Annotated in this window: 52 protein-coding genes (2 of these 52 running past the window's edge); 31 read left to right on the top strand and 21 right to left on the bottom strand. The window is 59.7% G+C overall.

Features of this window, described 5'->3' with window-relative positions; translation table 11 throughout:
- The 3 genes in view from LGH74_RS13720 to LGH74_RS13730 are tightly spaced (at most 30 nt apart) and all read right to left on the bottom strand, a layout consistent with a single transcriptional unit that may run on beyond the window.
- Nucleotides 1-105, bottom strand: partial view of a CHASE3 domain-containing protein gene (locus LGH74_RS13720; RefSeq protein ID WP_226176546.1) — the 5' portion only. The gene continues 102 nt to the left of window position 1, outside the view; the window shows 105 of its 207 coding nt (coding positions 1-105); the start codon lies at nt 103-105; the stop codon falls past the left edge of the window.
- 30 nt (nt 106-135) lie between these two features.
- On the bottom strand, nt 136-402 hold the full coding sequence (locus LGH74_RS13725) for a hypothetical protein (protein WP_226176547.1): 267 nt from the start codon (nt 400-402) through the stop codon (nt 136-138).
- Between the two features lie 5 nt (nt 403-407).
- A complete protein-coding gene (locus LGH74_RS13730; RefSeq protein WP_226176548.1) occupies nt 408-1,325 on the bottom strand; it encodes a DUF58 domain-containing protein in 918 nt (305 codons plus the stop codon).
- A gap of 271 nt (nt 1,326-1,596) precedes the next feature.
- On the opposite strand from LGH74_RS13730, the gene LGH74_RS13735 reads away from it, so the two are divergent.
- The 4 genes from LGH74_RS13735 (at nt 1,597) to LGH74_RS13750 (ending at nt 4,407) form a co-directional block, all read left to right on the top strand.
- On the top strand, nt 1,597-1,950 hold the full coding sequence (locus LGH74_RS13735) for a DUF3276 family protein (protein ID WP_226176549.1): 354 nt from the start codon (nt 1,597-1,599) through the stop codon (nt 1,948-1,950).
- Between the two features lie 427 nt (nt 1,951-2,377).
- Nucleotides 2,378-3,478: a redox-regulated ATPase YchF gene (gene ychF / locus LGH74_RS13740; protein WP_226176550.1), complete on the top strand. Its 1,101-nt coding sequence runs from the start codon at nt 2,378-2,380 to the stop codon at nt 3,476-3,478.
- 79 nt (nt 3,479-3,557) lie between these two features.
- Nucleotides 3,558-3,767, top strand: coding sequence for a zinc ribbon domain-containing protein YjdM (locus LGH74_RS13745; RefSeq protein ID WP_019947089.1), 210 nt, complete (start codon nt 3,558-3,560; stop codon nt 3,765-3,767).
- Nucleotides 3,768-3,849: 82 nt separating this feature from the next.
- Nucleotides 3,850-4,407: a suppressor of fused domain protein gene (locus tag LGH74_RS13750; protein WP_226176551.1), complete on the top strand. Its 558-nt coding sequence runs from the start codon at nt 3,850-3,852 to the stop codon at nt 4,405-4,407.
- Nucleotides 4,408-4,480: 73 nt separating this feature from the next.
- On the opposite strand, the gene LGH74_RS13755 is transcribed toward LGH74_RS13750, so the two are convergent.
- Nucleotides 4,481-5,935: a M48 family metalloprotease gene (locus LGH74_RS13755; RefSeq protein ID WP_226176553.1), complete on the bottom strand. Its 1,455-nt coding sequence runs from the start codon at nt 5,933-5,935 to the stop codon at nt 4,481-4,483.
- Nucleotides 5,936-6,191: 256 nt separating this feature from the next.
- Nucleotides 6,192-7,646 carry a M48 family metalloprotease gene (locus tag LGH74_RS13760; RefSeq protein WP_226176554.1) on the bottom strand — a complete coding sequence of 485 codons (1,455 nt, stop codon included), beginning with the start codon at nt 7,644-7,646 and terminating at the stop codon, nt 6,192-6,194.
- 353 nt (nt 7,647-7,999) lie between these two features.
- Between LGH74_RS13760 and LGH74_RS13765 the strand changes: the two genes are divergently transcribed.
- On the top strand, nt 8,000-8,998 hold the full coding sequence (locus LGH74_RS13765) for a DUF2157 domain-containing protein (protein ID WP_226176555.1): 999 nt from the start codon (nt 8,000-8,002) through the stop codon (nt 8,996-8,998).
- The gene (locus tag LGH74_RS13770) at nt 8,979-10,202 is read left to right on the top strand and encodes a hypothetical protein (protein ID WP_226176556.1); all 1,224 of its coding nucleotides are present in this window, start codon (nt 8,979-8,981) and stop codon (nt 10,200-10,202) included. Before LGH74_RS13765 ends, LGH74_RS13770 begins: the two co-directional genes overlap by 20 nt.
- Nucleotides 10,203-10,409: 207 nt before the next feature.
- Here LGH74_RS13770 and LGH74_RS13775 read toward each other — a convergent pair whose 3' ends face one another.
- Nucleotides 10,410-11,756 (bottom strand): type IX secretion system plug protein, encoded by a 1,347-nt coding sequence (locus tag LGH74_RS13775; RefSeq protein ID WP_226176557.1) that lies wholly within the window; start codon nt 11,754-11,756, stop codon nt 10,410-10,412.
- 337 nt (nt 11,757-12,093) lie between these two features.
- Between LGH74_RS13775 and LGH74_RS13780 the strand changes: the two genes are divergently transcribed.
- The 5 genes from LGH74_RS13780 (at nt 12,094) to LGH74_RS13800 (ending at nt 18,582) form a co-directional block, all read left to right on the top strand.
- On the top strand, nt 12,094-12,588 hold the full coding sequence (locus LGH74_RS13780) for a nuclear transport factor 2 family protein (RefSeq protein ID WP_226176558.1): 495 nt from the start codon (nt 12,094-12,096) through the stop codon (nt 12,586-12,588).
- A gap of 400 nt (nt 12,589-12,988) precedes the next feature.
- Nucleotides 12,989-14,659, top strand: a complete 1,671-nt coding sequence (locus LGH74_RS13785; protein ID WP_226176560.1) for an alkaline phosphatase PhoX — start codon at nt 12,989-12,991, stop codon at nt 14,657-14,659.
- Nucleotides 14,660-14,662: 3 nt separating this feature from the next.
- Nucleotides 14,663-15,589 carry a leucine-rich repeat domain-containing protein gene (locus LGH74_RS25115; RefSeq protein ID WP_226176562.1) on the top strand — a complete coding sequence of 309 codons (927 nt, stop codon included), beginning with the start codon at nt 14,663-14,665 and terminating at the stop codon, nt 15,587-15,589.
- The gene (locus LGH74_RS13795; RefSeq protein ID WP_226176563.1) at nt 15,586-17,403 is read left to right on the top strand and encodes a cytochrome c peroxidase; all 1,818 of its coding nucleotides are present in this window, start codon (nt 15,586-15,588) and stop codon (nt 17,401-17,403) included. Before LGH74_RS25115 ends, LGH74_RS13795 begins: the two co-directional genes overlap by 4 nt.
- 195 nt (nt 17,404-17,598) lie before the next feature.
- Nucleotides 17,599-18,582 (top strand): hypothetical protein, encoded by a 984-nt coding sequence (locus LGH74_RS13800; RefSeq protein WP_226176565.1) that lies wholly within the window; start codon nt 17,599-17,601, stop codon nt 18,580-18,582.
- An 81-nt stretch (nt 18,583-18,663) separates the two neighbouring features.
- Here LGH74_RS13800 and LGH74_RS13805 read toward each other — a convergent pair whose 3' ends face one another.
- The gene (locus tag LGH74_RS13805) at nt 18,664-20,592 is read right to left on the bottom strand and encodes an ABC-F family ATP-binding cassette domain-containing protein (protein WP_226176566.1); all 1,929 of its coding nucleotides are present in this window, start codon (nt 20,590-20,592) and stop codon (nt 18,664-18,666) included.
- Nucleotides 20,593-20,650: 58 nt separating this feature from the next.
- Between LGH74_RS13805 and LGH74_RS13810 the strand changes: the two genes are divergently transcribed.
- Entirely contained in the window at nt 20,651-21,358 is a 708-nt protein-coding gene (locus LGH74_RS13810; protein ID WP_226176567.1) for a hypothetical protein, read from the top strand.
- A 143-nt stretch (nt 21,359-21,501) separates the two neighbouring features.
- On the top strand, nt 21,502-22,209 hold the full coding sequence (locus tag LGH74_RS13815) for a GAF domain-containing protein (protein WP_226176568.1): 708 nt from the start codon (nt 21,502-21,504) through the stop codon (nt 22,207-22,209).
- 118 nt (nt 22,210-22,327) lie between these two features.
- Here LGH74_RS13815 and LGH74_RS13820 read toward each other — a convergent pair whose 3' ends face one another.
- Nucleotides 22,328-23,956 (bottom strand): amidase, encoded by a 1,629-nt coding sequence (locus tag LGH74_RS13820; RefSeq protein ID WP_226176569.1) that lies wholly within the window; start codon nt 23,954-23,956, stop codon nt 22,328-22,330.
- Between the two features lie 116 nt (nt 23,957-24,072).
- Nucleotides 24,073-24,258: a DUF2256 domain-containing protein gene (locus tag LGH74_RS13825; RefSeq protein WP_226176571.1), complete on the bottom strand. Its 186-nt coding sequence runs from the start codon at nt 24,256-24,258 to the stop codon at nt 24,073-24,075.
- A gap of 236 nt (nt 24,259-24,494) precedes the next feature.
- On the opposite strand from LGH74_RS13825, the gene LGH74_RS13830 reads away from it, so the two are divergent.
- Entirely contained in the window at nt 24,495-25,523 is a 1,029-nt protein-coding gene (locus LGH74_RS13830) for a gluconolaconase (protein WP_226176573.1), read from the top strand.
- 53 nt (nt 25,524-25,576) lie between these two features.
- Here the strand turns inward: LGH74_RS13830 and LGH74_RS13835 are convergent, their stop codons facing one another.
- The 3 genes from LGH74_RS13835 to LGH74_RS13845 form a co-directional block, all read right to left on the bottom strand.
- A complete protein-coding gene (locus LGH74_RS13835; RefSeq protein ID WP_226176574.1) occupies nt 25,577-27,730 on the bottom strand; it encodes a hypothetical protein in 2,154 nt (717 codons plus the stop codon).
- A gap of 228 nt (nt 27,731-27,958) precedes the next feature.
- A complete protein-coding gene (locus LGH74_RS13840) occupies nt 27,959-28,498 on the bottom strand; it encodes a PAS domain-containing protein (protein WP_226176575.1) in 540 nt (179 codons plus the stop codon).
- 13 nt (nt 28,499-28,511) lie between these two features.
- Entirely contained in the window at nt 28,512-28,874 is a 363-nt protein-coding gene (locus LGH74_RS13845; RefSeq protein ID WP_226176576.1) for a hypothetical protein, read from the bottom strand.
- Between the two features lie 573 nt (nt 28,875-29,447).
- Here LGH74_RS13845 and LGH74_RS13850 point away from each other — a divergent pair.
- The gene (locus LGH74_RS13850; protein ID WP_226176577.1) at nt 29,448-32,045 is read left to right on the top strand and encodes a TonB-dependent receptor; all 2,598 of its coding nucleotides are present in this window, start codon (nt 29,448-29,450) and stop codon (nt 32,043-32,045) included.
- Nucleotides 32,046-32,118: 73 nt separating this feature from the next.
- On the opposite strand, the gene LGH74_RS13855 is transcribed toward LGH74_RS13850, so the two are convergent.
- Nucleotides 32,119-32,877 carry an acyl-CoA desaturase gene (locus LGH74_RS13855; protein WP_226176578.1) on the bottom strand — a complete coding sequence of 253 codons (759 nt, stop codon included), beginning with the start codon at nt 32,875-32,877 and terminating at the stop codon, nt 32,119-32,121.
- 215 nt (nt 32,878-33,092) lie between these two features.
- Between LGH74_RS13855 and LGH74_RS13860 the strand changes: the two genes are divergently transcribed.
- The 3 genes from LGH74_RS13860 to LGH74_RS13870 all read left to right on the top strand — a co-directional run bounded on the left by LGH74_RS13860 (nt 33,093) and on the right by LGH74_RS13870 (nt 34,678).
- Nucleotides 33,093-33,710: a 2'-5' RNA ligase family protein gene (locus LGH74_RS13860; protein ID WP_226176579.1), complete on the top strand. Its 618-nt coding sequence runs from the start codon at nt 33,093-33,095 to the stop codon at nt 33,708-33,710.
- A gap of 112 nt (nt 33,711-33,822) precedes the next feature.
- On the top strand, nt 33,823-34,287 hold the full coding sequence (locus LGH74_RS13865) for a hypothetical protein (RefSeq protein ID WP_226176581.1): 465 nt from the start codon (nt 33,823-33,825) through the stop codon (nt 34,285-34,287).
- Nucleotides 34,288-34,501: 214 nt separating this feature from the next.
- Complete coding sequence (locus tag LGH74_RS13870; protein ID WP_226176583.1) at nt 34,502-34,678, top strand: hypothetical protein; 177 nt, start codon at nt 34,502-34,504, stop codon at nt 34,676-34,678.
- 154 nt (nt 34,679-34,832) lie between these two features.
- Here LGH74_RS13870 and LGH74_RS13875 read toward each other — a convergent pair whose 3' ends face one another.
- Both LGH74_RS13875 and LGH74_RS13880 read right to left on the bottom strand, forming a co-directional pair.
- A complete protein-coding gene (locus tag LGH74_RS13875; RefSeq protein ID WP_226176585.1) occupies nt 34,833-35,594 on the bottom strand; it encodes an SDR family NAD(P)-dependent oxidoreductase in 762 nt (253 codons plus the stop codon).
- A 77-nt stretch (nt 35,595-35,671) separates the two neighbouring features.
- On the bottom strand, nt 35,672-36,088 hold the full coding sequence (locus tag LGH74_RS13880) for a helix-turn-helix domain-containing protein (RefSeq protein WP_226176586.1): 417 nt from the start codon (nt 36,086-36,088) through the stop codon (nt 35,672-35,674).
- Between the two features lie 173 nt (nt 36,089-36,261).
- Between LGH74_RS13880 and LGH74_RS13885 the strand changes: the two genes are divergently transcribed.
- The 8 genes from LGH74_RS13885 (at nt 36,262) to LGH74_RS13920 (ending at nt 43,596) form a co-directional block, all read left to right on the top strand.
- Nucleotides 36,262-37,164 (top strand): helix-turn-helix domain-containing protein, encoded by a 903-nt coding sequence (locus LGH74_RS13885; protein ID WP_226176587.1) that lies wholly within the window; start codon nt 36,262-36,264, stop codon nt 37,162-37,164.
- 82 nt (nt 37,165-37,246) lie between these two features.
- Nucleotides 37,247-37,513 (top strand): Rossmann-fold NAD(P)-binding domain-containing protein, encoded by a 267-nt coding sequence (locus LGH74_RS13890; protein WP_226176588.1) that lies wholly within the window; start codon nt 37,247-37,249, stop codon nt 37,511-37,513.
- 182 nt (nt 37,514-37,695) lie between these two features.
- Nucleotides 37,696-38,541 carry an SDR family oxidoreductase gene (locus tag LGH74_RS13895; RefSeq protein WP_226176589.1) on the top strand — a complete coding sequence of 282 codons (846 nt, stop codon included), beginning with the start codon at nt 37,696-37,698 and terminating at the stop codon, nt 38,539-38,541.
- Nucleotides 38,542-38,989: 448 nt separating this feature from the next.
- Nucleotides 38,990-39,973 carry an N-acetylmuramoyl-L-alanine amidase family protein gene (locus LGH74_RS13900; RefSeq protein WP_226176590.1) on the top strand — a complete coding sequence of 328 codons (984 nt, stop codon included), beginning with the start codon at nt 38,990-38,992 and terminating at the stop codon, nt 39,971-39,973.
- 235 nt (nt 39,974-40,208) lie between these two features.
- The gene (locus LGH74_RS13905) at nt 40,209-40,943 is read left to right on the top strand and encodes an ATP-grasp domain-containing protein (RefSeq protein ID WP_226176591.1); all 735 of its coding nucleotides are present in this window, start codon (nt 40,209-40,211) and stop codon (nt 40,941-40,943) included.
- 52 nt (nt 40,944-40,995) lie between these two features.
- Nucleotides 40,996-41,601 carry a hypothetical protein gene (locus tag LGH74_RS13910; protein ID WP_226176592.1) on the top strand — a complete coding sequence of 202 codons (606 nt, stop codon included), beginning with the start codon at nt 40,996-40,998 and terminating at the stop codon, nt 41,599-41,601.
- Between the two features lie 131 nt (nt 41,602-41,732).
- A complete protein-coding gene (locus LGH74_RS13915) occupies nt 41,733-42,659 on the top strand; it encodes a DUF3667 domain-containing protein (RefSeq protein WP_226176594.1) in 927 nt (308 codons plus the stop codon).
- 178 nt (nt 42,660-42,837) lie between these two features.
- Nucleotides 42,838-43,596, top strand: coding sequence for a hypothetical protein (locus LGH74_RS13920; RefSeq protein ID WP_226176595.1), 759 nt, complete (start codon nt 42,838-42,840; stop codon nt 43,594-43,596).
- 80 nt (nt 43,597-43,676) lie between these two features.
- Here LGH74_RS13920 and LGH74_RS13925 read toward each other — a convergent pair whose 3' ends face one another.
- The 6 genes from LGH74_RS13925 to LGH74_RS13950 all read right to left on the bottom strand — a co-directional run bounded on the left by LGH74_RS13925 (nt 43,677) and on the right by LGH74_RS13950 (nt 51,860).
- Nucleotides 43,677-44,648 carry a deoxyhypusine synthase family protein gene (locus LGH74_RS13925; protein ID WP_226176596.1) on the bottom strand — a complete coding sequence of 324 codons (972 nt, stop codon included), beginning with the start codon at nt 44,646-44,648 and terminating at the stop codon, nt 43,677-43,679.
- Between the two features lie 204 nt (nt 44,649-44,852).
- The gene (locus tag LGH74_RS13930; RefSeq protein WP_226176597.1) at nt 44,853-45,725 is read right to left on the bottom strand and encodes an alpha/beta hydrolase; all 873 of its coding nucleotides are present in this window, start codon (nt 45,723-45,725) and stop codon (nt 44,853-44,855) included.
- A gap of 30 nt (nt 45,726-45,755) precedes the next feature.
- A complete protein-coding gene (gene hslV / locus LGH74_RS13935) occupies nt 45,756-46,292 on the bottom strand; it encodes an ATP-dependent protease subunit HslV (RefSeq protein WP_226176598.1) in 537 nt (178 codons plus the stop codon).
- Nucleotides 46,293-46,439: 147 nt separating this feature from the next.
- The gene (locus tag LGH74_RS13940; RefSeq protein WP_226176599.1) at nt 46,440-48,998 is read right to left on the bottom strand and encodes a TonB-dependent receptor; all 2,559 of its coding nucleotides are present in this window, start codon (nt 48,996-48,998) and stop codon (nt 46,440-46,442) included.
- Between the two features lie 157 nt (nt 48,999-49,155).
- Nucleotides 49,156-50,910, bottom strand: coding sequence for a pyruvate dehydrogenase complex dihydrolipoamide acetyltransferase (locus LGH74_RS13945; RefSeq protein ID WP_226176600.1), 1,755 nt, complete (start codon nt 50,908-50,910; stop codon nt 49,156-49,158).
- Between the two features lie 326 nt (nt 50,911-51,236).
- The gene (locus LGH74_RS13950; RefSeq protein WP_226176601.1) at nt 51,237-51,860 is read right to left on the bottom strand and encodes a histidine phosphatase family protein; all 624 of its coding nucleotides are present in this window, start codon (nt 51,858-51,860) and stop codon (nt 51,237-51,239) included.
- 78 nt (nt 51,861-51,938) lie between these two features.
- Here LGH74_RS13950 and LGH74_RS13955 point away from each other — a divergent pair, with 78 nt between their 5' ends.
- The 5 genes from LGH74_RS13955 to LGH74_RS13975 all read left to right on the top strand — a co-directional run.
- Complete coding sequence (locus LGH74_RS13955; RefSeq protein ID WP_226176602.1) at nt 51,939-52,382, top strand: hotdog fold thioesterase; 444 nt, start codon at nt 51,939-51,941, stop codon at nt 52,380-52,382.
- A complete protein-coding gene (locus LGH74_RS13960; RefSeq protein WP_226176603.1) occupies nt 52,379-53,611 on the top strand; it encodes a chorismate-binding protein in 1,233 nt (410 codons plus the stop codon). Before LGH74_RS13955 ends, LGH74_RS13960 begins: the two co-directional genes overlap by 4 nt.
- Before the next feature lie 108 nt (nt 53,612-53,719).
- A complete protein-coding gene (gene menD, locus LGH74_RS13965) occupies nt 53,720-55,630 on the top strand; it encodes a 2-succinyl-5-enolpyruvyl-6-hydroxy-3-cyclohexene-1-carboxylic-acid synthase (RefSeq protein WP_226176604.1) in 1,911 nt (636 codons plus the stop codon).
- Between the two features lie 67 nt (nt 55,631-55,697).
- Nucleotides 55,698-56,522, top strand: coding sequence for a 1,4-dihydroxy-2-naphthoyl-CoA synthase (menB, locus tag LGH74_RS13970; protein WP_226176605.1), 825 nt, complete (start codon nt 55,698-55,700; stop codon nt 56,520-56,522).
- Between the two features lie 127 nt (nt 56,523-56,649).
- Nucleotides 56,650-56,956: the 5' portion of a DUF6370 family protein gene (locus tag LGH74_RS13975; RefSeq protein ID WP_226176606.1), read on the top strand. 56 nt of this gene lie beyond the right edge of the window; 307 of the gene's 363 nt are visible here — the first part of the coding sequence; its start codon is at nt 56,650-56,652; the stop codon falls past the right edge of the window.

The raw sequence follows: 56,956 nt of genomic DNA on the forward strand, positions 1-56,956 counted from the left end.
CATCCAGCGCTTCAACGAGCGGTTGTTCATGTGGGCAATGTAGCCCGTTATCAGGGCCGAAGGGATGCTGAGGAAGATGACGGCAAACAGAAGATCAATGAGCATAAGCGCGTTGAGAGAGAAAAGAATTGCCGGCTACCAGTACTGCTCCGGCACTTGGGCCAGCTGGGCTTCCCGGTCCCAGTTGGCGGGCTGCAGCTTGGGGTAAAACCACTGGCCACCGGCTGCCAGCCACTTTTCGCGGTGGACCCGGGCGCCCGCAGCCGAGTAATCGTCGATGCCAAACTGCGCCCCGCAACACTCGCAGGTACCGTAGTCGGGTGCGTCTTCGGCAGGGCCCCAGGGCGAGTAGTCGTAGTCGAGGCCGCAGACGCGGCAGTACCAGAGGGAAATGGTAGCCACGGCCGTTAGCGGACTTTGCCGCGCTTTACCAGGTAGGCGTAGAGCACCTTATCGAACGGCTCCCGGATATCGACGGGCACGAAATCGATGCGGTACTGGCCGCAGCGCAGGGCCAGCTCCTGCTCGTACTGCTGCATAGCGGTGCGGTACTGCTCGCGCACCTGGCCCGGCTGCAGCTTGATCTGCTCCCCGGTTTCGACATCCTCAAACAGGTAAGGCCGCTCGGCAAACTCAAATTCCGACTCGGTGGCGCGGTCCATGATGTGGAACAAAAGCACCTCGTGCTGCTGGTGGCGTAGGTGCTGCAGGGCGGCCAGGCTGGCGGTCTGCTCCTCGGGGTTGCGGCCCAGCATATCCGAAAACAGCACGACCAACGAGCGTTTGGGAATCTGCTGGGCAATCTGGTGAATAACGCCCGACACGTCGGTGGCCCGGCGCGGGGCCGCCGGGCGCTCCAGCAGCTGTTGTAGCGTGAGCAGCAGCGTGTGCCGGTGCGAAGTGGTGGAGCGCACGGGCGTTTGGAGCTCGATCTGGTCGGCGAAGGTAACCAGGCCGACGGCGTCGCGCTGCTTCTGGAGCAGCGTGGTGAGGGCCGCGGCGCAGAGTACGGCAAAGCGCAGCTTGTCGTGGCCGGGCGCGGGGTAATACATGCTCGGGCTCACGTCGAGCAGTAGGTGGCAGCGCAGGTTGGTTTCCTCCTCGTAGCGCTTCACAAAGAGCTTATCAGTGCGGGCAAACACTTTCCAGTCGATGTGGCGGGTGCTTTCGCCGGGGTTATAGAGGCGGTGCTCGGAAAACTCTACCGAGAAGCCGTGGTAGGGCGACTGGTGCAGGCCGGTAATAAAGCCCTCCACGAGTTGGCGGGCCAGAAACTCCAGATTCTCAAACGAGCGGACGGCAGCCAGATCCAGTGGTTTCGACATCGGGGCAAAGGTAAGGTGGTGAAACTATGGCCGGAAAAGCGGCGGCCGGAAGCATAGGCTTTAATCGATATAATCCAGCTTTCCGGCTGAGCCCAACTTTTGCCAGCCTTGGTCCTAAACTTCCGTCTACAAAAGCGGCAAGCTGTAAAACAAAGGTACCCGGCATTTTGTGCAAAAAATTTGACCTCAATATTTTTATATACGGCTCTAACACTTTACTTTGGGTTGCAATTCAATCATCTTGGAATAAATCAACTTATTTGAAGGCACCGTGGAAGACCGTCACGATCAGGAAGAAATCTACTCCCAACGTATTAAAGCTGGCAAACGCACGTACTTTTTCGATGTAAAGGCAACGCGCGGCCAGGACTACTACCTCACCATCACGGAAAGTAAGCGCAAGCTGCGGGATGATGACACGTTTTCCTACGAGAAACACAAAATCTTCCTCTACAAAGAAGACTTCGCCAAGTTCGTGGATGCCCTGCAGGACGCCGTGGATTACGTGCGTGAAGAGCTGCTCACCGAAGAGGAAGTAGCCGAACTCGACCGGCCCCGCCCCGCTTACGACAACTTTGAAGGCGACAAAGGCTTCAACCCCAACCGCTCCGACGACAACTACTAGCCCCGAAGCTTAGCGAAACACAGCTCTACTCTTCTCGAATTCAGCTCCTTCGCGCGGCGCGCTTTGACTCACAAGTCGAAGCGCGCCGTTTTTTTGTTGTTGCGGTTGGTCGTTGCTTGGTCTGTCATCCTGAATGCAGCGAAGCGGAGTGAAGGACCTGCGTCACCTACCCCACTGAGGGTTTTACCAATGTAACAAAGCTCTTTACTACTGTCTGTAGCGACAAAGGGCTTTGCACATTGAATTTAGCTCGTCACTCAGGTAAGCAAGGTTCTTCGCAGGCTCAGGATGACAGACGAGAGCAAGCAGTGAAGGCCTGCGTCGGATTACGCCAAGGATTCCCCGAAAAACAGCCGTACCTTTGCCCCTCGAATTACGCGCCTTATGGCCGTAACTCACCATTTCACAACTTCACTATTTCACTAATATGGGTCTCCGCTGCGGAATCGTCGGTTTGCCGAACGTGGGTAAGTCCACGCTGTTCAACGCCCTTTCGAACGCCAAGGCCGAATCGGCCAACTATCCTTTCTGCACCATCGAGCCCAACGTGGGCGTGATTACCGTGCCCGATGAGCGCCTCCAGATTCTGGAAGCCCTGGTGAATCCCAAGCGGGTGCTGCCCACTATTATCGAGTTTGTGGACATTGCCGGCCTGGTGAAAGGTGCCTCCAAGGGTGAAGGCCTGGGCAACAAGTTCCTGGCCAACATCCGCGAGGTAGACGCCATCATCCACGTGGTGCGCTGCTTCGACGACCCCAACATCGTGCACGTAGCCGGCGGCGTCGACCCCGTGTTCGACAAGGACGTAATCGACACTGAGCTGCAGCTCAAAGACCTGGAAAGCATCGACAAGAAGCTGCAGAAGTCGGAGCGCTCGGCCAAGGCCGGCGACGCGGCAGCCAAGAAGGAAGTAGCCATTCTGCAACGCTTCAAGGCAGCCCTGGAAGCCGGGCAAAATGCCCGCGCCGTGCCGGCCGACGACGTGGAGCTCGAAGCCGTAGCCGATTTGCAGCTGCTTACCATCAAGCCCGTGATTTACGTGGCCAACGTGGACGAGGCCAGCATAAAGACCGACGGCAACCACCACGTGGCAGCCCTGCGCGAGCATGTAAAAGCCGAAGGTGCCCAGGTAGTGCTGGTATCGGCGGCCATTGAGGAGCAGATTGCCGACATGGAAGACCCCGAGGAAAAGGAAATGTTCCTAGGCGAATATGGCCTCACCGAATCGGGCCTGAACAAGCTCATCCGCGCCAGCTACGAGCTGCTGAACCTGATTACCTACTTCACCGCCGGTGTGCAGGAAGTACGCGCCTGGACCATCCACCGGGGCGACAAAGCGCCCCAGGCAGCCGGTGTTATCCACTCCGACTTCGAGAAAGGCTTCATTCGCGCCGAGGTTATCAAGCTGGCTGACTATCAGGAGTACAAGACCGAGGTAAAGATCAAGGAAGCCGGCAAGATGGCCGTGGAGGGCAAGGAATACGTGGTGCAGGACGGCGACATCATGCACTTCCGCTTCAACGTCTAATCACCGATTACGCTGATTATCCGCTAATTGCGCTGATTTTCTTTCGGTTATCCTCGCCTCTTCTCTGTAACAAACCACTATGGACGTAAAAGACAGCAACGGCAACCTGCTCGCCGAGGGCGACTCGGTGACGCTCATCAAGGACCTGAAGGTGAAAGGCTCGTCTTTGACCCTGAAGCGTGGCACGGTAGTCAAGAACATCCGGCTCACCAACAGCCCCGCCGAAATCGAAGGCCGCGCGGGCGGCTCCACGATGGTGCTCAAAACCGAGTTTCTGAAGAAGGCTTAGTTTCGGCGGCTTCTTTGGCAGCAACCAGTAACTTCAACGCCCCGGCCGGTATTTGGTCGGGGCGTTTTGATTCTAATCTATTATGAACTCCCTGGAAAAATACTTAGAGCACCTTGACAAAATATTCCAAGTTGAACCGGAATTCTTCCCGGAAACGAGTCTAATAGAAGGATTGAAAGGGGTGACGACAATAGCATACAGAGATATTCCAGAGCAAGGAATGGTAACCGGTATTACCTATGGTTTATCCTTATATAATCATCCTGATTGGGTACTAGGGCGCCCTGAACTGTGTGTATCTGTTGAATCAACAGATATTCTTTGGGCTTGTGTAGCAGGCTTCTTGGCTAACAAAGGCAGAGGAAACTTCGCATTTTGTTATGGCAATACAATCAACTTTCACGAGCGTGTTTCAAATGATTCGGAAATGGACGCATTTCTTGTATTTGCTCCGGCGATATTAGATCCTGAAGATTACTTAGATATTGATGTAGGGCAAGATTATAAAATCAACATAGCAGGCTTATTTCCTATATACTCTTCTGAAATAGAAATTTATAATCGTATCGGTCTTGAGAAGTTTTGGCATCACCCAGGTTTTAATCAGTATGACGTAAATAGAAAGAGAATTCTTGCTTAGATAATCCATAAAAGGAAATGCCCTAGACGGTACCGTCTAGGGCATTTCCTTTTATGGTAGTTTATAATATCCGCTACTTCCCCACCACTTTAAACAGCGTCCCGGCCGGGAGCTTGGTGGTGAGCTGCATGCCGTTCAGAATAGCCATGTCCTCACGCTTGGCGCTGGGTACGCCGTTGGCAGCCAGGGCAGCCGAGAGGGTAGTAGCCGTTTTCACGGTTTTGATGCGGATTTTCTCGGGCTGGCGGTTCAGCTTGCTGGCATCGGTGAGGCGGGCAAAACCCTGGGCTACTTGGGTGAAGGTAGGCGCGTAGGTAGCAAACGAGGCCGGAGCGGTGAGGCCGATGAGGGCGTAGATGCTGTTGCCATCCTGAATGAGGTAGCTGAGCGTACGGGCGCTAACGCCCTGCTGCCCACTCTGGTCCTGGCTTACCTGGTCGGCCTGCACGGCAATGGCGGGGAAGCCGTTGATGGTGGTACGGCTGGCCTGCGGCGACTGGAGCTGCAGCTGTTTCACCAGGGCTTCAGCGGCGGCATCGAGGGAGGTGCCGGGGGCGGGCAGCAGCGCAATGAGGGCTTTGCCGTTGGGCTCGGCCATCTGGAACTGCTCGGGGGAGTTCTGCGACTTCCAGCCCGAAGGCACCGGGAAGCGGAATTTCAGATCAGGATGGTAGAATACGCCGCCTTCCACGAAGCCCTGGCGCGGGTCTTCACCGAAAGGCAGCCCTTCAATGGAGCGCAGGTAGGAGTCCCGGTTCACGGCCAGCTTAGCCGAGCCCGTTTGCTGCTTAGCCTGCGCGGCCAAGCCCTTTACGCGGGTGTAACGGTCGGCGGAGTTGGGGTGAGTAGAGAGGAAAGTGGGGATGCCGCCAGCGCCACTCTGGGCTTCAGTGCGCTGCAGCGTCTGGAAGAAGTCGGCCATATTGGCCGCGTCATAACCGATTTTAGTGGAGTATTTCACCCCCAGCACGTCAGCCTCATTCTCCGCGTCGCGGCCATATTTCAGCAGGCCCAGGCCCACCACCTGAGAAAGAGGCTGAGCCAGAGAGGCTACCCGGCTCGACACCATGGAGCCCACGCCCAACAACAGGCTGCTGATGGTGCTGCGCGTCTGCTGCTTCTGGCCGTGGCGGGCCGTAATGTGGCCCAGCTCGTGGCCCAGTACCCCGGCAAACTGCGCCTCGTTGTTGAAGTAAGCCATAATACCGCGCGTAAAGTACACGTGGCCGTCGGGCGTGGCAAAGGCGTTAATCACCGGCGAATCGACGATAGTGAAGCCGTAGTCGCCGGGCCGGTCCGACACTTTGTTCATCTGCTGGCCCTTGGTATCGATGAGCTTTTGCAGCGTGGCATTGCTGTAGAGGCCAAACTGGGCCAGCACGGCCGGATCGGGCTTGGGGCCCTGCAACGGCGCGAGGTAGTAGCGGAAGGGTTTTTCGGCCGGGGCCGAAGTGGTAGAGCCGGCCAGGGGCAGTAGCGTGAGCAGAAGCGCGCCGGTGGAAAGGCCGCGCAGAACGGAAGATTTCATAGGTGGAAAGCGGCGTGGGCCGCGTAGCATGAGGAAGGATGAGCTTGCAACGGCCGGCCCGCGGGCAGGGTTGCAAACCGGGTGAACCAACACCCTGCCGCCCGCAAAAGGCGCGGCTGAAGCGGGTAAGCCAAAAAACCTGCCAAACCCCACCCCAACCCCTCCCCGCTGTGAGAGGGACTTTTTTTACTATTGCAACGACAACTTTATAAGTCATTGCAGTGCTACTGTAAGCCCCTCTCCCAGCGGGGAGGGGTTACTTGCCCACCACCTTAATCAACGAGCCGGCGTTAACTTGCTCGTTGAGCTGCATGCCGTTGAGAATGGCCATTTCTTCGAGCCGGGCTTCGGGTACGCCGTTGGTTTTCAGGGCCTGGCTCAGGGAGCTGCGCAGCTTCAGGGTTTTGACGCGCACGTGCTCGGGCTGGCGGTTCAGCTTGCTAGCGTCGGTGAGGCGGGCAAAGCCTTCCATGGTGCTGCTGAAGGTGGGCTGGTAGCTGGGAAAGTCGGCGGGGGCGGCGGCGCCGAGCAGGGCGTAGATGGTTTTGCCGTCTTGGATAAGGTAGACCATGGTGCGGATACCGGCCACCGACTGCCCGGTTTGCGGGTCCTGCTGCACCTGGTCGGCCACGAAGGTGAGGGCCGGAAAGCTGTTGACCGTGGTGCGGCGCGAATCGGTGGGCTGCAGGCTGAACTGCTTCACCAGGGCCTGGGCAGCTTCGTCGAGGGAGGCGCCGGGAGCCAGGGCCAGCATCATGAGGGCCTTGCCGGCGGGGTCGGCCATCTGAAACTGCTGGGGCGTGTTCTGGTGCTTCCAGCCGGCGGGCACCGGGAAGCGGAACTTCAGCTCGGGGTGGTAAAAGGCATTATTTTCCACAAAGCCCTGGCGCGGGTCTTCGCCGTACACGATGCCGTCAATCATGCGCAGGTACTGGTCCCGGTTGATTTTCAGATTCGTGGGGTTGCCATTCTGCTGCTTCCACTGGTCGGCCAGCTGGTGTACGCGGTTGTAGCGGTCGGCCGGGTTGGGGTGGGTCGAGAGGAAATCGGGAATGGGCTCGGCAGCGCTTTTCTCCTGCTCACGCTGCAGGGTCTGGAAGAAATCGGCCATCTGGGAGGCGTCGTAGCCGATTTTAGAGGAATAGGCCACGCCCAGCTCATCCGACTGGCTTTCGTCGTCGCGCCCGAACTTGAGGAACAGCAGCTGCATGCCCTGGGCGGCCTGTTCGCCAAACTGGGCCAGCCGGGGCGAGGCAATCATGGCGCCCATCAGCCCTACCTGCCCGATGATGGCGTTGGTTTGCTGCTTGGCCGAGTGCCGGGCCGTCACGTGGCCGATTTCGTGGCCCAGCACGCCGGCAAACTGCGCCTCGTTGTTGAAATGGGCCATAATGCCCCGGGTGAAATACACGTAGCCACCGGGCACGGCAAAGGCGTTTATCACCGGCGAATCGACGACGCGGAAGGTGTAGGTCAGCTCGGGGCGGTGCGAAATAGCGCCCATGGCCTTGCCCTTCTCGTTGATGAAGTTTTGCAGCTTCTGGTCGGGGTAGATGCCAAACTGGGCCGCCACGGCCGGGTCCGACTGCTGGCCCATAGCCAGCTCCTGCCCTTTCGAGACGAGCATCACTTCTTTTTTACCCGTCACGGGGTTTACGGAGCAGGCAGATGTCAGCAGCAGTGCGGCGGCAAGAGGCAAGGTCGGTTTCATGGGCAAGTGGGCGGGTGAAAAGGGTTTTGCTAGCTGCAACGCGCCGCCGGGGCTTTGGTTACGGCACTGAAGTGCATGAGTACTTTGGAGTACCTATTGAAAACAGAAAAAGAAGGTACGCCAATTGTGGAGTAGATTTTGAAAATAAAAAGAATAGGTACTCCATATTTGGCGTACCTATTACTAATAGAAAGAGAAGGCACGCCAACAGGGATGTATAGCCGTGCCCCTAGGCTACGCCGATCTTCGGTTCGCGTCTCTACATCGTTCTGACGCTGCAAGCGTAGGAAAAGCCCTATGTTTACCCCGGGGCCCAACGAACGGCCCCGCTTTTATTCGTCACCCTGTTCTTTATGACCGATAAAATCCTGGCGTCTTTGCGGGCCCTCCACCTGATTTCCGCTGAGCAGGACGCCGCCATTGCCACCTACGAGCGGGAAAAGCCCTTTTCGCTGTATTACGAGCTGCGCACCTTCCTTTCGCTGGGCGTCACACTGCTGAGCACCGGCCTAGGCCTGCTCATCTACCAGAACATCGACAGCATCGGCCACGGCGCAATTGTGACTGTTATTGCGTTGCTCTCGGCGGCCGGGTTTGGCTATGCCTACACCCGGCGGCAGCCTTTCAGCTGGCTGGAAAACCCCAAAGCCTCTACCAGCGCCGACTACGCCCTGCTGCTGGCCTGCCTCACGTTTCTGACGCTGGTAGGCTACCTGCAATACCAGTACAACTTCTTCGGCACGCGCTACGGGCTGCTGGTAGTGGTGCCCACGGTGGTGTTTTTCCTGTGTGCCTACCGCTTCGACCACCGGGGCGTGCTTTCCATGGCTATTACCGGTCTGGCGGCCTGGGTGGGCGTGTCCATTGCGCCGCTGTCGGCCTTCACCAGTAACGACTACGCCCTGCCCCACCTCGACTGGGTGGCCATTGTGCTGGGAGTGGCGCTGGCCGCCGTGGGGCTGGCCTCGGAGTATTATGACCGCAAAAAGCACTTCGGCTACACTTACCTGCTGCTGGGCAGCAACCTGGCCCTGATAGCGGCCACCAGCGCCATGTTTCGCAGCAGCTACTCGGAGGCCGGCTTTATGCCGCCGGTGCTGGCGGCCCTGCTCATTGTTGTGCTGAGTGCGGGCCTCTACTGGTATGCCCTGCGCACCCACTCCTACGTGTTTCTGCTGCTGGGCGCGCTCTACGGTTACATGGCCGTTACCTACCTATTTTTCCAGTTGTCCGACGATAGAGATTGGGATGTGCTGGGCTTCATCTACTTCCCCTTGTCCACGGTGGGCGTGGTGATACTGCTGCTGAACGTGAAAAAAATTCTGGGAATCCATGAGAACAAAGGCGTATAGCGAAGAAGGCATCTTCAACCTGGAGGTGCAGCACACGGCGCAGCGCTGGGGCAAAACCAAGCTGCTGACGGCTGAGCAGGTAGCGGCCATTGTACAGGCCTTTCCCAGCGAGTTTTACCGCCGCCACCTGTTCATCAAGATTGCCCTGTTCATCTTCACCTGGTTTGCCGTCTCGGCCGCGTCGAGTCTGGTGTTTCTGGCCGTATTCGAAAGCGGCAGCGGCAGCGGCCACGACTTTGAGGAGCGGCTCCTGCTGGGCTGCCTGCTGTGCGGCACCCTGGCCATTGTGTTGCTCGAGCAGCTGATTATCAAAAATCACCTCTACCGCTCCGGCGTCGACAACGCGCTGCTGTATATGGCCATGGGGTATTTCCTGGTCGTGCTGGGGTGCTGGTACAGCATCACGCTATCCGACTCCTTCGACCCGGAAATGCTGCTAGAGCGGGGGCTGCTCTGGTGGATGCTGCTGCCGGTGCTGGCGGTGCTGCTGGTGGGCGTGGTGCGCTACGCCGACCCGTTTCTGGGCGCGCTGAGCTTTCTGCTGTACCTGGGAATCGTGGTGGCGCTGCTGCTGCCCTCGGGCCTGGGTCAGGCCCTGCTACCGTTTGGGCTGATGCTGGCCTCGGCCCTGGCCTACCTGCTCGTGCGCCTGCTGGCCCGCCGCCCCGACTACCTCTACTACCGCACCTGCCTGCGCACGGTGAAAGTGCTGGCCCTGGCCTTCTTCTACCTGGCCGGCAACTATATGGTGGTGCGCGAAGTCAACGCCCTGCTGCACGGGCTGAATGTGTCGGTGCAGATCAGCTACGCGCCGCTGTTTTACCTGTTTACCGTGGGCATTCCGCTGGCTTACATCACGCTGGGCCTGCGCCGCCACGACCGGATCTTGCTGCACATGGGCCTGCTCACGCTGGGCTTTTCCATCTTCACCTACCGCTTCTACCGCTCGGTACTGCCCCCGGAAGTAGCCCTCACGCTGGCTGGCATCATCCTGATTCTACTCTCCGGGGTATTGCTGCGCTACCTGCGCCCCGCCAAGCACGGCCTCACCGCCGAGCCCGCCGACAACCCCGAATTCAGCGTGCTGGATCTGGAATCGGTGGTCATGGCGCACGTCAGCGAAGCAGGCATGAAAGTACCGGAGCGCGGCTTCGAATTTGGCGGCGGCACCTCCGGCGGCGGCGGCGCCGAGGGGCGGTATTGAAGTGAAGTTGTGAGTTTAAAAACGTGTCATTGCGAGGCAGAGCCGAAGCAATCCGTCCTTTGAAACGTACTGAGCTGCCTTTTACCAGAAAGCCCTTTATCGAACCAACGATAAAGGGCTTTCTGGTAAAAGAACGTTTGTCACCAGCAGAGGACGGATTGCTTCGCAAGCTCGCAATGACACTTTGCACAACTTCACCATCTCACCTCAAGGCCGGCGGCTATTTACATCGATGCTCTGGTAGCCAATGAGCAGGTCGGCGCGGGTACCGGGTGGGCGGTAGTAGACCAGCAGGTCGTACTGGTTTTCGGTTTCCTGGTGGCTGCCTTCGAAGTACACGTTATCCACGGCGCCGGTAGGTTTGCCCACTACGTAATAGTAGTTGTAGTAGCCCTGCTTAAGCAACGCGGTGCCGGTGTACTGCTGCTGCTCCGCGTTGTAGGTGAGCTTGAACTCGTCCTTGAGCTGCCAGTCGGTGAGGGCGCCGAAGACGTAGACCGGGCCGGGCGCGGCCGACGGGGCCCGCAGCTGGAAGGTGGTGCTGGCGTAGTCGCCGTTGGTAGCACCGTTGCCGTACTCGCGGCTTTCAAAGAGGCGCTGCCCGTTGATGTCGTCGAACTGGGAGTAGCTCTGGCCGCTGCGGGTGGCTTCGGGGCTGAGCAGCACGGCCCGGGGCGAAGCGTTGGGGTCCAGCTCGGCCATGCCCGCGCCCAGCACGCGCAAGGAGCGCATGTCAAAGTAGCGAAACTCACTGCTGGCCGGGAAGGCGTTTTCGAAGTTGAAGTACTGGTAGTCGAGCCGACGCTCGGCGTCGCGCACGAAGGTGGGACGCAGGTTGGTTTTGGCGTTGTCCCAGCGGAAGTTCTGGCGCAGCATCACCTTCACTTCCTGGCTGGGGTTTACGAGCTGCATGCCGCCGTAGCCAATCGAGAAGTCGATCTGCTGCATGGTGTAGCGCTGCTCGCCGCCCACCGGAATACCCTGCTTGATGGCCACTTCCACGCTGTTTTCATACACCAGCAGCCGGCGCGACACCACGGGCGTGCCCCCGGCGCTTTGCACCAGCAGCAGGTAGTTGCCGCTGAGCTTCACCCGCGGCACCTGCAGGCGGTAGTGGTAGTAGGGCACCTTCACGTTCACGCCGGTGCGGTAGTCGGTGATGAGAAACTCGTTGATTTCGCTCAGAAACTGCATATCCGTCAGCACCGAGGGCTTCCAGTCTACGTCGCAGTGGATGAGCTTGGCGGTCAGGCGCTGGGAGTTGGTGCCCAGAATATCGAACTCCAGCACAATGGGCTGCTGCTGACTGATGGGCACCACCGGCGGCTGAAATATTTCCGTGTTCTGGCCCGTACTCACGTAGCACTGCACCGAGCGCACGTCGGGGCTGTAGGTGTAGTCCTGGTAGCGCAGGGCTTTATCGGCGTAGTATTCCGAGGGGCGCTGCGGGCTTTGGCCGCCCCGCGGGGCGTTGGCATCGGTGATGGGCGTACCGAGCGGTACGCAGGCCGTGGCCAGTAAGAGCAGGGGGGCAAGGCAGGAAGAGCGGGGCATAGGGGCGAAGGTAGCGCGAACTTTCAGTTTGAGGAAGTAGTACGGCCCCAACGCCCCGCGGGGCGGTGCTATTGCGGCCCGCATACTCAGTATTTGCCGGGCCATGCCAGCAGAAAGACCACCGAAATCTGTACTCAAGTAGCTCAACGTACCCGCGTTGCCTCTAGCCCTGGTGACTTTGATTTTGGGAAGACCAGGTAACGCAATCCTACCTATATTAGCTCACGTTACGCTACCAAATAGCGTACTATGGACAGATTGCCGCTACTTCCAGTATCGTTGAGTAGCGGCAACCCAAAATATTGCTTACAAGCGACGCAAAACCTTAAAAAACCATATGAAAAGAATAAGAACTGCTATTGTTTATATAACCTTGGTGTGTATCACTGCTGCTTGCTCTACTTCGCGAAAAAGCAGTAGTGAAGTAACAGAATCATACAAGCCAGCATCGAAAGAATTATATAAAACTATTTATCACATGGACAGCGTATTATTTGACGCATTCAACAACCGAAACCTTGAAATACAGAAAATGGTGTTTGCAACCAACCTTGAGTTTTATCATGACAATGGAGGTTTAACAAACTACAATCAGGTAATTGAAAATACCCGTCGGCTTTTTGACCAAAACAATGGGTTGAGAAGAACCCTTATACCCGGAAGTCTTCAGGTATATCCTATCAAAGACTATGGAGCCATTGAAATAGGTATTCACCGGTTTTGTCATCCGGAAAACGGAAAGGATGATTGCGGAACATTTAAATTCATTCACATCTGGCAGAAAAGACCTGATGGGTGGAAACTAACAAGAGTGATTAGCTACGACCATTAAACTTATTGGAATTTGTGTACGATTAGAAATATACCAGCAGCCAGCAGTGCATTGGAAATACAGCGGGGTAATGAATAAACACTGGGCTATAAATTACTAATCAGCTTTTGTTCCAGTGTAACTCAATTCTATTGAGCTACAAAAAATCAATGAACCCCTGTGCATTTATTCAGCATTGGCCCGGGCTAAACGAATAGTACACGCCGCCACATAGCTAATACCTTTCCGTTGCCCTCGTGCTACCTCCTGTTGTTTCCGATGCCTTACCAGCAACACAGCGGATATGGCACGAGGTAACACCAGCATCACAACTCCTTTATACAGCCTTAACCCAGCGGTAAACCAGACACAACAGTGCGTTTCGTACTTGCGGCGCAATTCAACCCCTCACCAAGCCCCTATGAAACACACTCCTACCCTACTGACCGCCGCCCTGTTGGCCGGCGGCGCGGCCCGCGCCCAAACCACCTGCCCCACTCTACCCCTCGACCACATCGGCCGCTTCACCTCGGTGCTGCCCTCCACCCAGCCTCAGGAGCTGCGCCTGCCTTCCACCCACACCTTCCAGATGCTGGTGCAGGGCGGCGCGGCCTACTCCACGCCTGCCGACGGCAACGTCAAGGAAGCCTTCGACTTTACGGGCTACGTGCCCATCAACGGTAGCAGTGCCAACGGGTATCTGTCCATCAACCACGAAGGCTCGTCGGCGGCTACTTCGGGCGTGAGTATGCTGGATTTGAGCTTCAACGCTACTACCAAGCTGTGGAGCGTGACAAGCAAAAACCCGGTGAACTTCGGTCCGGTGGTGGGCACGTTCAACAACTGCTCGGGCGGCACCACGCCCTGGAATACGGTGGTTACCTGCGAGGAAAACGCCCCCACTGCCCCCACCGACAGCAACGGCGACGGGTATATGGACTTCGGCTGGAACGTGGAAATTGACCCGGCCACCCGCACCGTGAAAGATCAGGACGGCAACGGCACCCCCGACAAGCTCTGGCGCCTGGGCCGCTTCAAGCACGAAAACATCGTGGTAGCCGCCGACCGGCGCACTGTGTACGAGGGCGCCGACGAAGGCTCGGCCAACAGCTTCGTATATAAGTACGTGGCTACTACGCCCGGGCAGCTCGCCAACGGCACACTCTACGCCCTCAAGCTCGATGGTGCTATTGGCACGGCTACTACCGGCACCTGGCTGCCGGTGCCCAACACCACGCCGGCCGAGTGCAACAACACGGCCGCTGCGGCCCTGGCCCTGGGCGCTACCAGCTTCAACGGCGTGGAAGACATCGAAATCAGCCCCGTTACCGGCCAGATCTACTTCACGGCCAAAGGTCCCGGTACCACCTACCGCTTCACCGACGCGGGCACGAGCGTCAGCAGCTTCGGTATTTTCGTGGGCAACTCGCCCGGCGTCACCAACCAGGCCTACACCATCAACTACGGCAGCGGCTCGGTGGCCGAAGCCTGGGGCACCGGCAACGACAACCTGACCTTCGACTCGCAGGGCAACCTCTACGTGCTGCAGGACGGTGGCCGCAACCACGTGTGGGTAATTCGCCCCTGCCACACCCAGGCCAACCCGGCCGTGGAGCTGTTTGCCGTGACGCCCAACGGCTGCGAGCCCACTGGCATGACCTTCTCGCCCGACGAGAAATTCATGTTCATCTCCATCCAGAGCCCCGATCCGACCAACACCATGGCTACTATTGACGCGGCCGGCCAGTCGGTGGTTTTCAATAAGTCGACGGCACTGGTTATCAGCCGCAAAGGCGTATTGGGCACCACTTTGGCCACGGCCAAAAGCCAGACCGAGCTAGCCCAGGCCGACGTGTATCCGAACCCGGCGGCCGGCTCCGAGCTGACCGTGGCCCTAACCAGCAGCCGCAAAGAAGCCGCCACGCTGCAGGTGTTCAACAGCCTGGGGGCCCGCGTGCTGGAGCAAACCGCCGTGCTGAACCAAGGGGTGAACAGCCTGCGGGTGCCGGTGGGCAAGCTGCGCGGCGGCCACTACACGCTGGTTATCAAAACGGCTACCACGTCCACTACCCGGCCGTTTATCAAGCAATAGTTCGTGCGCCTAAGTCACTCCATCGTTATTCTGATAAGTGTTGCCCTGCAGGCTCTGCGGGGCAACACTTGTTTGGCCCAGGCCCCACCCTGCGCCACACCGGCCGCCTTTACGCTGGCCGCCGCACTTAGCCAGCCCGGCTGCGTGCGGGAGCTGAACCTGCGCGGGCAGGGTCTGGAGCAGCTGCCCGCCAGCCTCGGCCAGTTGCACCGGCTGCGGCAGCTCTACGCCCACGAAAACCACCTGCTGCACCTGCCCGAAAGCCTCACGGCGCTGGATAGCCTACAGGTGCTGTTTGCCAACAAAAACGGCCTGCTGGATCTGCCGGCCACCATCGGCAATCTGCACCAGCTGCGGCAGCTCCAGATTGACCAGAACGCTCTGACGGAGCTGCCGCCCAGCATCGGCGGACTCGACAGCTTGCGGTTTTTGCTCAGTGCCTGGAACCAGTTCACCTCCTTGCCCGAGCAGCTGGGCCAGCTCACCCGCCTCGAATACTTCGACGGCTCTCATAACCAGCTGCTGTTTCTGCCCGAAGCCGTGAGCCAGTTGCGCCACCTGCGCTACGTGTACCTGAACGACAACAAGCTGCAGCGGCTGCCCGGGCAGCTGGCCACCCTGACGCGGCTGGAAGAGCTGAACCTGAGCAATAACCAGCTGGAGGAACTGCCCATCAGCCTGGGTGGCTGCCAGGCGTTAAAGGTGCTGATTCTTTCCGGCAATCAGCTCCGGGCCCTGCCCGCCAGTCTGGGTAAACTGCAGAATCTGGAAATGCTCATTGCCAATGACAACCAGCTCACGGCCCTGCCCCGCTCCTTGGGCAAGCTTCACCGGCTGAAAACCATCATCGTGAAAGGCAACGCCTTCAACGCAGCGGCCCGCCGCCGCGCCCAGGCCCAACTGCCCCACGCCACCTTCTACTTCCAATGAGCCTGCCCTCTTTTGCCCGCTGTGCCCGGCCGCTGCTGCTGGGGCTGGCGGGGCTGCTGTTTTCGTTTGCCGTGCTGCACAAAACGCCCACCGAGCAGGTACAAAGCTATTACGCGCTCCATCTGCGCCAGCTCCACACCCAGCTCGCCCGGTTGCAGGATCTTGCCAGCCAGGCCGACACAACGGCAATACAGGCGCAGTTCGCCGCCTGCCGCACCGAGTACAAGCACCTTGAATTCGCCGTGGAATACTACTACCCGCACGCGGCCCAGCGCCTCAACGGGGCCAATCTGCCCGAAACCGAGGCCGGGGAGCCGGGCCAGGTTATTCTGCCCACGGGCTTTCAGGTGCTGGAGGAATACGTGTATGCCCCCGGCTCGCCTACTAGCGCCACCCGCGACCAGCTGCGTCAGGAAACCGACAACCTGCTGGCCGAAGTGCGCCACCTGGAGCAGCAGGTGCCGCTGTTGGCTTTCTCCGAGGCCGAAGTATTCGACGCCCTGCGCCTGAACCTCTACCGCCTGGCTGCCAAGGGCCTATCGGGCTTCGACTCGCCCGTAGCCCACGCCTCACTACCCGAGGCGGCCGTCACGCTGCAGGCTACCCGGGAAGTACTGGCCATGTTTGCAGTACCTAAGCAAGTGCTGCTGGCGCTGGGGCGTGGCGAGGCCGCCGTGGCCGCGCCCTATCAAACCTTCGACAGCTTCGACCGGGCCCGGTTTCTGGGGCGGCATTTCAATCCGACTTTGGCGGCCCTGCGCCAGGCTCAGCAGCAGCTTGGGGTTCCTTTTGTGGCAGCCCGCCGCGCCGTGCGGCCCGAAGCAGCCAGCTTCTTCGTGGCCGATGCCTTCGACCCCGGCTTTTTTGCCCCCGCTGATGTCGCCGCGCCTACCCCGGCCGTACTGGCCCTGGGCGAGGCCCTGTTTCGGGAGCCGCTGCTGTCGGGCCGCGCCGGGCGCTCCTGCATCAGCTGCCACCTGCCCGGCCGGGCCTACACCGATGGGCTGCGGGTAAACCGCTCGTTGCAGGCCGGTGCCGAGCTGGCGCGCAACACGCCCACGCTGCTCAACGCAGCCCTGCAGCCCGAGCAGTTTGCCGATGGCCGCGTGCATTTCCTCGAAGACCAGGTACACGCCGTCGTGTCGAATAAGGCTGAAATGGGCGGGCAGCTTGGCAATGCTTCGGCGCTACTGCGCCGCAAGCGGCCCTACGACCGGCTGTTTGCCCAAGCTTTTGCCGCCGAGACGCAGCCCATTACTGAGCGCAATATCCGCCGGGCTGTAGCGGCCTACGTGCGCAGCCTGGTGCGCCTCAACAGCCGCTTCGACCAGTACCTGCGCGGCGACTCGACAGTGTTGAGCGGGCAGGAAATTCAGGGCTTCAACCTGTTTATGGGCAAGGCGCAGTGCGGCACTTGTCACTACCTGCCTCTGTTCAATGGCAGCGTACCACCCCTCTACGACAAGGCCGAAAGTGAAGTGCTGGGCACTCCCGCCACCGCCGACACACTGCACCCCACGCTGGATACCGACCAGGGCAAGTTCGGACTCTACGGCATTGCCCATCAGCGCCACGCCTTCAAAACGCCTACTGTGCGCAACGCGGCCCTTACCGCACCTTATATGCACAATGGTGTGTATCAGACCCTGGAGCAGGTGCTGGATTTCTACAACCGCGGCGGCGGTACCGGCCTGGGCCTTGCCGTGCCCACCCAAACCCTGGCTTCTGACCGCCTGCACCTGACCAGCGCGGAGCAGCAGGCCGTTATTGCCTTTATCAGGGCGCTGAATGACGCTCCGGAAACGGCCTACTAACGTCGGAGCCTGCTCGAAAAAGCCGAATGTCCGTGGTTGGGCCTGTTGTCCGGCGTCCCTTTGGTTAACTGTAGCGCGCCATGTATTAAAGACAACGGGAAGATTAATGGCACTTTATAAAATAATTCCAATATTAATTTGTCATATTTTTATCTATTTTAGGCTATACTTTCACCTTTATCATCCGCTTGTGCTATGAGAAAAACTATGACGCCCACCCTCTGGACTTGTGCGCTGCTGCTGGCCGCCGGCACTGCCTCTGCCCAGGACAACGTGAGTACTGTGCAACAGATCGGCGACGGCAACTCGGCCCTGATTACGCAGCCGGGCAGCCGCAACAGCTCTGCCGGCACCCAAACCGGCGACGGCAACGCGCTGACCGTAAACCAGGGCGGCTCGCTGCATACCGCCAGCGCGGTGCAAACCGGCAACCGCAACACCATTACGCAGGATCAGCAGGGCGCCAATAGCAGGATGGAAGCCACCCAACTCGGCAACCGCAACGACATCAGCCAGAAGCAAAGCATCGGCCCTGTTAACGACGAAAAGGCCCGGCAAACCGGGAATCGAAACTTGATAACCCAGGAACAAATTGGTTCGGGCCACAAAGCGGAAGCCACCCAGACCGGCAACGACAACGTGGCCGACCAGCTACAGCAGGGCCGGGTGAATGAAGGCCTTGTGTTGCAGGTAGGCGACCAGAACGAGGCCAGCCAGTTGCAGCAGGGTTTGGGCAACCAGGCCAGTATTACGTCCCTCGGCAACCGCAACACCTCCACACAAACCCAGGGCGGCACCAATGAAGCCAACGGCCTGCAGGTAGGCAATGCCAACCGCCTCACCCAGAGCCAGCAAGGCTCCCTCAACGAAGCCAATGCCACGCAGCTCGGCAACCGCAACGTGGCCCGGCAGCGGCAGGACGAAGGAAATCCTAGTTTCAACCTCGCTACCATTGAGCAGGAGGGCAACGATAACCGCGCTATTCAGAATCAGGGTGGCACCCTGGCGGCGCAGAACACGGCCTATATCGACCAAGATGGCAACGACCATGAAGCCCGGCAGCAGCAAACCGGTATTCTCAACTCGGCCCAGACTTACCAGGGCAGCTCCGGGCAGTACAGCAGCACCATGCAGGACGGCATGAATAACACCGTAGTAGTGAAACAGAACCACCCATAGCCTATTGGCACCAATCGAAAAGCCCCGCCGCAACCCGAAATCGGGCCGTGGCGGGGCTTTTATGTTGCTAAGCGGGCAGGCTTACTTCTCTAGTTGCTCGGCTTTTTCGGCCAGCTTTTCCCACTGCTCGTTGGTGCGGTTGAGCTCTTTCTTCACTTGCTCAAACTTCATCGTCGCGTCTTTCAGCTGGGCGGTGTTGTTGTAGATGTTGGGGTCGGCCAGCTGCTTTTCGTACACGGCCAATTCCTTTTCTAGGGTCGTCACCTTGCCTTCCACCTCCTTCAACTCCTTGTTCACCTTCTTCAGCTCGTGCTGGTTGGCTTCGCGCTCGGAGTTGGAAACTGGCTTTTTCTCTTCCTTCACCGGCTTCGGAGCCGATGGCGAGGCCAGGCCGGCCTTCTTGGCGGCCTTTTCCCGGTCTTCCTGCCACTGCTCGTACTCGGCGTAGGTGCCGGGGTACTCTTTCAACTGATAATCCTCGATGTACCAGATCTTGTTGGCCACGTTTTCCACGAAAAACCGGTCGTGACTAATCACGATGTAGGTGCCTTCGTACTGGTCCAGGGCCTGAATCAGGATGTTGACCGACTGCATGTCCAGGTGGTTGGTCGGTTCGTCGAGCAGCAGAAAGTTGGCTTCCGAAATCAGGGTTTTAGCCAGCGCTACGCGGCTTTTCTCACCGCCGCTTAGCACCTTGATTTTCTTGTAGACCTCGTCGCCGGTGAACAGGAACGAGCCCAGCACCGAGCGCAGCTCCATTTCGGAACGCTTCGAGCCGGCCTCTACCATTTCCTGCAGAATTTCGTTGTCGATACGCAGGCTTTCGAGCTGGTGCTGGGCATAAAACGCCATGATGACGTTGTGGCCCAGTTGGTGGTTGCCGTTGGTAGGCGCTTCCTGGCCCGCCACGAGGCGCATCAGCGTCGATTTGCCCTTGCCGTTGGCCCCGATGAGCGCAATTTTGTCGCCCCGCTCGATGTGCACGTGCGTGTCGCGGAAGATGATTTTCTCCCCGTATTTCTTGCCCACGTGCTCCATGCGCAGAATGTGGCGGCCGGGCGTAACGGTGAAGTTGAACTTGATGTTCACCTTCGCGTCGTCGGCGGCTACGTCCTCGATGCGCTCCAGCTTATCCAGCGCCTTTACCCGGCTCTGGGCCTGCTTGGCTTTCGAAGCCTTGGCCTTAAACCGCTCAATAAACCGCTCGGCCTGCTTGATCTGGGCCTGCTGGTTTTCGAAAGCGCCCTTCTGAATAGCGTTGCGCTCCTCCTTTTCCTCGATGTAGAACGAGTAGTTACCAGCGTAGGGCACCAGCTTGCCGCCGGTTACTTCCACGGTGGTGTTGGTGGTGCGGTCCAGAAATTCCCGGTCGTGACTCACGATAATGACCGCGCCTTCGTAGCCGGCCAGGTAGTTCTCAATCCACTTGATAGAGGGCAAGTCCAGGTGGTTGGTCGGTTCGTCGAGCAGCAGCAGCGAGGGTTGCTGGAGCAGGATTTTGGCCAGCATCACGCGCATGCGCCAGCCGCCCGAAAACAGCTTCAGCGGCTTCTGCAGCTCCTCGGTGGTAAAGCCTAGACCTTCCAGAATTTCCTCGGCGCGGGCCTGCATGGTGTAGCCGCCTAGGGCCTCGAAGCGGTCCTGCAGCGCGGCCAGCTTGTCCACGAGGTCGTCGGTGTAGTCGGTTTCGAACTGCAGCAGTACCTCGTCAATTTTCTTCTGCACGTCGAGGGCCTCGGCAAAGGCCTGCATGGCCACAATCAGGATGGGCTCGTGCGAGTCGTAGCTAAGCAAATCCTGGTTGAGAAAGCCCAGGCTCACTTCCTTGCTCATGGAGATGCTGCCGCCGTCGGGCTTGTATTCGCCCACCAGAATGCGCAGCAGCGTGGATTTGCCCCGGCCATTGAGCCCGATGAGGCCAATCTTATCCTTGGGCTTGATGTGGAGGCTGGCCTTGTCGTAGAGGGTACGCGAGCCGAAATGAAAATCGAGGTCAGTAATGGAAATCATCCTACTTTGCGGGCTATGAAGCCGCAAAGGTACGGGTTTCTGCGCGCTACTATATCGTATGAGTTTACAATCAGTTACTATAACTGACCAGGTTGATTGGCTGGCAACGCCAACGCTTGGTCCCGACTCGTCTCTGCGGGAGGCTTTACCGCGTGGTTTTGCCGCTTACCTCAAAATTCTTACGCCGCTGGGCATTGATCGGCGCATTCCGCTGGCCGACTATTCTTTTTCAACCCAGTCAATTGAAGCGTTGAATAACCGGGTGAACTTCTGGAATACCTACCAGATTGTGGGCGGCCGCCCCGCACCCGAGAATCTGACGCCCATCAGCTACCGGGAAATAGCCGCCAGCCTCGACGTGGCCTACGATGCTTCATTCGATGTCGGAGCTATCAGGCACCAGTATAATGGCCATTGGCCGCCAAATCTGGGTTACAACGACGTGTTGGAAGCAGCTTTCATTCAGGAATTAGTGGCCGCATTAGGCGCTAGCACGCCAACCTATTTTTACGGTTCGCTTGATGATGGCAACTACCGCTTTACCACCGGCAACGACTTGACTGACTGGCTGGAACTGGGCGTAGTAGCTGATTTGGGACCTGTTTTCCAACGCGACCTGGACTATCCTAGCTACGCATTTGCCGCCGACCACTCCTGGTGCCTGCGGCATCCGGAAGATGCCGGCTGGTTGCTGTTGGGCTGCTCGGAGAGTGTGCGAAACGTCTTGCATGCCCAGCCGAGCCTCGAATTCTTTGACCTTGCATAAAGCCATTATGGGTGCAATCAGCCGTAGTGACGCTGAAACCGACCTTGGCAAAACCTTCATCTGCAAAATATTCAACAAATACTATTCATCTCTTTATATTTCTATCCGTACAAACACCTATTGCTTTCTACGTGCTTACCACAATGCCCCTTTCGCAGGCTTCTCTTATTCCCGGCAACGAAGAAGACCGCCTGTTGGCCCTCAGCCGCTATCAAATTGTGGGCACGGCTCCCGAAAGCCTGTTTGATGAAATGACTACTCTGACGGCCAAGCTGTTCGGGGCCCGCATTGCGCTGATTTCCCTGGTGGCCGACGATAGTGTGTGGTTTAAGGCCAACTTTGGTTTACCGGGTGCCACCAGCGTGAAACGCGTCGAAAGCCTGTGCTCGGTGGCTATCCTGCACAACGAAGCCACCGTGTTTGAGGACCTCCGCCAACGCCCTTGCGCCCTCATTGAGCCCCAGGTAATGCAGGCGCTGCACATGAACTTTTACGCGGCCCAGCCGCTGCAAACGCCCGACGGCTTCAACATCGGTGCCCTCTGCGTTATCGACCACGGCGCCCGGGCCTTCTCGGCCGATGAGCAGCAGTTGCTAAAGCAACTGGCTGCTACTGTGATGCTACTACTGGAGTTGCGGCGGGTGGGCGTCACGCTACTGGCTGCCGTCGGACAGCCCTACCCCACGATTCCTGCCTTGATCCACAGCCTGACGCTACTGGCCGAAATAGGCAGTAGTGGTACGGCAATAGACGTGAACGGCAGCCCCGTCGACAGCCCGGCCATCTATAAGGAGGCCGGACATCTCACGGAGCTGCTCAACCACACGATTATGGCCATACTGGCCGATTAAACGACGCCAACACTTTCTTCTTTCTCTGGCTTCCGTATTCTTCAGCATAACGGCCGCTGATTTTTATCCCGCTGGGTACCGAATACTAATCCGGACGCGGCAACACAACCAGACGACTTTACCCCACAAACGGCCCCAGAAATTGCGGAGCCACACGCTTTTTAGCGGCCTGCTCATAAGCGTAGGCCAACGTCAGCAACGGGCCTTCCTGGTAGGCGCCGCCCACAAACGAGAGCCCCACCGGTAGCCCGTGCGCCAGGCCCATGGGCACCGTAATGTGCGGGTAGCCGGCCATGGCCGCCGGCGACGAGAAGCCGGGGCCTTTCCAGGAGTCGCCATTGATGAGGTCGAGGCAGGGCGCCGGGCCGTTGGTAACGGCCACGATACCGTCGAGGCGGTCAGTGCGCAGGGCATTGTCGAGGGCCAGCCGGGCACCCTGGTGCGACTTTTTCAGGGCGGCCAAGTATTTCGGACTCGTTAGGCCCTCGGTTTTGTGGGCGGCTTCCAGGGTTTCCTGCTGGAAGAAGGGCATGGCCTTGGCTTTGTTCTGGGTATTGAAAGCCATGACGTCGGCTACGGTTTTCACGGCCGCGCCGGCCGTGCTCAAGTATTTGTTTACACCGTCCTTGAACTCGTAAAGCAGCACGTCGTATTCAGCCTCGCCCAGCAGGTCGATGTGCTTTTCCAGCTCTATTTCCACGATTGTCGCTCCTTGAGCTTTCAGCACCTCCAGGGCCGCCAGCAGCAGCGGCACGGCATCGGACGAGCCTTTCAGGTGGTTTTTCTCGACGCCCAGCCGCTTGCTTTTCAAGCCATCGGGCACCAGAAACGTGGTGTAGTCGGAGGAGGCCTTGCCGGTGCTTTCCTGTGTCACGGCGTCGGCGGCGTCTACCCCGGCCAGGGCGCCGAGTAGCAGAGCCGCGTCGCGCACGGTGCGGGCCATGGGGCCGGCCGTATCCTGGGTGGCCGAAATCGGGATGATGCCCGTGCGGCTCAGCAGGCCCACGGTGGGCTTGATGCCCACGATGCCCGAGCACGACGCCGGCGACACCACCGAGCCGTCAGTTTCGGTGCCGATGGCCACGGCGCACAGATTGGCCGCCACGGCCGTGCCTGAGCCCGAGCTGGAGCCGCTGGGCGTGCGGTCGAGAATGTAGGCGTTGCGGGTCTGGCCGCCGCGGCTGCTCCAGCCGCTGGTACTGCGCGTCGAGCGGAAATTGGCCCACTCGCTCAGGTTGGTTTTGCCCAGCAGCACGGCCCCAGCGGCCCGCAGCCGCTGCACGATGAAAGCATCCTGCCGAGCCTTATGGCCGGCCAGAGCCAGCGCGCCGGCAGTGGTTTGCAGCTGGTCGTGGGTATCGATGTTGTCTTTGATGAGCACCGGAATGCCGTGCAGCGGGCCCCGCACCTTGCCGGCTTTGCGTTCCTTATCCAGCGTGTCGGCAATGTTGAGCGCGTCGGGGTTTACTTCGATAACGGCGTTCAGCTTCGGGCCGTTTTTGTCGATGGCCTCGATGCGCTTGAGGTACAGCTCGGTGAGGCTGCGGGCCGAGTGACGGCCGCTTTTCATCATTTCCTGCAGCTCGGCCACTGTAGCTTCGCTCAGCTCGAAAGCATCGGGCGCCGCCTCACCGGAGCCGGCCGCTGCTTCGGCTTCCTTGGTTTCCGGGGCACAGGCGTTCAACGACCAGGTAGTGAGGGCCACGCCCGCCAGGCTGCCGTTGCGCAGGAAAAGTCTTCGGTTCATACGAGTAATTTTTGCGAACAAGATAACGACGCGGACGAGGTTGAGACAAGCCCCAACCAAGTGCGGCTGGCAGGTGTTATTCGGGTTCCGGTGCTACTTTTGTCTTTCCCGACCAACTATTGCCCTGGTTTTGGAGGTGCGGGCTTATTGCGCTGGCACTTCTCGCCACAGTATTTCACCTCGTCCCAGCAGCTGCGCCACTTCTTGCGGTACTCGAAAGGTCGCCCGCAGGTAAGGCAGATTTTGGTGGGCAGATTGCCCTTTACCAACCGGGTGGGCAAAGACGACGAAGCACGGGCCATACGCAGGCAACACCGAATGACGCTGCTTGTTTAGGCTTGCCCAGGTTGCGCCGCAGAATCAAAATTCACTGGACAGCGTTATAAGCTCCCCAGCCAATTCCTCGGTGATGGGGCCCAGCCGCCCCGGAATTGTACTTCAGCCTGACCATAAAGCGTTAGAAGCCATAACCACGCCGCCCGCCACCGGTTTCACTAGGCACAAAGGCCGTTTTTAAACCTCCATTTTACCGTTTGCAATGACTAACCTTACTTTTTTTCAACGCCATCAGCGTTATCTAACCCGGGCCGCCGTTGTGCTGCTGAGTACGCTCACTTTGTCGTCGTGCATGAATGATGACGATGATACAGACATTACTCCGGTCGTGACGGAAGGCCCCGAGCTGGTTTCCTTCACCCAGGCCAACCTCTACCCCGAGGGCGTGGAATATGACACCGGCAACCGCCGCTTTCTGGTTAGCTCCCAAACCACGGGCAACATCAGCCAGGTGCGCGAAGACGGCTCGTTTGCCCCGTTTGCTACCGATGCCAGCCTGGTTTCCACCACCGGACTGCAGATTGACGTAGTTAATAACCGCCTGCTGGTGGCCGTTTCCGACCCTGGCTACAACACCACCAAATCGAAGCCCGAAACAAAAGGCAAGCTGGCGGGTCTGGCCGGCCTTTCCGTTACTGGCCAGCTGCTGAGCTACGTTGATCTGGGCATTCTGGCTCCCAACCTCAGCCACTTCGCCAATGATATTGCCGTGGATCAGCTAGGCAATGCCTACGTTACCGACAGCTTTTCGCCCATCATTTACCGCGTTGATCCACAGGGCCGGGCTTCCATATTTCTGCAGGATGCCCGCCTGGGCGCGCCGGCCGGTAAGTTTGGCCTCAACGGCATCGAGTTTCACCCGGACGGCTACCTGCTGGTAGCTAAAACCGACGACGGCAGCCTGTTTAAGGTGCCCATCAGCAACCCGACTAGCTTCACCAAGGTAGCCTCAAGCCAGGATCTGGTGGGCATCGACGGAATTCAGCTGCAGGATGTGAATACCTTGTATGCCGTTACCAATTCTCAGGCTAAGGTATACCGCCTCACAACTACCAACGCCTGGGTCGACGCCACGGCCGCCGGTACCTTTGCCACGCCGCCGCAATACCCTACTACGCTGGCCCGCCGCAGCACCGCCGAAACGTACGTGCTCTACTCCAACCTCAACGCGCTGCAGGCGAATCAGACACCGCCCGTTTCGGTGTTCGGCATCGCCAAAGTGAAGTTCTAAACCCAGCGCCCCGGCGCTTGTTTTACGTAGCCCAAACCATCGGCAGGTCGCCTTTAAGGCTGCTCACTGATGGTTTGGGCTACTTTTTTGGGTGCCCCGATGCTGTTTAGCAATCCACTTACCAGGCCTTGCCGCCACAGCGAAAATACCGACACGCGCAGGTCGCGGCGACTTTGCAGCGAGCCTACCTTCAGCCGGTCGGGGCCCAGGCTGCGCGGGTTTTCGTCCCGGACAACTAGGCCATTGAGCAGCTTGGAGCCTATTTTGGTCAGCAGAGTTTTCTGGTCGGGGCCGCCCTGCTGACTGAGCAGCGTGAGTTTTAGGTTGGTATACTCGGCCTGCATGGTACCCGTAATTTGCTGGCGGTTGGCCTGGAAGCGCACCGTGGCCCGGCGCACGTCGCCGCTTTCGAAGCGGACCAGACGGGTGGGTTCGGTCATGGAGTTGAGCAAGGTGATGGAGCCCGGCCCGAACGTGCCTTCCCCGCTGTGCCGGCCCGCGGGGTCGAGCAGCGGAATACGGACCTTGACGCGCACGCTCCAGCTGTTTTGCAGCCACCCCGAAGCCGTGCCTACCAATGGTGTGGCGGCCGTCATCAGGCGCGGGTCGTTGGTCAGGTTGGTTAGCGTAACATTGATGCGGTTGAAGGTGATGTTGCCCTGGCGGTTGGTTGTGGGCCCAATGTAGGAGGTTGCCAGGTCGGTGTCGGTGAGCGTGAGCCGGCGCACGTTCAGGCGCATGGGCAGCCGGGCCAACGACTCCTGCGTAACTAGTGAGGCCTTCGGATTGAGCGGAAAACGCCCGTCGCCCTTGATGTGCACCCGCAGCCGGCGCAGGTCCAGGTGCCGGGCCAGCAGGCTGCCCCGGTGCGCCAGCGCGGCAAAATCCAGCCCGGAAATCTGCGCCCGCACGGCCCGTACGGTAATGTGTGGCGTTTGGTGCTGCTTGTAGCGGGCCAGGGCATTGGGCGTCATGGTAGGCCGCAGCGTAATGCCGTTGGCTCGCACCAGCCCGGTGCGCGTCACCAGCTCGGTGCTGCGAATGCCCAGCCAGTACACCGGCGCCGACACTGTACTTTGCACCCGGCCGGTACGCAGCTCCCAGCTGCGGGCATACCAGATGCGGGCCGCGTCGCGGGCCCCGGCTGCCGTCAGCAGCACGTCATCGGCCAGCAGCTTCACTTCCTGAAAGGTGGGCTTATTAGGAATGCCCGTCAGGCGCAACGTGCCGTTACTTACGCGCAACTGCGCCAGCCGCACCTGGGAAAAGTAAGGTGCCAGCAACGTGTGCAACGCAGGCGGCGGCTGCACAGGCGGCGCGGCCGTCAGCCGAGGCTCCACAAGCACCAGCGAATCGAGGCGTAGCTGCTTACGGCGCAGCTCGGCGCTACGAATTCCGGTGAGGCGCAGCTGGGGCAACTGCAGATTTACGCGCACAACCGCGCCCTGCCGCCGCACATCCAGCAACGACCGAACCCGCACCGAATCGACGGTAAGTCGTTGACTTTGGGAAGAAAAACGGGCTTTGCCAATCAATAGCCGGTGGTTAGCGGCCGTGCCCGCGCTACCCACCAGCTGCGCCTCGAAAGCAGCGGCGTAGCTCACCCGTTGAGAATCGGCGGCACCGGCTGCTGTCAGCAGAATATCGTGGGCAGCCAAACGGATCTGCCGTACGCTGACTTCAGGACGCCGGGCGGGGCCGTAGGCAGCCTGCAGCGGCCCTAGTCCGAGGTAGCCCACGCGTAAACCAGCCAGGCGTTTGGGCAGCTGCTCGTGCAAGGGTTGAGCATTGGTATTAGCTTCGGGGAGTTGTAGCACCCGCACGCGGCCCCCAGCCAGCACCACCGAATCAATGGGTACTACGGAGCCGCGCAACAGAGCCCTGAGGCCTATACCCGTAATGCGCAGCTGCTCAATATCGGTCAGTAGGTGGGGCAGCGTGGTTTTATGCCACTGGCTGTCGGCTTTGGCCGGCCGCAGCCGGATGTGCTGTACCAGCACCGAGCGGTGCCACAGACTGGTGTGCAGCTCGCCGATGCGCAGTTGATAGCGCCCCTGGCTTTGCGTGGCTACCTGTTGCTCCAGTGTGCGTTGCAGCCACGGGTCAAGCAAGAGCAGCGCCCCGGCCAGGGCCAGCAGCAGCAACGCCAGCGCGCCACAAGCCCAGTAGAGCCAGCGGTGTTTGTTCTTCCCAGTGGAAGCCGGCACCTCACTCGTAGCTGGTGCAGATGAAGTTGGGGTCACGGGACAAAGCCAAGGCGAAAAATGACCTTAACGCAGAACCCAACGGCGGAGGTTATGCCCACTGTTATTCTACCGTGGTAGGGCCGCCTATTTCTCCGTTCTATAATGGCAACGACCTATCAGGAGGCCATAAAAAAAGGCGGCCTTCTACGGGCCACCTTTTTTTAAGATTATCAAATCGGTTGGAGCCAACTACTCGCCCAGCTTCTGGCGCAGCTCCAGCACCTGGCGCTCTAGCTCCAGGTTGCGGAACGTCACTTTCACTTCCAGGTCGGAGTAGGCACGCTCCAGCTCCTGCTCCCGCTGCCGCAAGGCCAGCTCGGTCAGCTTCTGGTCGTGGATATCGGTACAAGTACCAAACCATTGCCGGATCTTGCCGTTTTCGTCGAACTGCGGCTGAGCCTGCCCCAGAAACCAGCGGTAGTCGCCGTTTTTGGACTTAAAGCGGTACTCTATTTCGTAGAATTCGCCCGTAGCCAGGGAGTGGCCCCAAATGTCGCGGGCGCGCTGCCGGTCATCGGGGTGCAGCAAGTTGTTCCACATATCGGGCCCCACGCTGTCGGCCAGGGAATAGCCAGTAAAGTCAATCCAGCGCTGGTTGAAATAGGTGTGGAAGCCGGTGGGGTCGGTAAACCAGACCAGTTGGGGAATGAAGTCGGCAAAAAAGCGGAACTGCTCTTCAGCCTGCCGGCGGATGAGCTCCTCAGGCGACACGGTTTTGGAATTCAGCATGAGAAAAAGGCAATCAACAGGGCTGGGCTAGCTGGAGCTCCATACCAGACTGGAAATACAAGTTAAGCTGGCTTTGCAGGCCGTCGGCCGAGCGCCGCAGGCGCGTAATAAGCGCCTTGGTGTCTTCCTGCAGCAGCTGCAGCTCCAAGTACGGGCGGTTCAGGAGCCCGTCGCGCTGCACCGACCACTGGCCCTGGTCCTGTTGCTGGGGCGCATGCACCTGCAGCGTGCCGGGCTGCAACGACAGCTTGGTAGCCTGAGCCAGGGCGCTATCCGGACTGTTCCGGTTCAGCACCCGCTCGGCTACGCACCACTCCCCAGTGAGGTACTCATCGGGAAGCTGCTGCAAATTAACGTCGAATAGAATTTCATCCATACTGCAAGTCGGGCGGCCGCAGGGCCAGGCGGTGGCGCTACGGGTACCTGGTCTGGTCGGCGCAAAGGCGGCCGGGTGCCTACTGGTTATTTCAAATATACTATGCTCCCAACGTCAGGAAAAGCCAAAAGTTCATTCGCCGGGACTCTTGCCTGTTCTGCTTCCGGTTCAGATTGAAAATCACAGCACTAAAGTTTAATCCTGTTTGATCTGACTTAAAGGACTTTTGCGCACCTAGGCAGCCGAGCCATATTCCAAAGCCCCCGTCATAGTTATATTATCAACATTCCTTCTTTCATCGCCGGCGCCATGCCCAAACGGCGGCGCCCGGAGGCCGGAAAACCCGGCTGTTCTATTCATCAGGATTATTCCGGTGAATATTTTTCAAAAAACATGCCCGCCGCGAGCAGCCCGGCCCGCCCGCCTATAGTCTTTCCGCTGCTTTTCCATCCTAGCTTCCTTGCCGGAATAATATACATACGAAATATATCGTAGGTATTTCTTTTAAATACGAATCATTTCGTATACAATTGCACTACGAAATACTTCGTACCAAACTCAACCGCCCGCGCTATGCCTCCTATTCCTACCCCCGCCCGCCGGTTCTGCCCCTCCCACTGGCCCGCCCTGCTACCCATGCTTGTGCGGCGCGGCGGCGCCAGGGTGCTGCTCGGGCTGGGCATGCTGGCACAGCTACCCGGCGCAGCGCAGGCCCAAACGCTGACGGCCCCCACCGGCGCCGCAGGAACCGCCCAGCAGCCGGCCGCGGGCAAGGGCCGGCTGCTGGGCAGCGTGGTTAATGAAAAAACCGGCCAGCCCGTGGAATATGCCACCGTGGCCTTGCTGGAGCAGGCCAGCGGCAAAACCGTGGATGGCACTGTGTGCGACGAAAAAGGGCGGTTTACCCTCACCAAAATTGGGGTGGGGAGCTATAAGCTGGCCGTCAGCTTCGTGGGGTTCCAGGCGCGCACCGTGGAAGGCATCAGCGTTGGCTCTAATGACGCGGTACAGGATCTGGGCCCGATAAAGCTGACGCCCACGGTGCAGCAGCTGGGCGAGGTGAAAGTAACCGGAGAACGGGAGCTGGTCGAAAACAAGGTGGACCGCATCGTGTACAACGCCGAAAAGGATATTACCAACGCCGGCGGCACGGCCAGCGACGTACTGCAGAAAGTGCCCCTGCTCACCGTGGACCTGAACGGCAACCTGCAGCTGCGGGGCTCGTCGAATATCCGGGTGCTGGTGAACAACAAGCCCTCAGCCATCATGGCCAGCAACCTGGCCGACGCCCTGCGCCAGATTCCGGCCGACCAGATCAAGAGCGTGGAAGTTATTACTTCGCCCTCGGCCAAGTACGACGCCGAGGGCTCGGCGGGCATCGTCAACATTATTCTCAAGAAGAACAACCTGGAGGGCCTCAACGGCTCGGTGAACAACAACGTGGGCACCCGGGGCACGTTTCACAGCCTCACGCTGAACAGCCGCCGCGGTAAGCTAGGTCTAAACCTCAACGTGGGCGGCAATATGTTTATCAACATTGCCCGCAACGAGAGCCTGCGTACTGATTACCTGCCTGAAAACCGGCAAAGCACCCTGGAGCAGCGCGGCAAATTCACCAACCTGGGCGGCGGCGGCTTCGGCCAGCTGGGCCTCGACTACGACCTCACGCCCAAGGATGCCTTCAATCTGAGTGCGCGCGGCAACATCTTTGGCTACACCAATGCCCGGCAGCAGCTTACCCGCTACACCCTGCCCGGGGCCCCGGACGACGTGTTCAACCGCGACATCGACACGCACAACGGCAGCCGCAACCTCGACCTGAACTTTGGCTACACCAAAACCCTGGCCCGGCCCCGGCAGGAACTGAGCTTTCTGGCCCTCTACACCGTGAACGACGGGCAGACCGACTACGACCTGGCCCAGCAGCGCCCTACCGACGGCCGCTACCAGCAGGACTACCGCGAAAATAGCTTCAACGACAACCGCAACCGCGAAACCACTTTCCAGACCGATTACGTGCAGCCCCTGGACAGCACCCAGACGCTGGAAATCGGGGCCAAAACTATTCTGCGGGCCGTGAGCAGCAACTACCGCATCGAGGCCGACAGCCTCGACGGACAGGGCTTCCGGCTGGTGCCGGCCCGCTCCAATCAGTTTCGCTACGACCAGAACGTGTACTCGGGCTACCTTAGCTACGGCTTTGCGCTGGGCAAAACCCTGACCTTTAAGCTCGGCGGCCGGCTGGAACACACCCGCATCGACGGCGACTTCATGAGTGACAATTCGGCTCTGCAAACCAGCTATACCAACCTGGTGCCCAGCGTGCAGGCCGCCTGGGACGTAAACAAGGACCAGAAACTCAAGCTTAGCTATACCCGCCGGATTCAGCGGCCCAGCGTGTTTTACCTCAACCCCTACATCAATACCAGCAACCCGCGCAACATATTGGTGGGCAACCCCGACCTCAACCCCGAGTTGACCGATGCCTACGAGCTGGGCTACAACACCTACCTCAACAAAAGCTCGATTACATTTTCGGGCTACTGGCGTCAGACCAACAACGCCATTGAGGCCATTTCGCGCAACGTGGAAGCCCGGAGTATTCTACCTACTACCGACTCGACGTTGGTGCTGCTTACTACCTTCCAGAACGTGGCCCGCAACGCTACCTACGGCCTGAGCGCCTCGGGCTCGACCAAGCTGACAGCCAAGTGGACGTTGAGCGGCAACGTAAACTTCTACTACATGTGGGTGCGCAGCCCGGCCCTGAACCTGGAAAACGGCGGCACCATGCACAATGCCAACCTGACCTCGGCCTGGCAGTTTGAGCACGGCTGGAGCGCCCAGTTTACTGGCCTCTTCAATTCGCGGCGCATCCAGCTGCAGGGCCGCTCCTCGGGCTACCGCAGCTACAATCTGGCCGTGAAAAAGGAGTTGTTCCAGAAGAAAGGCAGCCTTACGCTGGCCGTCATCAACCCCTTCAACCGCCAGCTCATCTTCCGCAACGACCTAGCCACCGAGCAGTTTACCTACACCGACAATTCCTACTTCCTCAACCGCAACCTGCGCCTGAGCTTCAACTACCAGTTTGGCAAGCTCGAAAACCGCCCCGCCCGGCCCAAGAAAAGCATCCGCAACGACGACCAGAAGGAAGGCGGCAGCAATGGCTGAGGCTGGCTTTCGGCCCAAAAGAAAAAGGCTGCTTCCGCGAGGAGGCAGCCTTTTTACATAAAGTCGAAGCGAATTAAGCGGCTACCGGCACGCCGGCGGTCTTATCTTTCTTGAGGCGAATGACGCGCAGCTTGTCCAGGGTCCAGATGACGGGGTACGTGGGGTCCAGCTCCCACCACTTCACGCCGAAGTTGACGCGGCTGGGCAGCTTGTGGTGGTTGTTCTGGAACAGCTCCCCGCCGGTGAGGAAGTCGAAAAACAGCGAGTTGCGCGACTTGTCGTTGTTGTCGAAGTTCTGGTAGCCGTACTTGTGGCCGCTCCAGTTCACGATGGCGCCGTGCACGGCGCCCATCGAGAAGTGAATGGGCAACAGCAGATACTGCCACCAGGCTGTGGCAAAATTGACGTAGAACAGCACGTAGAACACGCCCCAGCCCACGCGGGAGTACCACTTGTTGCCAAACTCCTCCAGAGCCGTCCACTCGGGGTAGTCGCCCTCCTGAAACCGCTCGGCGGCTTTGGAGCGGCCGTAGAGCACGTCCTGGTACACGCCGCGCGTTTTCCACATCATGGTAAAGGCGTTGGTCGAGTAGTGCGGGGAGTGCGGGTCCCGGTCGGTGTCGGAGTAGGCGTGGTGCATGCGGTGCAGCAGTGCGTAGCCCCTCGGCGACATAAAAGATGAGCCCTGCCACACGTAGGTCATCACGAAGAACACCTTTTCCCAAAACGTGCTCATCGTGAACATCTTGTGGGCCGCGTAGCGGTGCTGGAAAAACGACTGCGTAAACAGCGACAAATACCAGTGGGCCAGAAAAAAGAGCAGGATAGCCATAAACCAAGCAAGCTAAAAAGTGACGACAGAACGACAGTGAAGCCGGCAGTCTGGTAAGCCAGGGCGGGCCGCATTTGTTCAAAGCTGCCCGCCCAAGGTACATAATAAGCCACAGCTCAGTTGTACGAAACCCGCCGGAACGGCTTCGGCGGCCGGCGTTGTAAGGAAATTTCGGCCTTTCTCAACCCCACGACCGGTTCCTGAGTTTAGACCATATGCTCGCCATTACTACCCTGCTCACGCCGCTCTACGCGGCCCGCATCAACCGCATCATCAAGGGACTGGAAACGGAGTTTGGCCTCGACGACGTGCAGGCCACCCCCGACCCGCACATCACCTACCAGCTGGCCGGGGTGCGCAAGCTCTCCATGCTTAAAAGCGTGCTGCGCGAGGTGGCCCGCACCACCGCGCCCTTCGAGGTGCACACCACCGGCCTGGGCGTGTTTCCGGGGCCCAATCCGGTTATCTACATCCCGGTACTGCGCACCGATGCCCTCAACCAGCTCCATCAGCGCGTTATTCGGGCTACGGCCCCGCTGTGTTTGCGCACCGACAAGTTCAGTGGCCCCGAGTGCTGGCTGCCCCATATTTCCCTGGCCCTGCACGATACCACGCCCGAACTGCTGGGCCCCGTGCTGCAATACCTCAACAAGCAAACCTTCAACCTGAAGCTCACCCTCGACAATCTGGCCATTCTGCGGCAGGAGGGCGACTTGTTCCTCTGCGAGGAAACGTTTCCGTTTGAGGGCCAAGCCGTGCGCGCGCCTTTGCCCACGCCGCTCACCGTGGTCAGCCAGCAGCTCACGGTAGAAATTACCCGGGAAGGGCGGTAACTATGCCGGGCGCCGTTTCCGCTTTGCCGCGCCGCTGCTACTTTTACGGGCCCGGCGCGGCAATCTGCCCGCCGCCCCCGACCTTTACCGCTTCACCACTTTCTTTCCGCTTATGTACAACGCCGTACTCATTCTGCATTCCTGGAGCCGCTGGCTGGTTCTGATTTTTGGCCTGATAGCCCTCTTCCGCGCCTTCAGCGGCTGGCAGGGCCGCAAGCCTTACCTGGGCGCCGACAACGGTATGGGCGCCGCCTTCGTGGGCTCAATGCACCTGCAGCTGCTGCTGGGTTTGATTCTGTATTTTGGCCTGAGCCCCTTCGGCGTAAAAGCCTTCGAAACGGCCGGCGGGGCCGTCATGAAAGACCCAATTGGCCGGTTCTGGGGCGTCGAGCACATTGCCACCATGCTGCTGGCCGTCATTGCCGCCCAGGTGGGCCGCACGCTCTCCAAGAAAGCCACCGACCCAGTGCTCAAGCACAAAAAGGCCTTTACCTGGTTTCTGGTGGCCCTGCTGCTGGTGCTGCTCATGATTCCGTGGGGCATCTGGAATCCGGCCCGGCCGCTGTTCCGCTTTTAGCTTTGCCGCCCGCCTGGGCATAATCCAACTTTTCGCCACGGCTCCTGAATTAATCCGGGAGCCGTGGCTGTTTACCGGCATATGGATGGCGTCGGGCGTATTTTCTAAAGAAGAAGTAGTTAGGCTAGATTCTTCTTTCGTTCTTGCGTAGTATAATTGTTATCATTGTGTTTCCCACCAGCACTTAGTCGCTGCTTTTTCTCTTCCTTTTTCCGTGCAAAAGCCAGCCTCCCGTTCCCGCTTCTCGCGAGATGAGTTTTGCGACCTGATCGACAACCACCTCCAGCAACTGGAATCCAGCCAGGATGCCCGGCACAAGTATGCGGGCCTGCTGGCCGCCGTACGCAGCAGCTTCGAAGCCTACCAGAAAACCCGTATGCGCAAGGCCTAGCGCCAACCCGCTCCGATGGAACATACAACAGCCAGCCCTTCACCGGGCTGGCTGTTCGCGTTTTACAGTTGCATGTACCGCACATCATTCCCAGCACGCTACGCTTCCGGTAGAGTCCGAGGAGCCTCGCGGGCTGACGGTGTATCCGTAGTGCTTAGAGCGAATAGCCGCCCGAGGCTTCCAAGCGCTGGGCATTCACCCAACGGGCGGCGTCGGAGCAGAGGAATGCCACAATGGGCCCAATATCGTCGGGCTCACCGATGCGGCCCAGAGCCGTATTGGCGCTCATGTACTGCTCCAGCTGCGGGTGCGCCTCGCGGGCGGCAGCCGTAAAATCGGTCTTGATAATGCCCGGCGCTACTACGTTGGCCCGGATGCCCCGGCCGCCCAGCTCCTTGGCCATATACTTGGTCAGGGTTTCTACGGCCCCTTTCATAGAGGCGTAGGCCGCGTAGCCGGGCGTGGTGAAGCGGGCCAAGCCAGTCGAGAAGTTCACTACACCGCCACCGTCGGCCAGTAGGGGTAGCAAGTTCTGGGTTAGGAAATATACGCCCTTGAAGTGTACGTTCAGCAGGTTGTCGAAATCTTCCTCGGTGGTTTCGGCAAAAGCCGAGCGGGCGTCGATACCGGCATTATTGATGAGAAAGTCGAAGCTGGCGCGCTGCCATTTGTGCTGGAGCTGCTCATTGACGGCAGCCACAAAGACAGGAAATGTGGCGGTGCGGCCGGTATCCAGGGGCAGAGCCACTGCCTGACGGCCCAGGGCTTCAATCTGCGCCACGGCTTCCTGAGCTTCGGCTTCCTGGGTGCGGTAGGTGATGATCAGGTCGTGGCCGGCCTGGGCCAGGTGCAGGGCACTGTTGCGGCCCAGGCCGCGGCTGCCGCCGGTTACAAGGGCAATTTTGGAAGTACTCATGGCGTGTCTTGGTTTCAGAAATAGAACAAGACAAAGGTGAGGCACTGCCCGGGCCGGAGTATGGTGAGAGCTTCAGTTTAAATGGTGACAGTTTCCGATTTGGCCAGCCGCTGGGCCTCCCATACTTGCTCCCGGTACTGCTTGGGCGTGACGCCCGCGAAGCGCTTAAAGAACTTGGTGAAGTTCGACGGGTCGAAGGTGAGGCCGGCGGCCACGTCGGCCACCGAGCGGGCCGGATTCAGCAGCTGCTCCCGGGCCAGATCCATAATGCGGGCCTCGAAAAAGTAGCAGGGTGAGTGGCCGGTAGTGAGCTTGATGGTATTGCTCAGGTGCGTGGGATGAATATGAAGCTGGTCGGCAAAATCCCGGATTTCGAGCATTTCGGTGGCACGGCCCGCGACAATATCGGCCAGGTGCAAGTCGATTAGGTGCAGAAAGTCGGCCGTTATTTCGTGCTGCCGGGCCAGGATTTTCTTCGGAATGGGTGTGGGCATAGATTGGGGCAGATTATTAGCCATCAATACAAACATCATAGGGCACTCTGCCTTTTATCAAGAGGGTAAACACATAGTTCTTATGGTGAGCCGTCTCGAAGAAGATGCGGCCGGCAAGCTACTAGATTTCTCAAAGGGCCCAACGAATGGTTTGATTCTCGTAACTTAGCTGCATGCTGAAACCCCATACGCTCGAAGATTTTTACCAGCAGAAAATCCACTGGCTGCCCGACAACCTCCAGCAGGACATCGGCCACTTCAACGTATTTCGGCTCGACGATTTCGTGGGTCCTACCGCCTGCCACCTGCCCTACAGCCGCAAGGATTTCTATAAAATCACGCTCGTAACGGGCCGTAGCAATTACCATTTCGCCGATAAGACGGTCGAAATCCGCGGCAACGCCCTGCTGTTTGCCAATCCCATGGTGCCTTACGAGTGGGAGCCGCTCGACGACGACCAATCGGGCTATTTCTGCATCTTTACCGAGGCTTTTTTGCAGCGCCACCAGCTAGCCGGCACCCTGGAGCTGCCGCTGTTTCGTCCTGGTGGGCAGCCGCTCTACGCCCTCACTGAGGACCAGCGTGAGGCCGCGGCGCAGCTATTTGCCAAGATGGAAGCAGAAATTGGCTCGGACTACACCTACAAATACGACCTGCTGCGCAACTACGTGTTTGAGCTGATTCACGGCGCCCTGAAGCTACAGCCCGCCACCACGCTGTATAAGGACAGCAGCGCCGCCACGCGCATTGCCTCGCTATTTACGGAGTTGCTGGAGCGCCAGTTCCCCATCGAAACGCCTGGGCAGCAGGTACGCCTGCGCACGGCCAACGCCTTTGCTGGGCAGCTGGCCGTGCACGTCAATCATCTGAACCGGGCCCTGAAGGAAGTAACGGGTAAAACCACCACCCAACTCATTGCCGCCCGCCTCACACAGGAAGCCCACGCCCTGCTGCGCCACACCAGCTGGAACGTGTCGGAAATCAGCTATAGCCTGGGCTTCGAGGAGCCGGCCCACTTCAACAACTTTTTCCGCAAGCAGGCTGGCACTACGCCCACGGCCGTGCGCACTGTTTGATTTTCGCAAGCATTGGTTTGAATGGGGTAAGCTTTCTGCCCTGCCCCCACTCTAGTTTTGCAGTGTACTAAAACACGCAACGATGAGCACCTCTCAAACCTGGTTGGTAACCGGGGCCTCGCAGGACCTGGGGCTGGGGCTGGCCCTGGCCCTGCAGCTGGCGGCTGGCCACCGCGTAGCGGCCACCGCGCGCCACCTTGGCCAAGTTCTCGGCAGGGCCTCTCCCACCTTCCTGCCCCTCCAAACCGACCTCACCCACGAAGCCTGCGTAGCGCAGGCCATTGCCGAGGCTATGCACACGCTCGACACCTGGCACCCGCTCACTGTTTCAACCAGCTTCGAGCAGTAGCAGCGAAAAGCGGTGAGGAGCCGGCACCTGTGTTACGATTTTGCTTTTGCCTGCAATAAAAGTAGGCTTGGCACGTCTGCTCTTGTAGTTACCTCACGCTCTAACCGCTTTCCTTATGCTCTACCAATTCGCAAGCCTCGCCCTGAGCGATGCGCTGTTTTATCAAGAAAACTACCAACAACATGAAAACCAAGAACGTATGGTTCGTGACCGGGGCCTCGAAGGGCCTAGGACTGACCTTAGTACAACACCTGCTGGCCCACGGCTATGCGGTAGCGGCCACCTCCCGCAACCTGGAGGAGCTGCAACAAGCCGTGCCGCCTAGCAACGGCCGGTTTTTGCCCCTGCACATGGACCTCGGCAACGAGCAAAGCGTGCGGCAGGCCATTGCCACTACCATCAGCACCCTTGGTGGGCTCGATGTAGTAGTGAATAATGCCGGCTACGGCCAGATTGGCGCCTTGGAAGAGCTATCCGACCAGGAGGCCCGCAAAAATTTCGATGTAAATGTGTTTGGCTTGCTGCACGTGCTGCGGCACGCCACACCCCACCTGCGGCAGCAAGGAGCAGGCCGCGTGTTCAACATTTCCTCGGTGGGAGGCTTTACGGGCAACTTTCCGGGCTGGGGCATTTACTGCGCCACCAAGTTTGCCGTAGCCGGCCTCACCGAATCGTACGCGGCCGAAGTAAAGGAGTTTGGCGTGCAGGCCAGCGTGGTGTATCCCGGCTACTTCCGCACCGATTTTCTTACGTCCGGCTCACTGGGCACCCCCCAGCACCCCCTGCCCGAGTACCAATCGGTGCGCGACTCCCAGGCCGCCCACGAGCAGCAAATCAACGGCAACCAGCCCGGTGACCCGGCAAAGGCTGCGGCAGCCCTCGTGGCGCTTAGTGAAGCCGAGCAGCAGCCGCTGCACCTATTGTTAGGCGCCGATGCCTACCAGCTAGCCGACCAGAAAATCCAGGCGGTGCAGCACGATATGCAGCAGTGGCAGGCACTGGCCACGGCCACGGCATTTGCCAGTTAGCTAAATACCTTCTTGTCCTTGCCAGGTAGAGCCGCAACCATTCGTGCTCTGCGCAGATAGTCCCGTTTTTTCTCAGAAAGCCCTTTATTCCACTTGGAGTAAAGGGCTTTTTACTTTGGCAGGCCCGGCACATTGCAGCGGGCAGATGGCCGCGTGAGGCTTCATGCGCAGAATGTCCGCCATGGTAGACGGTGGATTCGGCTCCACTGGTGTTTTTATATTCTATATTCTGAAGATTTACTCCCTCTTTTGTAGTATCGTATGGCAAGAGTCGGCCGTGCTACGTATGCAGGGCTTTTATCTTTCCGTTACCCGCCGCGTGGGCGGTTGGTCCGTCCCTGGTTTGCCCCAGCTTCTCTAGTTTCTTTTGCCTTTGCGAATCGCCTACCTTTTTTTGCTGTGCTGCCTGCTTTCGGTTCAGGCCTTCGCCCAAGCTGCCTACCGGCGTGTGAAAGCCCGCAACGGCGACGGGGTAGAAACCCTGCTGCTGCGCCAAGGCCTGAGCCCGGGCCGGTATGGAGCCGCTTTTAAGCAGCTCAATAAGAAAAACTTGACCCGCCGCCACGGCCTCATTACCGGCCGCACTTACCTGTTGCCTAAACGCGTGGCCACCCGCAAACCGCCGGTCCTCCGCACCGCCCGCCGTACCTCCCGGCCCGCTACAGCTGTGCCCGTAGTGCTCAGCACCAAGCCCATTAGCCCCGCTCAGCTCTTCGGCCCGCGCTACGCTGGCACCCCGGCACAGAGCAGCTCTTTGCGGGGCGCGGTCTACTATCTTTCCTCGGGCCACGGCGGCCCCGACCCCGGCGCCATCGGCAAGTATGGCTCCTACCAGCTGGCCGAGGATGAGTATGCCTACGACGTGACCGTACGCCTGGCCCGAGTGCTGATTTCGCACGGCGCCCTGGTGTACGTAATGGTACAGGACCCCAACGACGGTATCCGGGATGAAAACGTGCTGCCAATGGACTACGACGAGGTGCAGTACCCGCAGCTACGCATTCCGTTGAGCCAGGTGCAGCGCCTGCGCCAGCGCATTGCCCAGGTCAATAAGCTGCACGCCCGCCACAAGGGCGCCTACCAGCGCCTGCTGGCCCTGCACGTGGACAGCCGCAGTGAAGGACAGAATATCGACGTGTTTTTTTACCACCACGCCAGCAGCGCCACCGGCCTGCGCCTTGCCAAAAATATTCACCGGGTGTTTACCAGCCGCTACAAGCGGGCCCAGCCCAACCGGCCCTACTCGGGCAATGTGTCGGAGCGCGGCACGTTGTATGAGGTGCGCAACAGCCACGCCCCGGCTGTATTCATGGAGCTGGGCAACATCCGTAACCAGAAAGACCAGCGCCGCTTCGTAGTGGCCGACAACCGCCAGGCCCTGGCCAACTGGATCTGCGAAGGACTCATTGCCGACTATCGGGGTAAGCAGTAGGGAACCGCACTGGCTTATCCTGGCGCGAGTTTAGGCACAGCCGTAACTGTGCTTATCTATACTGTGGAGATTGTATCTCCACTGTCGCGCAGCGGCAAACTGGTAGCGGGCCGTCTGGAGCAAGCCGTGCGGCTTTGTCGTTCTGACGGGAGGAGGGTCAGCCTCCCGGCATGAAAAGGCACGAGTTACGACTACGCCTAAGCTCGCGCCAGACCGGATTTACTAAACTCAACTTATGCGGGCCTATATCAATAAGGACTCCTCCGGCGAGTGGGCCAATACTAATTGCTACGCCGCCGCCGACGGCTTCCGGCAGATGGGCTGGGAAATCGTGCCGTTCGTAACCTTCGCTGAGCTGCCCCACGACGAGCCGGGGGATATTGTCGTGAGCCATATCGACGACGTGGAAGGCGCTTTGCGGGCCCTGGGCCGGCCCGTGCCCCCGGCCCTCGACTACCCGGCCGCGCTACAGCCGTTTCTGGGGCGGCGGATGTGGCAATCGACTATTAACGAAGTAGCCGCCGACCCAGCGCAGTGGCCGGTATTCGTGAAGCCGATGCTGGCCCGCAAGAAATTTACTGGCGTGCTCGTGCGCCATTTCCGCGACCTGCTGGGCTGCGGCGACCAGGCCGAAAACACGCCCGTATGGTGTGCTGAGCCGGTGCAGTTCGTGGCCGAGTGGCGCTGCTTCGTGCGCTACGGCGAGGTGCTGGCCGCCCAGCCCTACCGCGGCAGCTGGCGCGTCCACTTCGACCCCGGCGTGGTAGATGCCGCCGTGGCCGCCTACACCGGGGCCCCGCACGCCTATGCCCTCGATATCGGCCTTACCGCCGCCGGGGCCACGCTGGTTATCGAAGTCAACGAAGGCTATGCCATCGGCAGCTACGGCCTGCCACCCCTGCGCTACGCCAAGTTTCTGAGTGCCCGCTGGGCCGCGCTGACGGGCAACGAGGATGCGTGTGATTTTTAGGTCTTGAAACGCACGACCACCGACAGAGTGCGGAACATTTTCACAATAGCCGATGAATAAGCAAGCCCAATTTGACCGTCTCCAGGAAGCCGTTTTTTCCGGCAGCTGGAACGAGGTCTGCAGCGCCTGCAATAGGCTATACCATTTCGGCGGCGGCTTCAACAAAACGATTCAGCGCAAATGCCGCCGTTTCCTGCTCGGGCTGCTGAACCAGGAAAACGCCCAAATCCGCAATGCGGCAGCCTTGACTTTCCGGCACAACCGGGCTAACTGGGCGGTGTGCCCCCTGTTAAGTGCGTTGAAAAAACCCGCTAACCTTAGAAGCCGTGGCACCCTGGCCTACGCGCTGCAAACCCTGAATTGCAGCAGGCACCTGCGTGCGTTATTTGAACTTCTATTCGGAGCGGCCGGCAATAATTGGGAAGTGCAAATGCATATCCTGACCATCCTGGACGACCAGAGTTTTATAATCACCCAGACTGATATGCAAAGCATTCAACAGCAGTGGGAAGACTTGAAGCCGAGCTGGAACCGACTGAATAACATCACCGCAGCAAACCGTTCCGAAAGAAGCCTGGATGAAACGCTAATCCAAGGATTCGTAGATGAGTATGCTACCGCCTCATCACCTTCCCCAACACCGACCCGCACGATGTAGGGACGCATACTTGCGTCTCGTCGTTGAACGGTAACCGTTCTAAAGGCCGCCGCTGAATTCAGCGGTGGCCTTTTTTGCTTGCTATTTCTGGAATAAGTGGCTTTCTTTCAAAAATATCCATTCCAATCTATATGGAAGCCACGTCTACCTCCACCCTAGCTATTGGCCTCGCCCTGGCCCATTCGGAACACAGCACGCCCCTGGATTCGGCCGCCCACCACGCTCCCACGGCCTGCCTGAACTGCGGCACGCTGGTACCCGAGCGGTTCTGCGGGCATTGCGGCCAGGATGCCCACCACACCCACCGCATCACGATGGCGCACATGCTGCACGAGATTCCGCATAGCATCTGGCACGTGGATAAAGGTATTCAGTACTCGCTCTGGAACATTCTGATCCGCCCCGGTACTACCATTCGGAACTACCTGGCCGGGCAGCGCAAGTACCATTTCCCGCCCTTGTCCCTGCTGTTGCTCGTGACCGGGACCTACGCCTTTATTTCCGCCGTGCTGCACATCGACTTGATGCCGCCCCGCGACCCGGCCGTGCCCGAGGCCGTATGGCAAATGCAGCAGTCGGCGACCAACTTTATGGCTAAATACATGAGTTGGGTGTACGTGGCACTGGTACCGGTAATAGCCGCCTTTGCTCGCCTGTTTCTGCGCCGGGGAGGCTACAACTACGCCGAGTGCCTCGTCATGGCAGCCTTTATCACGGCGGTCTGCAATTTTCTGACGCTGCTCGCCCTGCCGCTCGTGTACTTCTATTCCGGTACGGCGCAGGTGCAACAAGTAAGCTATTTTGTATCCGCCATCAGCATGGGCTACGCCACCTGGGCCTACGGCTCCATGCTGGCGCATACCGGCCTGAGTTTGGTGGGCCGGCTGGTGCGGGGCTTTTTCCCCTTCGTGCTGGGGATTGTGATGCCGTTCATGCTGTTTGGAATGCTGGCAGTAGTCCTGAATTGGGGCACCTTCAAAAAGAAAGCCCAGCAGCAGCGGCTTCAGCAGGCCAAGTCCATGCCCGCGCCGGCACGCCTGGCGGTGCCCGCGCACTAAGGCTTTCCCGGCGAAGCAGGTACAAAAGCCCGGCGCTGAATTCAGCGCCGGGCTTTTTGGTGAGGGCCTCAGCAGCAGTGAAAACCCGCGGTGCAACTTTTAACGCGGCAGGCGGCTCCTCCTGTTGCTTGGGGCCAGTGCCTGAGGTCAAAATCAGTCCACTCTATTACAGCCGCGTATGCGTTTTATCTACCCTGCTTTTGCCCTGCTGACGCTGCTCAGCAGCTGCGACACCGAAAAGACTGCGGAGCCCACTATTGCCGGGCATATCCAACTGCGGGCCCTGGAAGGCCGCACCCCGCAGGGACGGGCCCTGTTTCTCAGCTTTCAGGATGAAGGCCAGTATGCCTGCTCCAACTATGGCCTCAGCACCGACTACCAGCGCACCGGCCCGGAGCTGAGCTTTGCCTTCAGCGGCGCCATCGAGCCAGCCGACATCTGCCTGACTTCCATTGGCCCGGCCCGCGCCCGCGTCGATATTACCACCCTGCCCGAGGGCAGCTACCCACTGCGCCTGCGGGTGGGCAGCCGCAGTACTACCGGCACACTCGAACTACAGAGCAGCTATGTGCGCCTGAGCACCGCCGACCCTAGTCTGGTGGAAGTAACGCTGCCCGAGCTGCGCTTTATGCCGGCCAAGACTATCTGGGGCGCTGCTACCACGGCTTTACCTGCCTCCCAGGTGTCGGTAGAAGTACTGCGCGACTCACTGCAGCGGTTGGGAGCCACGCCCACTACCCTGCCGCCGGGCACTTACTCGCAGGTTACCATTGGCCCCAATGGTCTGCCCGTGCCATCAGAGACTTCGCCGGGCTTTCGGTCGTTGTTGCTAGTGGCTAGTTACGCAGGTTCGGCAGAGCGTATCCAGGCGTATGTGCGGCGGGCCAATGCAGCCACCCCCGGCCTGAATCTGTCGATCAATACGTCGGCCCTATAACTGTCCTACGCAAGCCGATAAAACCAAAAGCCCGCCGCTGACATTCAGCGGCGGGCTTTTTACAAGATACTAAGCAGCAATTACTGGCCCAATACCATGGCAAACACCAGTGGGGCCACGATGGTAGCGTCCGACTCGATGATGAACTTGGGCGTATCCTGGCCCAGCTTGCCCCAGGTGATTTTCTCGTTGGGCACGGCGCCGGAGTAGGAGCCGTACGAGGTGGTGGAGTCTGAAATCTGGCAGAAGTAGCCCCACAGCGGCACGCTGGTGCGGCCCAGGTCCTGGTGCAGCATAGGTACTACGCAGATGGGGAAGTCGCCGGCAATGCCGCCGCCAATCTGGAAGAAGCCCACTTTGCTTTCGTCGGTAGCCTGCTCGGTATACCAGCCGGCCAGGTAAATCATGTACTCGATGCCGGTGCGCACGGTGTGCACGTTCTTAATGTCGCCCGAAATGACGTGGCCGGCGAAGATGTTGCCCAGCGTGGAGTCTTCCCAACCGGGACAGATGATGGGCAGGTTTTTCTCGGCAGCAGCCAGCATCCAGCTGTCCTTGGGGTCAATCTGGTAGTACTGCTCCAGCTCGCCCGACTTGAGGATCTGGTAGAAGAACTCGTGGGGGAAGTACCGCTCGCCGGCTTTGTCGGCCTGCTCCCAGAACTTCAGAACCGAGTGCTCGAGGCGGCGCATGGCTTCCTCTTCGGGAATGCAGGTATCGGTTACGCGGTTCATGTGGCGCTCCAGCAGGGCCTGCTCGTCGGCAGCCGTCAAGTCGCGGTAGTTGGGCACCCGCTCGTAGAAGTCGTGGGCTACCAAGTTGAAGATATCCTCTTCCAGGTTGGCACCGGTGCAGCTGATGATTTGCACCTTGTCCTGGCGAATGAGTTCGGCCAGCTGGATGCCCATTTCGGCGGTGCTCATGGCCCCGGCCAGGGTAATCATCATCTTGCCACCATCAGCCAGGTGCTTGTTGTAGCCTTCGGCGGCATCAATCAGGGCAGCGGCGTTGAAGTGGCGGTAGTGGTGCTTGAGGAAGTTCGTTACGTTCATCGAATCGTAGGTTCAGTAAGTGGGTGTGCGGTTTACAATCAAATAGCAACCGGGAATCGTTCAATGGCGGGGCGCTATATCCAAGATTCTGAATAGCGTACCATTGCGGCTGGGTTGCTCACAAAAAAGGTGGGGCTACGGGGCGTGTCGGGCAGAAATGCGGAGTTGGTAAAGGGGGTAGTCGGGTCGAGGTCAGCGGTGGTTTTAGCTTTTCAGTACTCCTTCCTTGGTCAGAAAAGCGCTGATGCGGGCCACATACAGGTCGCCAAAGGTCGTAAAATCCTCGGGCTTGCTGGTTAGGGTTGGGAAGCCGCCGAGGTGGCTGCCGGCAAACTCCACCAGCTCCCGGTGCCGCCCCTGCTGCACGAGCTGCCGGCTGTCGGCCAGGGTCGTAAAGGCATCCTGGCTACCGACCAGCACCAGCAGGGGGCATTTTACCTTGGGTAGCAGGGCCGGGTACTGCCCGGCCTGAGCGGGCAGCACAATGTCTTTGCCCTTGGCCTGCTTCACGCGGGCCACAAACTGCGCCGGGCTGGTTACAAATCCTTCCCCAATCAGGAAATCCAGCTTCTGGTCGGTGGCCACCATGGAGGCAATGATAGTGCCCATCGACAGGGACAGTACGCCCAGCCTGTGAGTTGGAAATTGCTGACGGGCGGCTTTCAGGACGGTGCGCAAGTCTTCGGCAAACTCAGCGTAGTAGAGCTGACTAGGATTGAGCGCGAAGTCGGAGCTGTGGCCGAAGCCGCGGTAGTCGAACGTGACGACCTGGTAGCCGGCCGCGCTGAGGGCCTTGGCGTGGTAGAGGAAGTTGGACATGTTGCCCGCATCCTGGTAAGCCAGCACGATGGTCACGTGCTTGTTGGCCTGGGCATCGGGTACGTAGGTCCAGGTGTTGAGAGAGGCGCCGTCAGGCGTCTTGAGCAGCCGGGCCGTGTAAGCCAGGCCCAGCGAATCGGGGGTGTAGCGGTACACTCGGTCGGGCTTGAGGGCCCAGGCCGCGTGAGAGCCGCCCAGCAGCAGGCCGAGCACCACCAGCAGCCGCGTCGCCGCCTGCTTTACTTTTCTACCCGCCATAAGACCTAGATTTAGTTGCGCTGGAATTGATTAGCTGGGCTGCTCAATCATCAGGTTGTGGTTGGTGTAAATGCAGATGTCGGCGGCAATGTGCAGGGCCTCTTCCACCATCTGGCGGGCCGTGAGGTGGGGCGCGTGCTTCTTCAGGGCCAAAGCCGCAGCCTGGGCGTACATGGCCCCCGAGCCGATGGCGGCCACGTCGGAGTCGGGCTCCAGCACGTCGCCGCTGCCGGCAATGATGAGCAGCTCATCTTTGTCGCACACCACCATCATGGCTTCGAGCTTGCGCAGATACTGGTCTTTGCGCCACTCCTTGGCCAGCTCAATGGCGGCGCGGCGCAGCTGCCCGCCGTAGCCGTTGAGCTTTTCCTCAAATTTGTCGAGCAGCATGAAGGCGTCGGCCGTGGAGCCGGCAAAGCCCGTCACGACTTTGCCATCCTGGAGCTTACGCACCTTGCGCACGTTGCTCTTGGCCACGTGCTTATCCATGGTAGCCTGGCCATCGGCGCCGAGGGCAATTTCGCCGTTGTGGCGCACGCCGAGCACGGTAGTAGAGCGGATTCTCATGTTTGTTGTCAGTTGGTGGTGGTTGTCAGTTGTCAGATAATAAAGAAGTCAGCCGCTGGTACACTAGGCACCTACGGCTGACTCCCAATTCTATGCTATCAAACAGGTATCAGCCCACAACTAGCAGCTGATACCTGACAACTCGTATCAGAAACGGGCCTGCAATTTAGCAAAGTAAAACCGACCATTCGCGCCCATCTGCACCGGGTCCCAGGCGCCGCCAGTTTCGGTGAGCTGCGGGTCGAACAGCGTAGGGTACCGATTGAACAGGTTGGTGCTGCCCACGGCCAGCTGGATATGGTCGTTGAGGGAGTAGCTTAGGGTCAGATCGGTGGTGATGCGCTTCTGGTAGTTCATCGGGTCGCCGTTCCAGTCGATGAGCTGCACCTTATCGAAGCGCACGAAGCGCAGTAGCGCGCCCCACTTGCTCACCTTGTAATCAAAGGTTAGGTTAATTTTGGACGGCGGCGCGGAGGCTTTTACAAAGGCTTGCTCCCGGGCTCCAAAAAACTCCTCCTCGCGTCCGGCCAGGCGGCCCGAGGTCTGCACCCGGTCGATACGCAGCTGGTTGAAGTTGGCGGCCAGCGTCGAGTTCAGGCGGCCGGCTACACCCAGCGTAGCGGTGTGGTTCAGCACTACGTCGAGGCCCAGGGAGCGGGTATCGGCGGCATTGGCAAAGAACTGGGCCTGCCCAACGTTCAACGCCAGCAGGTCTTCCCCAATCACCGGGTCGTCGGAGCTAAACTGGCTGGTGAGCACCACCCGGTCTTTCACCTTAATGTAGTAGCCGTCCAGGGTGAGACTGAGCGAGGAGCCGATACGGCTGGTCAGGCCCACGTTGGCACTGTTGGAGGTTTCCTGCTTCAGACTCGGAATGCCCAGCTTCTGGGTTACGGCGCTGTTGTTGCGGGCCAGCAGCACTTCCACCGGGTCACCGCCGATGAAGTTGGTGAAGGTGGAGTTGAAGTTGATCTGGGCCAGCGACGGGGCGCGGAAACCGGTGCTGTAGGTACCGCGCAGCGTGAGAAACTCCGTCAGGTTGTAGCGCGTCGATACCTTGTAGTTGAGCGTGCTGCCGAAGTCGGTGTAGTTCTCAAAGCGCAGGGCGGCGGCCAGCAGCCACTGCGGCGTAAAGCTCAGTTCGGCATCCACGTAGGCGCCAAAATTGTCGCGCTTGGCCTTAATTTCGTCTTTGGGCTGGAAGCCGGGAAAGCCTTGGGAGCCGGGCGCCGCATCAGGGTTCACGCTGAAGGTATCCCAGGAATTCCGCTCCCCGGCAAACAGCGAATACCACTCGCGCCGCCATTCCGCTCCGGCCGCCAGATTCAGGCCCTGCAGCACGGTTCTGTAGTTGCGCGTCAGGCCCAGGCTCACCACATCCTGCTTCAGCTGGAAGCCGCCCGCGTCGAAGGTGGTAGGCGAGCTGGCGCCCAGCGTGGCGTTCAGCGAGTTTTCTACGCCGTACTCGAAGCGGTTGGAGCCGAAGTTGTTGCTCAAATCCAGTTCGGTTTCGCCCAGCGCAAACCGCACGCCGGCCACGGCCGAGGCATCCCAGATGTCGCTGGTAATTACCGGGTCGAAGCCGTTGGGGTAAATAGCGGGCACGTTCCGGTCGTCGTCGGCAAAGCGCGTCCAGGCGTAGGCGTCGCCCCGCCGCTTATTGGCACCGCCAAAAACGTAGATGTGGGCTTTGTCGCCGAGGGCAAACTTGGAGTTCAGGTAGGCCGAGGTGTTCGATACTTTCGGGTCGCCGTATTCGCGGCGGGCCAGACCGTCGGCATTGGGCACGGCGGCGCGCTGGGTGTGCTGGCGCTGGTTGAAGTCGACAGTGGCGTTGATAAAGCTACCCTGCTCACCCAGCCCGATGCCGTAGTTGAGGTTGGCGTTGAAGTTGCCGCCGTCGAGGTTCTTATCGTCGCGGCGGTATTGAGCGTCGTAGGCACCGTAGTTCACGCTGGCCGTGAGCTCCTTCACCGAGCTTTTGAGCACGATGTTAATCACGCCGGCAATAGCGTCGGAGCCGTACTGGGCCGCCGCCCCGTCGCGCAGAATCTCGATTCGCTCGATGCTGGCGGCCGGAATGACGTTCAAATCGGTGCCGGTGTTGCCGCGGCCCCGCGAGCCAAACAGGTTCACCAAGGCCGACTGGTGCTGGCGCTTACCGTTCACGAGTACCAGCGTCTGGTCGGGGCCGAGGCCGCGCAGGGAAGCCGGGTCCACGTGGTCGGCGCCGTCGGAGCCGGTCTGGCGGTTGGAGTTAAAAGAAGGCGCCACGAATTGCAGCAGCTGGTTCACGTCGAGCTGGCCGGTTTTGGTGGTCACCTCCCGCAAATCGATGATGTCGACTGGCGAAGGCGAGTCGGTGACGGAGCGGTTTTGGCTGCGCGAGCCTACTACCTGCACCGTACCCAGGCTGGTGGTGGCCTCCGTCAGCTTAACATCCATCGTGCCGCCGGTGGGCACAATTTCCTGCGTGGCAAAGCCAATGGAGCTGATAACAAGACGTGGGCTAGTGGTGCGCGACGACAGCGTAAACTGCCCGTTATTATCGGTAGCCGTGCCGTTGTTGGTGCCTTTTTCCACTACCGTAGCCCCAATGACGGCCCGGCCGGCAGCGTCCGTCACCCGGCCACTCAGGGTTTGGCTTTGGGCCCAGGCCGTAGCGCTGGTCAGGCACATGGCTACTACAAGTACATTATTCCGCATACTCCGCTTTAAATAGTGAATACCCGAGCGGTATGGTCTGCAATACCGCTCCTACGGCAAGTATAGGCCTTTTGTAATAAATAAAGGCGGTCAACAAAAAAACCAGCCGGTCGGGGCTGGTTTTTTTGTTACTGACAATAAAGGCAGGCTGCCGTTATCAGATAAGCATTTTCATCGGGTCTTCCAGCAGGGCTTTCAGCGTCTGGAGGAAAGCCGCGCCGGTAGCACCGTCCACCACGCGGTGGTCGCAGCTCAGCGTTACTTTCATCACGTTGCCGATAGCCAACGCACCGTCGCGTACCACGGCCGTCTGCTTGATGCCGCCCACGGCCAGGATGCAGGCATCCGGCGGGTTGATGATGGCGGTGAATTCCTCGATGCCGAACATGCCCAGGTTGGAGATGGTGAAGGTGCTGCCCTCCCACTCGGCGGGCTGCAGCTTCTTCGATTTGGCTTTGCCGGCCAGCTCTTTCACTTCGGTAGCAATGGTGGCGAGGCCTTTGCCGTCGGCGTTGCGCACCACGGGCACCAGCAGGCCTTCATCCACGGCCACGGCCACGCCGATGTTGACCACCTTGTTCTGGCGGATCTTGTCGCCGAGCCACGAGGAGTTGACGGCCGGATGTTGCTTCAGAGCTACGGCAGCAGCCTTGATAACGAGGTCGTTGAAGCTGAGCTTCACCGGCGAGAGGGTGTTGAGCTGGGTGCGAACCTCCATGGCGCGGTCCATCAGGATTTCCATCGTCAGATAGAAATGCGGGGCCGTGAAGAGGCTTTCCGAGAGGCGGCGGGCAATAACCTTGCGCATCTGCGACACCGGCGTGTCAGTGTAGGTGCCCTCGGCGGGCTGAGCAGCGGGAGCAGCCGGAGCAGCGGCGGGAGCCGGCACCGCTGCCTGCGGGGTAGCAGCTGGGGCGGCTTCCGGAGCCGGAGCGGCAGCGGGCTGCGCGGCAGGGGCAGTGCCGGGCTGGGCGCTTTCCAGGTCGCGCGACACGATACGGCCATTTTCGCCCGAGCCTTTGATGGTGTTCAGATCAATGCCTTTTTCGCGGGCAATACTCTTAGCCAGCGGCGAGGCAAACAGTCGGCCACCGGTAGTAGTAGCAGCTTGGGGCGCGGCAGCGGCAGCAACCGGCGCAGCGGCTGGCGCGGCCGAAGTAGCCGGAGAAGCTTCAGTGGGAGCGGGAGCCGCGGCCGGCGTGGCTGCACCACCCGACTGGCCGCCGAGCAGGGCCTGAATGTCGGCTCCTTCTTCGCCGATGATGGCCAGAATACCGTCTACAACAACTGCCTCGCCCTCTTTAGGGCCGATGTAGAGCAGCGTACCGTCGTCGTAGTTTTCCAGCTCCATCGTCGCCTTGTCGGTTTCGACTTCGGCCAGAACGTCGCCGGATTTCACTTTGTCGCCCACTTTCTTCTGCCAGGAGGCAATGGTGCCTTCCGTCATTGTGTCGCTCATTTTCGGCATCCGGATAACGGTAGCCTTTTTGCCATTGCCAGCGGGGGCGGCAGCGGCGGGGGCTGCGGCCGGAGCGGCGGCAACCGGGGCAGGCGCAGGTGCCGGGGCGGCAGCTGCCGGAGCCGGAGCGGGAGCTTCCTCGGCTTTCGGCGCGGGAGCCGCGGCCGGGGCGCCACCACCTTGAATCTGGCTCAGCAGCACGGAAATATCTTCGCCTTCCTTGCCCACGATGGCCAGTACGCCATCCACGGGTACGGCTTCGGTTTCTTTGGGACCAATGTAGAGCAGGGTGCCGTCTTCGTAGTTTTCCAGCTCCATGGTGGCCTTGTCGGTTTCAACTTCGGCCAGGATATCCCCGGATTTGACTTTATCACCCACCTTTTTGAGCCACGCCGCAATGACTCCTTCGGTCATGGTGTCGCTCATTTTGGGCATTTTTATGATTTCGGCCATCTGCGTCTTCGCTTGTATTGTGTAGGGTCAAAATTAGCCCGAAAATATTCGGGTGCAAACTATAACGCATTAGCCTGCCGCATCAGTCCGTCAGCGAATTTTCGCCCTGGCCAGTACCAGGCAGACTGCGAGGAAATTGCTCCTGCGTAAGGGCTTACTTCAAGGCAGTGGTTGCTCACTAAAATTGTGCTTTTCGGCTGATACTGTGGTGACCGTCATTCCGAGCTTGCCGAGGAATCTCGCGTGCTGAGGTTGCAATGCTATTTAATTACCATTGCCCGCGAGATGTCTCCCGCTGGTCGACAGGACGTTCTTTTCCTCTCAGCCTACGGGCAATCCTGCAAGTGGGCCACGTCCAGAAAGCTACTCACGGAAAACAGGCTGCCGGTATAGTGCAGCTTGTAGAGGCACAGGTTGCGGTGCTCGAAGGCATCCATAGCGCTGAGCGGGTAGTTCAGCAGCTGGCAGAGCATTACGCGCATGGCCCGACCGTGCATGCACACCAGTACGGTTTCTTCCTCGGGGCGGCTGCGCAGCAGTTCAATAAATGGGCGCTGCCGGGCCGCTACCTCATCCGGACTTTCGCCCCCGAGCAGGCGGGCGTGGGTTTCGCCCCGTTTCCACTGTTGCAGCACGCCGTTGTATTCCTCGTCTTCCTCGGGCGTGATGCGCATCCCTTCGCGCACGCCCCAGCTAATCTCGTTGAGGCCGCTGTGCTCTTCGTGGGGCAGCGGCAGGTTCAGGAAGCCGCGCACCGACTGATGGGTGCGCTTTAGCGTAGAGGTGTACACCTTGTCGAAGGGCAGGTGCTGATAGGCCGCGAAAAAGCGGGCTGCCTGCCGGTGGCCGGCCTCGTTCAGATCCGAATCGACGCCCGAGCCCTGCACGATGCCGGCCACGTTGAAATCGGTCTGCCCGTGTCGGATGAGGTATATTTTTTTGACGCTCACTTTCCCGCTAGCTTTGTTGTTTGGCCCCGAAAGTACTGCTTTCCGAGGCCTGAATCCGTTTAATTCCATTCGTAGCGCATGTCACACCCTACCGCCGACCTGGCCCAGCTCAATGCTTGGTGCCGCAATACGCTGGGCGAACACCTTGGTATTGAAATCACTGAAGTAGGCGACCAGCTGCTGGTAGGCCGCATGCCCGTCGACCACCGCACCCACCAGCCAATGGGCCTGCTGCACGGCGGCGCGTCGGTGGCCCTGGCCGAAACGCTGGGCAGCATCGGGGCAGCACTACAGGTTGACGTACGCAAAAAAGCCTGTGTGGGGCTGGAAATCAACGCGAATCACTTGAAAGGCGTGCACTCGGGCTGGGTGGTGGGCCGGGCCACGGCTATTCACGTGGGCCGCAGCACTCAGGTCTGGGAAATCCGCATTACCCACGAGGAAACCGGCGTGCTGGTGTGCATCAGCCGCATCACTATGGCCGTCATCGACCTGCCCGCCAGCAGCGAGAAAAAGGCATGAGCCAGCCGTTGCCGCGAATAGTGGCCTGGCCCGGCACGGTGCCGGCGCTGCCCGAGCAGCTCCAGCAGCTGCTCACTTTTGCGTTGCAGCAGCAACTGCCAGTGGCCGTGTGGCGCCTGCCCGGCACCGAGCACGCCCAATTGTGCCTGAGCCTGTCGGCCGATTCGGCCCTGACAGGCCTGCCACCCGCCCTTACGCCCGAGGCACCGGCTGGCTTCGCCTTTTTCCCCTTCCGCGACTCCGACCACAACCCGGCCCTGTTTCTGCCCGCCGACATCTATTGGCACGCCGTAGCCCCCGACCAGCTCCACCTCGACTCGACTGACAGCCGGGCCAGTCAGCTGCTGGCGTTTCTGGCCACCGAGCACGCCAACGACCCCGACCCGCTGCCCTGGCACTTGAGCACCCAGCCCGTACCGCACACTACCTCCCAGGATGAGTATTTCCGGCTGGTTGAAACCGGCGTAGCGGCCATCAAAAGCGGACAAGTGGTGAAGGTAGTATCGTCGCGGGCGGCGCGGCGGCCATTGCCCGAAGGCTTTGATGCGCTGCGAGCTTTTGGGGCGCTCTGTTCCCGCTACCCGCGCGCTTTCGTGTCGTTGGTGAGTGCGCCGGGCGCGGGCACCTGGCTGGGCGCCTCGCCGGAAGTGCTGGCCGAAATCGACGAGAACGGCGTTTTCCGGACCATGGCCCTGGCCGGCACCCAGCCGCTGGCACCCGGCGCGCTGCCGCAGCACGCCATCTGGCGGCAAAAAGAAATTGAGGAGCAAGCCCTAGTGGCGCGCTACATCGTGAGCTGCTTTAAGCAGCTGCGGCTGCGCGAATACGACGAAACCGGCCCCCGCACCGTGGTAGCGGGCCAGCTGCTGCACCTACGCACCGACTTCGCCGTGAACCTGCGCCAGGTACCATTCCCTACGCTGGGCACTGATATGCTGCGCCTGCTCCACCCCACATCGGCCGTGGGCGGCATGCCACGCCAGGCAGCCCTCAACTTTCTGCTGGCGCACGAAGGCTACGACCGAGCCTACTACAGCGGCTTTTTGGGACCCGTAAACCTGCCGCAGGCCGGCGTTTCGCGGTTATTCGTGAATTTGCGCTGCCTGCAACTTCACCCCCACGAAGCCGTTCTCTACGCGGGCACCGGCCTCACCGTCGACTCCGACCCGGAGCGCGAATGGCAGGAAACCGAAATGAAACTAAGCACCATTGGGGCCATCTTGCGGTGAAATAGTGAGATAGTGAACTGGTGAGTTGTCGTGTGCCGTGCACTGCTTGCACGGTCTGTGCCACCAGAACATCAAACTCACTAAGTCACTAAATCACTAACTCACACCATGCAGGCTGTCTATAATATTGCCGAAATCTGTGCCCAACTGGGCATTACGGACGTGGTGTTGTCGCCGGGCTCCCGGTGCGCACCGCTCACTATTTCCTTTGCCCGTCACCCCGGCATTACGGTGCGCACGGTGCCCGACGAACGGGCGGCGGCGTTTATCGGGCTGGGGCTGGCGCAAAGCCAGCGGCGGGCAGTGGCGCTAGTCTGCACCTCGGGCACTGCCGGGCTGAACTACGCCCCGGCCGTGGCCGAAGCCTATTTTCAGCAAATTCCGCTGGTCGTCTTCACCGCCGACCGGCCCCCGGAGTGGATTGACCAGCTCGACGGGCAGACCATCCGCCAGGCCGATTTGTACGGCGCCCATGCTAAAGGTACCTTCACCTTTCCCGCCGATACCTCGCACGCCGATGCCCAGTGGCACGCGGCCCGCATCGTTTCGGAAGCCATCAACCTGGCCCAGCAGTTTCCAGCCGGGCCAGTGCAGGTGAATGTGCCGCTGCGGGAGCCGTTCTACCCCAAAGCCGGCGAAGAGCTGCGCTTCGAGGCGGTGCGCGTAATCCGGGAAACAGCCGGCGTGCCCCGCCTGCCCAGTCCCGAATTCGTGGCCCTGCGCCGCACGCTGCGCGCCACTCCCCGGGTACTGGTAGTAGCCGGCCAACACCACCCCGACGACGCGCTGCTGCTGGCGCTACGCCAGTTTACGGCCGCCTGGCAGGTGCCCGTCGTCGGCGACGCTATTGCCAACCTGCACCAGCCCGTGGGCGCTACCTACGACCTGCGCTCGGCACCTATCAGCCACCACGACGTATTCATGGCCGTGCCGGAGCCGGGGCTGAAAGAAGCTCTGCGGCCCGATTTGCTCATTACCTTCGGCCAGTCGCTCATCTCCAAGAGCCTGAAGCTATACCTGCGCGAATCGGCGCCGGCCCAGCACTGGCACGTGCAGGCCGCCGGCCCGGTAGCTGATACGTTCAAGTCGCTCACGCGCATCATTCGCCTGGAGCCCACCACCTTTTTCAAGCAGCTGGTATCTACTGATTACGCTATGTTCGGCGGGCTGGTATCGGCCGAAGATACGGCCGAGGCCCAAGGCCCACCGGCCGAAGCCGCCGCGGCTTCCCTGGGCGACTTCGACCTAGGCTCCATTCCTGACTCATCCAACGAAGCCGGGCCGGTGCGCCTCACGTGGCCGAAAGCTGGCTGGGCACTGTCAGAGGAAAATGCTGCCGAGAAAGTTAGCTACGCCACGCCCTGGCACAAGGCCGACGGTTGGGCCAAGGGCTTCCTGGAGGAATTCATCGGCCGGCCCGACCAGCCGTTCAACGAATTCACGGCCTTTCACCACACGCTGCGCCACCTCGAAGATGGTACAGCGCTGCACCTAGCCAATAGCATGGCAGTGCGCTACGTCAACATTCTGGGCATTCCGGAAAACCGCCGGGTAGAAGTATTTGCCAACCGGGGCACCAGCGGCATCGACGGCTGCACGAGTACGGCCGTGGGGGCGGCTTTGGCCCAGCCCGAACGGCCCGTGGTGCTGCTTACCGGCGACGTGGCCTTCTTTTATGACCGTAACGCCTTTTGGCACAACTACCCCATGCCCAACCTACGGGTGGTGCTGTTCAACAACCACGCGGGCGGTATTTTCCGGCTTATCGACGGGCCCCGCCAGCAGCCGGAGCTGGAGGAGCTGTTTGAAACCCGCCAGCCGCTCACGGCCGAGAATACCGCCCGCGACTTCGGTCTGCGCTATTTCACGGCTGGCACCTTTGCCGAGCTCAAGTTGGCGCTATCCGCTTTCTTTGCACCCGTAAGCGGCGCGGCGCTGCTGGAAATAACCACCAACAGCGTCACTAACGCCGCTTTCTTCGAAGAATACCGTAAAGCAGTAAAAACAGCATTCGTCTAACCGTTGTTGCTAATACCGTCGTGCTATGCTGCGTGCTGCATGACAAACGACCTTTTTCTCTCTCCCTATGGCCGAACAACTTACCTGGACTCCGATTAAGGAGTTTCGCGAAATCCTCTTCACCTACCACGAGGGCATCGCCAAAATCAGCATCAACCGTCCGCAGGTCCACAATGCCTTCACCCCGCTCACGGTGCAGGAAATGATTGAGGCCATGGATATCTGCCGCAACCGCACCGATATCGGCGTCATTGTTCTCACCGGGGAGGGTGGCAAGGCCTTCTGCTCGGGTGGCGATCAGAGCGTGCGGGGCCACGGCGGCTATGTGGGCGAAGACACAATGCCCCGCCTGAACGTGCTGGATCTGCAGAAAATGATTCGTTCGATTCCCAAGCCCGTTATTGCCATGGTGGCCGGCTGGGCCATCGGCGGCGGCCACGTGCTACACGTTGTCTGCGACCTGAGCATTGCGGCCGAAAATGCGCGCTTCGGCCAGACCGGCCCCAACGTGGGCTCGTTCGACGGCGGCTTCGGCGCTTCGTACCTGGCCCGGGTGGTGGGGCAGAAAAAGGCCCGCGAAATCTGGTTTCTCTGCGACCAGTACGACGCCCAGGAAGCCCTCGACATGGGCCTCGTAAACAAAGTGGTGCCGCTCGACAAGCTGGAAGAAACCACGGTGGCCTGGTGCAAGAAGATCCTGGAGAAAAGCCCCCTGGCCCTGCGCATGCTCAAATCCAGCTTCAACGCCGAGCTGGATGGGCAGGCCGGTATTCAGGAACTGGCCGGCAACGCCACGCTGCTGTATTACCTCAGCGAGGAAGCTAAGGAAGGTAAGAATGCCTTCCTCGAGAAGCGTAAGCCCGATTTCTCGAAGTATCCGAAGTTCCCATAACGGGCAACTCTGATAGTCACCTCTCAAAACGGCTCGTACCTTACTGGTATGAGCCGTTTTTTGTAGGTGGCCTGCCTTGCCGTAAGTACCTTGCGACCGGCACTTTTCATCCTTATAGCCTCATCCTATGAAACGGTTGCTGTTATTGCTGATCCTGTCCGTTACTGCTGCCTATTCTGCCCAGGCGCAGTCGGCTCCCACGGCCGCCAAACCGGCTGCGCCCGCCAGCACCGATGCCCCGGGGGTAGTAGAAGCCTCTTGCGGGCAGTGCCGGCTGGGTCTGCCGGGCAAAGGCTGCGACCTGGCCGTGCGTATCGATGGCAGGGCTTATTTTGTAGACGGCACCAGCATTGATGAGCACGGCGACGCCCACGCCGCCGACGGTTTCTGCCAGGCCATCCGGCAAGCTCAAGTGCGGGGCGCGGTGGTAGATG

This window comes from Hymenobacter lucidus, assembly GCF_020447265.1.
GTDB lineage: Bacteria > Bacteroidota > Bacteroidia > Cytophagales > Hymenobacteraceae > Hymenobacter > Hymenobacter lucidus.

Bases quoted from the DNA above. Each gene is read 5' to 3' on its own strand.
- LGH74_RS13925 (WP_226176596.1), bottom strand. From the start codon at position 44,648: ATGAACGTAACGAACTTCCTCAAGCACCACTACCGCCACTTCAACGCC.
- LGH74_RS13865 (WP_226176581.1), top strand. From the start codon at position 33,823: ATGTACAACGCCGTACTCATTCTGCATTCCTGGAGCCGCTGGCTGGTT.
- LGH74_RS13745 (WP_019947089.1), top strand. From the start codon at position 3,558: ATGGACGTAAAAGACAGCAACGGCAACCTGCTCGCCGAGGGCGACTCG.
- LGH74_RS13800 (WP_226176565.1), top strand. From the start codon at position 17,599: ATGAGAAAAACTATGACGCCCACCCTCTGGACTTGTGCGCTGCTGCTG.
- LGH74_RS13760 (WP_226176554.1), bottom strand. From the start codon at position 7,646: ATGAAACCGACCTTGCCTCTTGCCGCCGCACTGCTGCTGACATCTGCC.
- LGH74_RS13765 (WP_226176555.1), top strand. From the start codon at position 8,000: ATGACCGATAAAATCCTGGCGTCTTTGCGGGCCCTCCACCTGATTTCC.
- LGH74_RS13775 (WP_226176557.1), bottom strand. From the start codon at position 11,756: ATGCCCCGCTCTTCCTGCCTTGCCCCCCTGCTCTTACTGGCCACGGCC.
- LGH74_RS13780 (WP_226176558.1), top strand. From the start codon at position 12,094: ATGAAAAGAATAAGAACTGCTATTGTTTATATAACCTTGGTGTGTATC.
- LGH74_RS13930 (WP_226176597.1), bottom strand. From the start codon at position 45,725: ATGGCGGGTAGAAAAGTAAAGCAGGCGGCGACGCGGCTGCTGGTGGTG.
- menD (WP_226176604.1), top strand. From the start codon at position 53,720: ATGCAGGCTGTCTATAATATTGCCGAAATCTGTGCCCAACTGGGCATT.
- LGH74_RS13910 (WP_226176592.1), top strand. From the start codon at position 40,996: ATGAATAAGCAAGCCCAATTTGACCGTCTCCAGGAAGCCGTTTTTTCC.
- menB (WP_226176605.1), top strand. From the start codon at position 55,698: ATGGCCGAACAACTTACCTGGACTCCGATTAAGGAGTTTCGCGAAATC.
- LGH74_RS13850 (WP_226176577.1), top strand. From the start codon at position 29,448: ATGCCTCCTATTCCTACCCCCGCCCGCCGGTTCTGCCCCTCCCACTGG.
- LGH74_RS13795 (WP_226176563.1), top strand. From the start codon at position 15,586: ATGAGCCTGCCCTCTTTTGCCCGCTGTGCCCGGCCGCTGCTGCTGGGG.
- LGH74_RS13730 (WP_226176548.1), bottom strand. From the start codon at position 1,325: ATGTCGAAACCACTGGATCTGGCTGCCGTCCGCTCGTTTGAGAATCTG.
- LGH74_RS13825 (WP_226176571.1), bottom strand. From the start codon at position 24,258: ATGGCCCGTGCTTCGTCGTCTTTGCCCACCCGGTTGGTAAAGGGCAAT.
- LGH74_RS13860 (WP_226176579.1), top strand. From the start codon at position 33,093: ATGCTCGCCATTACTACCCTGCTCACGCCGCTCTACGCGGCCCGCATC.
- LGH74_RS13785 (WP_226176560.1), top strand. From the start codon at position 12,989: ATGAAACACACTCCTACCCTACTGACCGCCGCCCTGTTGGCCGGCGGC.
- LGH74_RS13945 (WP_226176600.1), bottom strand. From the start codon at position 50,910: ATGGCCGAAATCATAAAAATGCCCAAAATGAGCGACACCATGACCGAA.
- LGH74_RS13960 (WP_226176603.1), top strand. From the start codon at position 52,379: ATGAGCCAGCCGTTGCCGCGAATAGTGGCCTGGCCCGGCACGGTGCCG.
- LGH74_RS13915 (WP_226176594.1), top strand. From the start codon at position 41,733: ATGGAAGCCACGTCTACCTCCACCCTAGCTATTGGCCTCGCCCTGGCC.
- LGH74_RS13885 (WP_226176587.1), top strand. From the start codon at position 36,262: ATGCTGAAACCCCATACGCTCGAAGATTTTTACCAGCAGAAAATCCAC.
- LGH74_RS13810 (WP_226176567.1), top strand. From the start codon at position 20,651: ATGAGTTTACAATCAGTTACTATAACTGACCAGGTTGATTGGCTGGCA.
- LGH74_RS13905 (WP_226176591.1), top strand. From the start codon at position 40,209: ATGCGGGCCTATATCAATAAGGACTCCTCCGGCGAGTGGGCCAATACT.
- LGH74_RS13875 (WP_226176585.1), bottom strand. From the start codon at position 35,594: ATGAGTACTTCCAAAATTGCCCTTGTAACCGGCGGCAGCCGCGGCCTG.
- LGH74_RS13820 (WP_226176569.1), bottom strand. From the start codon at position 23,956: ATGAACCGAAGACTTTTCCTGCGCAACGGCAGCCTGGCGGGCGTGGCC.
- ychF (WP_226176550.1), top strand. From the start codon at position 2,378: ATGGGTCTCCGCTGCGGAATCGTCGGTTTGCCGAACGTGGGTAAGTCC.
- LGH74_RS13755 (WP_226176553.1), bottom strand. From the start codon at position 5,935: ATGAAATCTTCCGTTCTGCGCGGCCTTTCCACCGGCGCGCTTCTGCTC.
- LGH74_RS13750 (WP_226176551.1), top strand. From the start codon at position 3,850: ATGAACTCCCTGGAAAAATACTTAGAGCACCTTGACAAAATATTCCAA.
- hslV (WP_226176598.1), bottom strand. From the start codon at position 46,292: ATGAGAATCCGCTCTACTACCGTGCTCGGCGTGCGCCACAACGGCGAA.
- LGH74_RS13920 (WP_226176595.1), top strand. From the start codon at position 42,838: ATGCGTTTTATCTACCCTGCTTTTGCCCTGCTGACGCTGCTCAGCAGC.
- LGH74_RS13815 (WP_226176568.1), top strand. From the start codon at position 21,502: ATGCCCCTTTCGCAGGCTTCTCTTATTCCCGGCAACGAAGAAGACCGC.
- LGH74_RS13855 (WP_226176578.1), bottom strand. From the start codon at position 32,877: ATGGCTATCCTGCTCTTTTTTCTGGCCCACTGGTATTTGTCGCTGTTT.
- LGH74_RS13940 (WP_226176599.1), bottom strand. From the start codon at position 48,998: ATGCGGAATAATGTACTTGTAGTAGCCATGTGCCTGACCAGCGCTACG.
- LGH74_RS13955 (WP_226176602.1), top strand. From the start codon at position 51,939: ATGTCACACCCTACCGCCGACCTGGCCCAGCTCAATGCTTGGTGCCGC.
- LGH74_RS13805 (WP_226176566.1), bottom strand. From the start codon at position 20,592: ATGATTTCCATTACTGACCTCGATTTTCATTTCGGCTCGCGTACCCTC.
- LGH74_RS13890 (WP_226176588.1), top strand. From the start codon at position 37,247: ATGAGCACCTCTCAAACCTGGTTGGTAACCGGGGCCTCGCAGGACCTG.
- LGH74_RS13845 (WP_226176576.1), bottom strand. From the start codon at position 28,874: ATGGATGAAATTCTATTCGACGTTAATTTGCAGCAGCTTCCCGATGAG.
- LGH74_RS13880 (WP_226176586.1), bottom strand. From the start codon at position 36,088: ATGCCCACACCCATTCCGAAGAAAATCCTGGCCCGGCAGCACGAAATA.
- LGH74_RS13770 (WP_226176556.1), top strand. From the start codon at position 8,979: ATGAGAACAAAGGCGTATAGCGAAGAAGGCATCTTCAACCTGGAGGTG.
- LGH74_RS13895 (WP_226176589.1), top strand. From the start codon at position 37,696: ATGAAAACCAAGAACGTATGGTTCGTGACCGGGGCCTCGAAGGGCCTA.
- LGH74_RS13830 (WP_226176573.1), top strand. From the start codon at position 24,495: ATGACTAACCTTACTTTTTTTCAACGCCATCAGCGTTATCTAACCCGG.
- LGH74_RS13840 (WP_226176575.1), bottom strand. From the start codon at position 28,498: ATGCTGAATTCCAAAACCGTGTCGCCTGAGGAGCTCATCCGCCGGCAG.